At 37.2% G+C, this 57,671-nt stretch carries 49 protein-coding genes, 3 tRNA genes, 1 pseudogene and 2 riboswitches (1 of these 55 running past the window's edge); of the genes and pseudogenes, 33 read left to right on the forward strand and 20 right to left on the reverse strand.

Translation table 11 applies throughout. From position 1 onward, the window contains the following. Positions 1–266: 266 nt before the first annotated feature. The 6 genes from BXO88_RS00005 to dnaA form a co-directional block, all read right to left on the reverse strand. Positions 267–356 (reverse strand) — tRNA-Ser (locus BXO88_RS00005). 229 nt (positions 357–585) lie between these two features. Then, positions 586–3,111, reverse strand: coding sequence for a DNA gyrase subunit A (gene gyrA, locus BXO88_RS00010; RefSeq protein WP_078035756.1), 2,526 nt, complete (start codon positions 3,109–3,111; stop codon positions 586–588). Between the two features lie 66 nt (positions 3,112–3,177). Further along, positions 3,178–5,097: a DNA topoisomerase (ATP-hydrolyzing) subunit B gene (gyrB, locus tag BXO88_RS00015; RefSeq protein ID WP_242945123.1), complete on the reverse strand. Its 1,920-nt coding sequence runs from the start codon at positions 5,095–5,097 to the stop codon at positions 3,178–3,180. Between the two features lie 71 nt (positions 5,098–5,168). Further along, the gene (gene recF / locus BXO88_RS00020; protein ID WP_078035758.1) at positions 5,169–6,275 is read right to left on the reverse strand and encodes a DNA replication/repair protein RecF; all 1,107 of its coding nucleotides are present in this window, start codon (positions 6,273–6,275) and stop codon (positions 5,169–5,171) included. 7 nt (positions 6,276–6,282) lie between these two features. After that, on the reverse strand, positions 6,283–7,404 hold the full coding sequence (dnaN, locus tag BXO88_RS00025; RefSeq protein ID WP_078035759.1) for a DNA polymerase III subunit beta: 1,122 nt from the start codon (positions 7,402–7,404) through the stop codon (positions 6,283–6,285). 160 nt (positions 7,405–7,564) lie between these two features. Next, complete coding sequence (gene dnaA / locus BXO88_RS00030; RefSeq protein WP_078035760.1) at positions 7,565–8,941, reverse strand: chromosomal replication initiator protein DnaA; 1,377 nt, start codon at positions 8,939–8,941, stop codon at positions 7,565–7,567. A gap of 402 nt (positions 8,942–9,343) precedes the next feature. Here dnaA and rpmH point away from each other — a divergent pair, with 402 nt between their 5' ends. The 12 genes from rpmH to BXO88_RS00090 all read left to right on the forward strand — a co-directional run bounded on the left by rpmH (position 9,344) and on the right by BXO88_RS00090 (position 22,188). Beyond that, entirely contained in the window at positions 9,344–9,487 is a 144-nt protein-coding gene (rpmH, locus tag BXO88_RS00035; protein WP_044996302.1) for a 50S ribosomal protein L34, read from the forward strand. A gap of 81 nt (positions 9,488–9,568) precedes the next feature. Next, positions 9,569–9,904, forward strand: a complete 336-nt coding sequence (gene rnpA / locus BXO88_RS17095; protein WP_078035761.1) for a ribonuclease P protein component — start codon at positions 9,569–9,571, stop codon at positions 9,902–9,904. Between the two features lie 106 nt (positions 9,905–10,010). Further along, complete coding sequence (gene yidD, locus BXO88_RS00045; RefSeq protein WP_078035762.1) at positions 10,011–10,223, forward strand: membrane protein insertion efficiency factor YidD; 213 nt, start codon at positions 10,011–10,013, stop codon at positions 10,221–10,223. 13 nt (positions 10,224–10,236) lie between these two features. Then, positions 10,237–11,562, forward strand: coding sequence for a YidC/Oxa1 family membrane protein insertase (locus BXO88_RS00050; RefSeq protein ID WP_242945113.1), 1,326 nt, complete (start codon positions 10,237–10,239; stop codon positions 11,560–11,562). 11 nt (positions 11,563–11,573) lie between these two features. Continuing rightward, positions 11,574–12,629, forward strand: a complete 1,056-nt coding sequence (jag, locus tag BXO88_RS00055) for an RNA-binding cell elongation regulator Jag/EloR (RefSeq protein ID WP_078035763.1) — start codon at positions 11,574–11,576, stop codon at positions 12,627–12,629. 253 nt (positions 12,630–12,882) lie between these two features. Continuing rightward, entirely contained in the window at positions 12,883–14,256 is a 1,374-nt protein-coding gene (gene mnmE / locus BXO88_RS00060) for a tRNA uridine-5-carboxymethylaminomethyl(34) synthesis GTPase MnmE (RefSeq protein ID WP_078035764.1), read from the forward strand. Positions 14,257–14,277: 21 nt separating this feature from the next. Continuing rightward, complete coding sequence (mnmG, locus tag BXO88_RS00065) at positions 14,278–16,182, forward strand: tRNA uridine-5-carboxymethylaminomethyl(34) synthesis enzyme MnmG (RefSeq protein WP_078035765.1); 1,905 nt, start codon at positions 14,278–14,280, stop codon at positions 16,180–16,182. A gap of 129 nt (positions 16,183–16,311) precedes the next feature. Then, positions 16,312–17,058 carry a 16S rRNA (guanine(527)-N(7))-methyltransferase RsmG gene (gene rsmG / locus BXO88_RS00070; RefSeq protein WP_078035766.1) on the forward strand — a complete coding sequence of 249 codons (747 nt, stop codon included), beginning with the start codon at positions 16,312–16,314 and terminating at the stop codon, positions 17,056–17,058. A 285-nt stretch (positions 17,059–17,343) separates the two neighbouring features. After that, positions 17,344–18,120 (forward strand): ParA family protein, encoded by a 777-nt coding sequence (locus tag BXO88_RS00075; RefSeq protein ID WP_078035767.1) that lies wholly within the window; start codon positions 17,344–17,346, stop codon positions 18,118–18,120. Further along, entirely contained in the window at positions 18,113–19,201 is a 1,089-nt protein-coding gene (locus tag BXO88_RS00080) for a ParB/RepB/Spo0J family partition protein (RefSeq protein WP_078035768.1), read from the forward strand. The genes BXO88_RS00075 and BXO88_RS00080 overlap by 8 nt, the downstream gene beginning before the upstream one ends. Positions 19,202–19,219: 18 nt before the next feature. Further along, on the forward strand, positions 19,220–19,723 hold the full coding sequence (locus BXO88_RS00085; RefSeq protein ID WP_078035769.1) for a DUF4446 family protein: 504 nt from the start codon (positions 19,220–19,222) through the stop codon (positions 19,721–19,723). After that, positions 19,720–22,188, forward strand: coding sequence for a hypothetical protein (locus tag BXO88_RS00090; RefSeq protein ID WP_139355459.1), 2,469 nt, complete (start codon positions 19,720–19,722; stop codon positions 22,186–22,188). Before BXO88_RS00085 ends, BXO88_RS00090 begins: the two co-directional genes overlap by 4 nt. 65 nt (positions 22,189–22,253) lie before the next feature. Here BXO88_RS00090 and rsmA read toward each other — a convergent pair whose 3' ends face one another. Together rsmA and BXO88_RS00100 are read right to left on the reverse strand one after the other, a co-directional pair. Next, the gene (gene rsmA / locus BXO88_RS00095) at positions 22,254–23,120 is read right to left on the reverse strand and encodes a 16S rRNA (adenine(1518)-N(6)/adenine(1519)-N(6))-dimethyltransferase RsmA (RefSeq protein WP_078035771.1); all 867 of its coding nucleotides are present in this window, start codon (positions 23,118–23,120) and stop codon (positions 22,254–22,256) included. Between the two features lie 23 nt (positions 23,121–23,143). Continuing rightward, on the reverse strand, positions 23,144–23,683 hold the full coding sequence (locus BXO88_RS00100; RefSeq protein WP_078035772.1) for an HD domain-containing protein: 540 nt from the start codon (positions 23,681–23,683) through the stop codon (positions 23,144–23,146). 698 nt (positions 23,684–24,381) lie between these two features. Here BXO88_RS00100 and BXO88_RS00105 point away from each other — a divergent pair. Then, positions 24,382–25,707, forward strand: coding sequence for an LTA synthase family protein (locus BXO88_RS00105; RefSeq protein ID WP_242945114.1), 1,326 nt, complete (start codon positions 24,382–24,384; stop codon positions 25,705–25,707). A gap of 16 nt (positions 25,708–25,723) precedes the next feature. Here BXO88_RS00105 and BXO88_RS00110 read toward each other — a convergent pair whose 3' ends face one another. Next, positions 25,724–26,626, reverse strand: coding sequence for a Cof-type HAD-IIB family hydrolase (locus BXO88_RS00110; RefSeq protein ID WP_078035774.1), 903 nt, complete (start codon positions 26,624–26,626; stop codon positions 25,724–25,726). A gap of 141 nt (positions 26,627–26,767) precedes the next feature. Here BXO88_RS00110 and BXO88_RS00115 point away from each other — a divergent pair, with 141 nt between their 5' ends. Continuing rightward, positions 26,768–28,261, forward strand: coding sequence for a glycosyl hydrolase family 28 protein (locus tag BXO88_RS00115; RefSeq protein WP_078035775.1), 1,494 nt, complete (start codon positions 26,768–26,770; stop codon positions 28,259–28,261). Between the two features lie 60 nt (positions 28,262–28,321). Here BXO88_RS00115 and BXO88_RS00120 read toward each other — a convergent pair whose 3' ends face one another. Then, positions 28,322–30,088: a DNA polymerase Y family protein gene (locus tag BXO88_RS00120; protein WP_078035776.1), complete on the reverse strand. Its 1,767-nt coding sequence runs from the start codon at positions 30,086–30,088 to the stop codon at positions 28,322–28,324. 174 nt (positions 30,089–30,262) lie between these two features. Between BXO88_RS00120 and pckA the strand changes: the two genes are divergently transcribed. From pckA to BXO88_RS00135, 3 genes and pseudogenes are all read left to right on the forward strand, one after another. Further along, positions 30,263–31,876, forward strand: coding sequence for a phosphoenolpyruvate carboxykinase (ATP) (pckA, locus tag BXO88_RS00125; RefSeq protein ID WP_078035777.1), 1,614 nt, complete (start codon positions 30,263–30,265; stop codon positions 31,874–31,876). A 300-nt stretch (positions 31,877–32,176) separates the two neighbouring features. Further along, a pseudogene (locus BXO88_RS00130) lies at positions 32,177–32,467 on the forward strand (winged helix-turn-helix transcriptional regulator); the annotation flags it as partial. Positions 32,468–32,610: 143 nt separating this feature from the next. Then, the gene (locus BXO88_RS00135) at positions 32,611–33,078 is read left to right on the forward strand and encodes a low molecular weight protein-tyrosine-phosphatase (protein ID WP_078035779.1); all 468 of its coding nucleotides are present in this window, start codon (positions 32,611–32,613) and stop codon (positions 33,076–33,078) included. A gap of 221 nt (positions 33,079–33,299) precedes the next feature. Here the strand turns inward: BXO88_RS00135 and thrH are convergent, their stop codons facing one another. Further along, positions 33,300–33,905, reverse strand: coding sequence for a bifunctional phosphoserine phosphatase/homoserine phosphotransferase ThrH (gene thrH, locus BXO88_RS00140; RefSeq protein WP_078035780.1), 606 nt, complete (start codon positions 33,903–33,905; stop codon positions 33,300–33,302). A 153-nt stretch (positions 33,906–34,058) separates the two neighbouring features. Next, on the reverse strand, positions 34,059–35,006 hold the full coding sequence (locus BXO88_RS00145) for an alpha/beta fold hydrolase (RefSeq protein ID WP_168171577.1): 948 nt from the start codon (positions 35,004–35,006) through the stop codon (positions 34,059–34,061). A gap of 315 nt (positions 35,007–35,321) precedes the next feature. Here BXO88_RS00145 and BXO88_RS00150 point away from each other — a divergent pair, with 315 nt between their 5' ends. The 5 genes from BXO88_RS00150 (at position 35,322) to BXO88_RS00170 (ending at position 40,625) form a co-directional block, all read left to right on the forward strand. After that, positions 35,322–35,642: a DUF3783 domain-containing protein gene (locus BXO88_RS00150; RefSeq protein ID WP_078035782.1), complete on the forward strand. Its 321-nt coding sequence runs from the start codon at positions 35,322–35,324 to the stop codon at positions 35,640–35,642. Positions 35,643–35,707: 65 nt separating this feature from the next. Continuing rightward, positions 35,708–36,598: a signal peptidase I gene (lepB, locus tag BXO88_RS00155; protein WP_330395028.1), complete on the forward strand. Its 891-nt coding sequence runs from the start codon at positions 35,708–35,710 to the stop codon at positions 36,596–36,598. Positions 36,599–36,745: 147 nt separating this feature from the next. Continuing rightward, on the forward strand, positions 36,746–38,137 hold the full coding sequence (locus BXO88_RS00160) for an aminopeptidase (protein ID WP_078035783.1): 1,392 nt from the start codon (positions 36,746–36,748) through the stop codon (positions 38,135–38,137). A gap of 48 nt (positions 38,138–38,185) precedes the next feature. Further along, positions 38,186–39,514, forward strand: coding sequence for a trigger factor (gene tig / locus BXO88_RS00165; RefSeq protein ID WP_078035784.1), 1,329 nt, complete (start codon positions 38,186–38,188; stop codon positions 39,512–39,514). A gap of 226 nt (positions 39,515–39,740) precedes the next feature. Next, positions 39,741–40,625 (forward strand): amino acid ABC transporter substrate-binding protein, encoded by an 885-nt coding sequence (locus BXO88_RS00170; protein WP_078035785.1) that lies wholly within the window; start codon positions 39,741–39,743, stop codon positions 40,623–40,625. Positions 40,626–40,672: 47 nt separating this feature from the next. On the opposite strand, the gene BXO88_RS00175 is transcribed toward BXO88_RS00170, so the two are convergent. The 4 genes from BXO88_RS00175 to BXO88_RS00190 form a co-directional block, all read right to left on the reverse strand. Further along, positions 40,673–41,476: a YlmH/Sll1252 family protein gene (locus BXO88_RS00175; protein WP_078035786.1), complete on the reverse strand. Its 804-nt coding sequence runs from the start codon at positions 41,474–41,476 to the stop codon at positions 40,673–40,675. Between the two features lie 2 nt (positions 41,477–41,478). Beyond that, entirely contained in the window at positions 41,479–42,762 is a 1,284-nt protein-coding gene (gene hflX / locus BXO88_RS00180; RefSeq protein ID WP_078035988.1) for a GTPase HflX, read from the reverse strand. 11 nt (positions 42,763–42,773) lie between these two features. After that, positions 42,774–43,496, reverse strand: a complete 723-nt coding sequence (locus BXO88_RS00185) for a TIGR01906 family membrane protein (protein WP_168171578.1) — start codon at positions 43,494–43,496, stop codon at positions 42,774–42,776. Between the two features lie 177 nt (positions 43,497–43,673). Further along, positions 43,674–43,747: transfer RNA gene (locus BXO88_RS00190), tRNA-Arg, on the reverse strand. A gap of 214 nt (positions 43,748–43,961) precedes the next feature. On the opposite strand from BXO88_RS00190, the gene BXO88_RS00195 reads away from it, so the two are divergent. From BXO88_RS00195 to BXO88_RS00205, 3 genes are all read left to right on the forward strand, one after another. Continuing rightward, positions 43,962–44,034 (forward strand) — tRNA-Lys (locus tag BXO88_RS00195). Between the two features lie 159 nt (positions 44,035–44,193). Continuing rightward, positions 44,194–45,546: an MATE family efflux transporter gene (locus BXO88_RS00200; RefSeq protein WP_078035788.1), complete on the forward strand. Its 1,353-nt coding sequence runs from the start codon at positions 44,194–44,196 to the stop codon at positions 45,544–45,546. A 162-nt stretch (positions 45,547–45,708) separates the two neighbouring features. Then, positions 45,709–45,782, forward strand: a riboswitch (cyclic di-GMP riboswitch). A gap of 99 nt (positions 45,783–45,881) precedes the next feature. Beyond that, positions 45,882–45,955, forward strand: a riboswitch (cyclic di-GMP riboswitch). A 12-nt stretch (positions 45,956–45,967) separates the two neighbouring features. Then, positions 45,968–46,399, forward strand: a complete 432-nt coding sequence (locus BXO88_RS00205; RefSeq protein WP_078035789.1) for a CAP domain-containing protein — start codon at positions 45,968–45,970, stop codon at positions 46,397–46,399. 50 nt (positions 46,400–46,449) lie between these two features. Here the strand turns inward: BXO88_RS00205 and BXO88_RS00210 are convergent, their stop codons facing one another. Together BXO88_RS00210 and BXO88_RS00215 are read right to left on the reverse strand one after the other, a co-directional pair. Next, the gene (locus BXO88_RS00210; protein WP_168171579.1) at positions 46,450–47,580 is read right to left on the reverse strand and encodes a sigma-70 family RNA polymerase sigma factor; all 1,131 of its coding nucleotides are present in this window, start codon (positions 47,578–47,580) and stop codon (positions 46,450–46,452) included. A 486-nt stretch (positions 47,581–48,066) separates the two neighbouring features. Beyond that, entirely contained in the window at positions 48,067–48,894 is an 828-nt protein-coding gene (locus BXO88_RS00215) for a class I SAM-dependent methyltransferase (RefSeq protein ID WP_078035791.1), read from the reverse strand. Positions 48,895–49,411: 517 nt separating this feature from the next. On the opposite strand from BXO88_RS00215, the gene BXO88_RS00220 reads away from it, so the two are divergent. Continuing rightward, positions 49,412–50,908, forward strand: coding sequence for a 4Fe-4S dicluster domain-containing protein (locus BXO88_RS00220; RefSeq protein ID WP_078035792.1), 1,497 nt, complete (start codon positions 49,412–49,414; stop codon positions 50,906–50,908). Positions 50,909–50,950: 42 nt separating this feature from the next. Here the strand turns inward: BXO88_RS00220 and BXO88_RS00225 are convergent, their stop codons facing one another. After that, a complete protein-coding gene (locus tag BXO88_RS00225) occupies positions 50,951–51,583 on the reverse strand; it encodes a histidine phosphatase family protein (RefSeq protein WP_168171580.1) in 633 nt (210 codons plus the stop codon). A gap of 141 nt (positions 51,584–51,724) precedes the next feature. After that, on the reverse strand, positions 51,725–52,159 hold the full coding sequence (locus BXO88_RS00230) for a hypothetical protein (protein WP_078035794.1): 435 nt from the start codon (positions 52,157–52,159) through the stop codon (positions 51,725–51,727). A 200-nt stretch (positions 52,160–52,359) separates the two neighbouring features. Between BXO88_RS00230 and BXO88_RS00235 the strand changes: the two genes are divergently transcribed. The 7 genes from BXO88_RS00235 to BXO88_RS00265 all read left to right on the forward strand — a co-directional run. Beyond that, positions 52,360–52,713 (forward strand): cupin domain-containing protein, encoded by a 354-nt coding sequence (locus BXO88_RS00235; RefSeq protein ID WP_139355460.1) that lies wholly within the window; start codon positions 52,360–52,362, stop codon positions 52,711–52,713. Between the two features lie 366 nt (positions 52,714–53,079). Next, complete coding sequence (acpP, locus tag BXO88_RS00240; RefSeq protein ID WP_078035796.1) at positions 53,080–53,301, forward strand: acyl carrier protein; 222 nt, start codon at positions 53,080–53,082, stop codon at positions 53,299–53,301. 145 nt (positions 53,302–53,446) lie between these two features. Next, positions 53,447–54,511: an acetyl-CoA carboxylase, carboxyltransferase subunit beta gene (gene accD, locus BXO88_RS00245; RefSeq protein ID WP_330395029.1), complete on the forward strand. Its 1,065-nt coding sequence runs from the start codon at positions 53,447–53,449 to the stop codon at positions 54,509–54,511. Further along, complete coding sequence (locus BXO88_RS00250; RefSeq protein ID WP_078035797.1) at positions 54,508–55,434, forward strand: acetyl-CoA carboxylase carboxyltransferase subunit alpha; 927 nt, start codon at positions 54,508–54,510, stop codon at positions 55,432–55,434. Before accD ends, BXO88_RS00250 begins: the two co-directional genes overlap by 4 nt. A gap of 38 nt (positions 55,435–55,472) precedes the next feature. After that, the gene (locus BXO88_RS00255) at positions 55,473–56,573 is read left to right on the forward strand and encodes a 3-oxoacyl-ACP synthase III family protein (protein ID WP_078035798.1); all 1,101 of its coding nucleotides are present in this window, start codon (positions 55,473–55,475) and stop codon (positions 56,571–56,573) included. Positions 56,574–56,669: 96 nt separating this feature from the next. Continuing rightward, on the forward strand, positions 56,670–57,593 hold the full coding sequence (locus BXO88_RS00260; RefSeq protein ID WP_078035799.1) for a nitronate monooxygenase: 924 nt from the start codon (positions 56,670–56,672) through the stop codon (positions 57,591–57,593). Between the two features lie 15 nt (positions 57,594–57,608). After that, on the forward strand, positions 57,609–57,671 hold the 5' portion of the coding sequence (locus BXO88_RS00265; RefSeq protein ID WP_078035800.1) for an ACP S-malonyltransferase. Its footprint extends 954 nt past the window's final position; only the first 63 of its 1,017 coding nucleotides appear in the window; its start codon is at positions 57,609–57,611; its stop codon lies beyond the right edge, outside the window.

Here is a 57,671-nt window from a genome sequence, read left to right on the forward strand (position 1 = left end):
TCATCCCGTTCAGAACTCACTAGCTTAGCTTGTTCTGTCCGTTATTCTTTACTGCGAATAAATTCGCTTGACCTCTTTGGTCGTTTGCTTCCGAGCCCTTTTGGACTCTTCCGCTCTGAAAATCTAATTCTTAGAATCTTCAGGGTCTGTGTATTAATCGATCTTTGATTTTCAAGGTTCAATTTGTTGTGTTTTTTGCAACCTACTTATACTAGCAAATCACTTTTGAAATGTCAAACACATTTTTAACTTTTTTGAAGTTAAAACGGAGCAGGAGGGATTTGAACCCTCGCGCCGGTTTTATCCGACCTACACCCTTAGCAGGGGCGCCTCTTCGGCCTCTTGAGTACTACTCCTTATAGTCATTAAATGACATTCAAACGTTCCCTACCAAGGTATCTTTGGGATTCGTTCTGCACCTTTTTGAGGTGCCTTAGTATATTAACAATCTTTTTTATCTATGTCAATAGTTCTTTATACTTTATCTTATCTAAAACTGCATTAATTTAAAAAATAAAGAGGAACATACTATATATAGCATGTTCCCCTTTATTTCAACTCATTAAATCATTTCGATCTTCATAATCAGATATTATCATCTTCAGACTGTTGTTCTTCTATATCAGCCTCTTCCAACTCTCTTTGCATATCTGCTTCGGTTGTTGACTCTCTAACCTTTGCAATAGATGCAATTACGACATTGGAATCTGATTCTATATTCATAAATTTAACACCTGATGTATTTCTTCCGATATCCTTGGCATCCTTAAGAGACATTCTTATAATTACACCCTCATTGGTAATCAACATAATTTCTCTTGTTTTATCTGTAAGCTTAAAACCTACGAGATTTCCGGTCTTTTCTGTTATCTTATAACATCTCAGACCCTTTCCGCCTCTCTTTTGAAGCTTGAATTCAGATACACTTGTCAGCTTTCCCATGCCCTTTTCAGATACAACGAGCACAAAATCTCCCTGACTTATCTTCTGCATTCCAACAACAACGTCGTCATCAGATAAAGTGATTCCACGTACGCCAAAAGAACTTCTTCCTGTAATACGTACATCACTCTCGTTGAAACGTATAGCCATACCATTTCTGGTACCGATCATGATATCTTCATCCTTATCAATCAGCTTAGCCTCTATAAGTCTGTCATCATCTCTTAAGGCTATTGCGATCAATCCTGATTTTCTGATATTTGAATACTGTGATATAGGTGTCTTCTTTACAGTTCCGTTTTTGGTAGCAAGAAGAAGGTACTGATCAGAGTCAGCATAATCATCATTTATTGCAAATGAAGCTGTCACATACTCATCAGGAGCAAGCTGAAGCAGATTTACCAATGCTGTTCCTCTTGACGTACGTGAAGCTTCCGGGATCTTATATGCCTTTATTCTGAAACAGCGTCCCATATTTGTGAAGAACATAATGTAATGCTTATTTGTCGTCATAAACAAGTCTTCAATTATGTCATCATTTATGGTCTGCATGCCCTTGATGCCCTTACCACCACGGTTTTGCTGCTTAAAGTTTTCCGGAGACATACGCTTTATGTAACCAAGTCTGGTCGCTGCTATTACTGTATCATCATCCGGAATAAGATCTTCATCATCTATAGAATCATCAAATCCAAATTTGGTTACTCTGTCATTTCCGTATTTGTCGGCAATAACATCTATTTCATCTTTTATTACACCAAGCATCTTTTTAGGATTATTTAAAAGCTCGTTATAATATGCGATCTTTCTCTTCAGATCATCATATTCATCCTTAAGCTTTCCTCTTTCAAGTCCTGTTAATGCTCTTAATCGCATATCAACAATGGCCTGAGCCTGAACTTCATCAAATCCGAATTTTACAGAGAGATTTGCCTTTGCTTCTTCAGTATTTGCTGCAGCTCTGATCGTATGAACAATCTCATCAATATGATCAACTGCCTTAAGTAATGCCTCTAAAATATGAGCTCTCTCTTCAGCCTTATTAAGATCATATCTTGTTCTGCGATTGAATACATTAACCTGATGTTTTAGATATTCATCCAATATCTCCATGAGGTTTAATGTTTTTGGCTCACCGTTAACTATGCATAACATAATTACTCCAAATGTGGTCTGTAACTGTGTATGCTTGTACAACTGATTCAATACCACATTAGGATTAGCGTCTCTTCTGAGCTCTATATTGATCTTTGATGTTGATCCCTTACCTGATGCGTCATTGATATATGTAATACCATCTATTTTCTTGTCTTTTACAAGTTCTGCTATATTCTCGATAACTCTTGAACGATAAACAACATATGGTAATTCTTTAACAACTATGCGATGTTTTCCATTTGGCATAGCTTCAATTTCGCATACTGCTCTGAGCTTTATTTTTCCTCTTCCTGTACGATATGCTTCTTCTATGCCCTTTCTTCCGAGAATTATACCTCCGGTTGGAAAATCAGGACCAGGTATTACCTGCATTATATCTTCGATGGTAGTTTCTTTATCATTGATCTTATTTTCGATAATAAGATCTACTGCCTTTATTACTTCTCTCAGATTATGTGGAGGAATATTGGTAGCCATACCTACAGCTATTCCTGTTGCACCATTTACGATCAAATTTGGAAATTTTGCAGGCAGAACCTCAGGTTCGTCATACTCATTTGAAAAGTTAGGCATAAAATCAACGGTATCTTTATTGATTCCTGCTAACATTTCTCCGGCAAGCTTTGACATCTTTGCCTCTGTATATCGCATGGCAGCCGGAGAATCTCCATCATCAGAACCAAAGTTTCCCTGCTTATCAACCAAAACATGTCTCATCGACCAGGGCTGACCCATATACACAAGTGCTCCATAAATAGATGAATCTCCATGTGGATGAAATTTACCCATACATTCACCTACAATTGTTGCACACTTTTTTGTTTTCTTATCCGGTGTTACTCCCAAAGTCTGTAAAGAATAAAGTACTCGTCTCTGTACAGGCTTCAGTCCATCTCTAATATCCGGGATAGCTCTTGATACGATTACGCTCATCGCATAATCAATATAAGAGTTTTCCATAGTCTTTTTGAGATCTACATCCTGGACCTTATCAAAAACATTTGGCTCCAAAATTTTTTCCTCCAAATAACTTTGTTAAAACATCTATAACGAATTCAAATGTATTTATAACAATCCTTAGACATCAAGATTTGTTACATATTTTGCATTTTCTTCGATAAATTCTCTTCTAGGCTCAACCTGATCACCCATAAGTGTTGTGAAAGTTACATCAAGATCTGCCTTATCATCATCCACCATATTTACACGAAGAAGTGTTCTGGTCTCCGGATCCATGGTAGTTTCAGCCAACTCTTCAGTATCCATCTCACCAAGTCCCTTAAATCTAGATACATCTGCTCCTTCAGCACCTATCTGTTTCAGAACATTCTGATACTCCTCATCAGAGTAACAATAATAATGTTTTTTATTCTTGGTTATATTAAAAAGTGGCGGCTGTGCAAGATATACATGTCCCTGTTTGATCAATTCAGGCATGAAATTATATATAAATGTCAGCATCAATGTTGCAATATGAGCACCATCAACATCCGCATCAGTCATGATTATAATCTTGTTATATCTAAGTTTAGTGATATCAAAGTCTTCTTTTATTCCTGTTCCGAAGGCTGTTATCATTCCCTTTATTTCTTCATTGGCATAAATCTTATCAAGACGAGCTTTCTGAACATTTAAAACTTTTCCTCTCAAAGGAAGAACCGCCTGTGTATTAACATTTCTTCCATCCTTGGCAGGTCCTAGAGCTGAATCACCCTCTACTATAAAGATCTCACACTCATTAGGATCCTTGGAATTACAATCTACAAGTTTTCCAGGAAGTCCTACTCCATCCAATGCTGACTTTCTTCTAGTAAGATCCCTGGCACGTCTTGCAGCTGCTCTTGCTCTCTGAGCCAATACTGATTTTTCGCATATTGCCTTTGCGACGCTTGGATTCTGCTCAAGATAATAAGTAAGCTGTTCACTTACTATGCCCTGAACTGCAACCTGTGCTTCAGAATTTCCTAACTTTTGCTTTGTCTGACCTTCAAACTGTGGATCTCCGATTTTTACAGAAATAACAGTTGTCAAACCTTCTCGTATATCGTCACCGCTTAAATTCGGCTCAGAATCCTTTAACAGTTTATTTTCTCTCGCATAATCATTTAATGTCTTTGTCAAAGCATTTTTGAAGCCTGTTAAATGTGAACCACCATCAGGAGTATTGATATTATTTACAAATGTATAGGTATTTTCGGAATATGAGTCATTATGCTGCATTGCAACTTCGACAAAAACACCTTCTCTTTCACCTTCACAATAGATAACATCAGAGTAAAGTGGATCCTTACCCTTATTCAGGTAAGAAACAAATTCTTTAATTCCACCCTCGTAGTGGAAAGTACTTTCGTGTTTTTGTTCATCTCTCTCATCACGTAACGTGATTTTAAGAGCCTTGGTTAAAAATGCGGTTTCACGTAATCTTATTTTTAATGTCTCAAAACTATAGACAGTTTCCTCAAAAATCTGTGGATCCGGAAGGAAATGTACCTCTGTTCCATGCTCTTCAGGATCACAATCACCTATTATGGTCATATCCTGAATTACTTTTCCTCGTTCAAACTTCATGTTATAGATCTTTCCGTTCTTAAAAACAGAAACTTCCAGGTGTTCTGAAAGAGCATTAACAACTGAAGCACCTACACCATGAAGACCTCCGGATACCTTGTATCCGGATCCTCCAAATTTTCCACCGGCATGCAATACTGTAAAGACTACTTCAAGAGCCGGTTTTCCGGCTTTTTTCTGGATATCGACAGGTATTCCTCTTCCGTCATCTCTTACTGTAATTGAATTATCATTATTGATGGTTACCAAAATACTGCTGCAAAAACCTGCAAGAGCCTCATCTACAGAGTTATCCACAATTTCGTAGACTAGATGATGAAGTCCCCTTATCGATGTAGATCCGATATACATACCGGGTCTTTTTCTTACAGCCTCAAGTCCTTCAAGAATCTGAATTTGATTTGCATCATAATCAGACGAGCCTTTCATCAGCTCTTCTTCTCTTAACAAATCTTCATTTTCATTTCTTTCTATTGCCATTTATTCTTCCTCATAAAATCCTATACCGGAATTTCGCTTCTATCATTCAACTTCGTAATTGTACCATTTACTACATGAAACAGTTCATCAATATGAAAACGATTATTCACAAAATCATCAAGTCCGGTACAGGTAATGATATTTTGTGTATCACTTAACAGATTTAAAAGATAATTCTGCCTTTTGGAATCAAGTTCTGATAAAACATCATCCAGTAAAAGTATAGGATCATCGTCTATCTTTTTTCTTACCAGCTCTATTTCGCTTAATTTTAATGCCAATGCAGCTGTTCTCTGCTGACCTTGTGAGCCGAATTTTCTAATATCTTTATCATCGATCATAAAAAGAAGGTCATCTCTGTGAGGTCCTGCCAAAGTGACCTGCTGCTTTAATTCTGATTCCCGTACTCGTAAGAGTTCATTCTGGAAATTATCAATGGAGACATTGGCATCATATGTGATTTTTAATTTTTCAACACCACCTGTAAGCTGATGATGAATATCTATGATTATATCCTTAAGTTCCTCTATAAACTCTTTTCTGATCTCAATGACCTTTGATCCATATTTTACAAGCTCTTCATCCCATACAGATAATGTATCCAAAAGTGAAGGTTTGATTCTTATATCTTTTAAAAGCTTATTTCTCTGGTTTAATGTTTTATTATATCTCGCCAGATTATATAAATAAACTTTATCAAGCTGACATAATTCAAGATCCATAAAACGTCGTCTTATGGCCGGACCTTCTTTTATCAACCCTAAATCCTCAGGACTGAAACTGACTATATTGGCAATACCAAATAGCTCTGATGCCTTATGTATAGGTATCTCATCTATAGCGATTCCTTTGGATTTATTTTTCTTTAAATGCATATCTATGCGGTAAGGTATATTTCTTTTCCTTACCTCCATTTTGATATGCGCTTCATCGTTTCCGAATTGGATAAGATCCTTATCTCTGGCTATCCTATATGATTTTGATGTAGATGCCAGAAATATGGATTCAAGCACATTTGTTTTCCCCTGAGCATTATCCCCGAAAAAAATATTTGTGCCCGGGCTCAGTTTTACTTTTAACGATTGATAATTTCTAAAATTTTTCAGCTCTAATGACTCTATTATCATCTAATACTTACACTGCATCTGAATTAAAATTTACAGGAAGGATCATGTAATTATATGTCTTTTCATCATCTCTTATAAAACAAGGAGAACGTGGTATAGACATATAGATAGATACTTCCTCATCCTCAATATTTCTAAGAGCATCAACTAAGAACTTAGGATTAAATCCTATCATAAGATCATTTCCTATCTTCTTGATAGCTACTTCTGCGTCCATGGTTCCAAGATCTGTATTGATCTTCAAGCCCATTACATTCTCTTCGATCTTAAGAACCAGAGGCTGTTTGTCGTTATCTCTTACAAAAATCGTAGATCTGTCAAGACAGTCAAGGAGATTTTTACGGTTAACTACAATTTTGGTCTCATAATCCTCAGATAACATCTGTGCTACATGGAAATATTCTCCATCTATAAGTCTCGTTACAACTAAAGTATTATTAAACTCAAACATTATATGATTTCTTGAGAAATAGACTATGACCTCATCATACATTCCGCCGCTTAAGACCTTTATAAGTTCATTCAATGCTTTTCCAGGAACTATAGCCTTTGCAGATTCATAAGACTGGTTAAGCTTTACCTGTCTTATGGATATTCTGTGACCATCCAATGAAGTTACTGTAAGATTGTCATCCTTTATCTCAAATAATTCTCCGGTCATCTTTTTATTATTATCGTTCATGGCTATAGAAAAGATAGTCTGAGAAATAATCTGCTTAAGTGTGTACTGTGAAAGGGACACAGACTGAGTCTTGTCAATTTTAGGTAATGCTGTAAATTCATTACCATCTCGACCTGCTATTTTAAATACAGAGTTTTCGCAGGTAATGATAGTATTATTTCTGGAATCAGTCTCTATTGTTACCTGCATATCTTCGGATTCAGGTAATCTTCTTATAATTTCAGAAAAGATCTTTGCTTCAAGAGCTACTTTTCCGGATTCTACTATTGTGCCTTCACAAACAGTTTCAATTCCAAATTCCGTATCATTACCAATCAGCTGGATTTTTCCATTGGAAGCGTCTAACAAAATGCACTCTAATATTGACATAGTTGTTTTTGATGGCACAGCTTTTGAAACGATATTGATAGCATTAGTCAGATCATTCTTTTTGAACTGTAATTTCATATATAGGCCTCTCTTATATTAATTAATTATTTTAATTCTTAGTAATACTAATAGGGGATGTGGAAATGTGAAAAAGTCATTTCTACGGCTCTATCAGTGGGTTTTTACGCTTTAATAACTATGTTGAAATCTATTTTATAAAATGTTTATAAATAAAATCCTATGGAGATATCTTTTTGCGTAATGTCTCAATTGTGGATTTCAATTGTTCATTTGTGCGTAATTCTGTGGATATCTTATCAATTCCGTGCATTATAGTAGTATGATCTCTTCCGCCTAGATATTCACCTATATTCTTCAATGGTGCATCAGTCATATTTCGGCAGAGATACATGGCTATCTGCCTTGGGAAGACTATTTCTTTGTTCTTCTTTTGTGAAGCAATTTCCAGATTGGTGATTCCAAAATGCTCCGCAACAGTTGAAATGATCAGTTCGGGAGTTATTTCCTTAGGTCCTTCAGGAGTTATATGATCCTTTAAAAGTTCCTCTGCAAGTGATAACTCTATGGTCTGTTTCTTCAGTCTGGACATGGCTACGATCTTTGTTAATGCACCTTCAAGTTCCCTTATGTTGGATTTAATATTCGTAGCGATATACTTAATTATTTCATTGTCAATATTTACATGCATGAGCTCTTCTTTTTTTCTCAGAATAGCCATACGTGTTTCAAAGTCAGGCATCTGAATGTCAACAATTAATCCAACTTCAAATCTGGATCTTAGTCTGTCTTCCAGATTATCGATATCTTTTGGAGGTTTATCAGATGCGATAACTATCTGCCTTTTATTTTCATATAATGTATTAAATGTATGGAAGAACTCTTCCTGAGTTCCGGTCTTACCAACTATAAACTGAATATCATCTATTAAAAGAACATCCAATTCTCTATATTTATTCCTAAAATCATCAGGTGTCATGTCGTTCTTGTTTCTGATTGATTCAACGAAGTCGTTCATAAACGTCTCAGAAGTTACATAACGTATCTTGGCTTTAGGATTGTTTTTTAATATAAAATGGGCTATGGAATGCATTAAATGAGTCTTTCCAAGTCCGGCTCCTCCATAAATATATAACGGGTTATACATTTCTCCCGGAGATTCCGCTACAGCAAGAGAAGCTGCATGTGCCAGGTTATTACTGGATCCTACAACGAAAGTATCGAAGGTATATTCTCCATTAAGGTTGGCCTCTTTCAGAGTTTCTTCTAATATAATACTGGGATCCTTTTTATCATTGATGGCTCCCTGTAATTTCTTTACATATTCACGGGCATCGCTTTCAATGAAGAAATGAACTTCAACCGGAATATTTGTTTTTTCTTCAATAGCAACCTTTAAAAATAATGAATATTTTTTATCCAGGTATTTAATAAATCCCTCCTCAGGAACGATAATCAATAACTCACCGTTGATAAAATCAAATATCTTTAATGGTTTAAGCCATGTATCAAAGGATACCTGCAAAATATCATGTTCTTCCTTCATATTTTGCAGAATTTCATCCCAATTATTACGGATGGTTTCAAAATTATTCATGTGAGGTTCTCCTTAATAGATAAAATCACATATTAAAGTATAACAGAGTGTGGATAAAATATCAATCAAGTGTGTGGATAAGTATTATCAGTATAGTTTTTTCCACACAATATGTACACAAAGTGACGGTATATAAGGATTTTTTGTGAACATTATATCCACTTATCCACATAGTTATACACAGATTGTGGAATAATTCTTATACTGTTGAAATGTGTATAAATTTGTTGATAAACTTACTAAAAAATTCATTGACGAAAAATAAGTCTTTCTTTATAATATACAAACGATGTTTACCCTAGATCTGGAGATGCTTCAGGACTAAGGGCTATTAAGGAGTCCAACATTGAAAACTAAAAATCAATGGAGTCCTGAAAGATTATCAGAAAAGGAGGTGTCAGTATGCATAAGGGAAAAATGACATTCCAGCCTAAGACAAGACAGAGAGCCAAGGTTCATGGATTTAGAGCAAGAATGGCTACAGCAGGCGGAAGAAAGGTACTGGCTGCCAGAAGAGCAAAAGGTAGAGCAGCATTAACAGTATAATAGTTATTGATTTATGATTGAGACCGCTTTATTTAGCGGTCTTTTTTCATGTTATAAGTTTTGATTGTGGGGTTTGAAAAAATGAAACGTTTTCCTTCTATAAAAAAGAATAAGGATTTTCAGATTACCTACAAAAACGGTAAATCTCATGCTACCGGTGCACTTGTAATGTATATTATGGAAAATGGGCTTCAATACAACAGGATAGGTATATCATGCTCAAAGAAGGTCGGTAATTCTGTCGTTAGACATACATTTGCACGTAAAATGAGAGAGATCTTCAGATTAAATGATCATAAAGTTAAAAAGGGTATAGACATCATCGTAGTTATTCGTTTTAAAGCAAATTTTTGCGATTATAAGCAACTTGATTTGCAGTATAACAATCTTTTAGACAGGCATCATATCTTGATATAAACGATATTAATCGTATTTTTTGAATTGAAGTGAGACAATATTTTATTTTTATTTCATATTTATATAGAAGAATTTAGATTTAAGTCTCTATTTGAAAGGATTGGGTATGATATCAAAATTGATGATTTTTTTTATTAGATGTTATCAAAAGGGTATCTCACCTTATATTGGTGCTCACTGTAAATATACTCCTACATGTTCTCAATACGCCATTGAGGCATTAAAAAAGTATGGTTGTATTAAAGGTACATTGTTGGCCATATGGCGCATCCTAAGGTGCAATCCGTGGTCAAAAGGCGGTTATGATCCTGTTCCTTAACCGGAGGTAATCCTTGGACACTTTTAATTTGATCTTGTTAACAAAAAATACATCGACCCTTCCGATTCTTGGTCCTGTATGGAATTTGATAGTTAGCGTTCTCGGTGCAATTATGAATACAATTTATAATTCGCTTGAGTATGTTGGAATCGGAAATATCGGTCTTGCGATCATCATATTTACTATTGTGATGAGAATCATTCTTTTTCCTACAAGTTTTCGTCAGCAGAAGTCTTCTCGTATGATGCAGCTTATGCAGCCTGAGATGAAAGCTATTCAGGAGAAGTATAAGAATAAGACTGATAATGCATCTATGATGGCACAGCAGGAAGAAATGAAGGCTCTTTATGAAAAGTATGGTACATCCATGACAAGCGGATGTTTACCTCTGTTACTTCAGATGCCGGTCATTTTTGCTCTGTACCGTATAATAATGAACATTCCTGCATATGTTCCTTCTGTTTACTCTATTTATGAAAATGTATTAAATGCCATAGGTGGTTCATCTGCAGCTCAAAAGTTAGTTGAATTTGGTAACAGCAATAAACTTGAATCTATTTTAAAGCAGCTTAATAATCTTGGTGTTGCTGAAAATTCGACATATTCTGCTGATCAGGTTTCAAATCTCATAATTGATTTTCTTTATAAATTGAATCCTGCTCAATGGGATAGTCTGGCTAAAACCTTTCCGGATGCATCAGCTAAAATTGAATTAGCTGCGTCACAGGCTGAAAAAATCAATAATTTTCTGGGAATTAATCTTTCAACTGCTCCTAGCTCTATGGGTTTTGTGCCTAATGTTTATTGGATTATTCCTATTTTGGCAGGTTTATTCCAGTATCTCAGCACCAAACTTATGTCAAGCACAAATCAGGCTATGGCGGAGGGTAATGATCAATCTGCTCAGATGATGAAGAGCATGAATCTCATGATGCCTCTTATGTCAGTTTGGTTCTGCTTTACATTTGCATCAGGTATCGGTTTATATTGGTGCGCATCTTCAGCTGTTATGATTCTTCAGCAGATATTCCTTAACAAATATTTTAATAAGATTTCAGATAAGGATATGATCGAAATGTCTCTTGCTAAAGCTAATGCAAAGCGTGCTAAAAAGGGTTTACCACCAATCGATGAAAAATCCGTTGAAAATCGTATTAAGGCAGCAAAAGCAAAGGCTGAAGTAACAGAAAACAATCGTATGGAAGTGATTGCAAAACAGAGCGTTAAAACAAAGGAATCAACAGATTATTATAATAATAATGCTAAGCCTGGTTCATTAGCTTCCAAAGCGAATATGGTTCGTCTTTACAATGAAAAAAATGAAAAGAAGAACAAGTAAAGAGGTTAAATATGGATAATATTAGAGTTTCAGCAAAAACAAAAGATGAAGCTATAACAAAAGCTTTGATTCAGCTCGGTATTACCTCTGACAGACTGAATTATCGTGTTCTTGCAGAAGGTAAGACCGGTTTATTTGGAATTGGAGCCAAACCTTGGATCCTTGAAGCATCGATAAAGGAATCATCATCAGATAATGATATTAAAAAGCTTGAAGATGATATAGATAAGATCAAGGCAAATACAGGATCTGTTGCGGTAAATTCAGCTAAGAAAACAGATAATTCAAAAAATGTATCTGATAATAATGATGATAATAGTAAAAAGGAAGATAAGAGTTCTTCCTCTAAGACAGTTTCTATGTCATCTGATAAGAAGGATAAGCGCTCTCGTACTGATAGAGAAAAAAAGGTACGTAAGCAGTTTGATAAAGAATTAAGCAGTGATTCTAATGAGTCCTCTGTAATCAAGGATGAGGTAAAGAAACAGCATGATATTAAACCGATTTCTGAAGAGGAAGCTTCTACAGCAATTAAAGATGCTGAACAGTTCATTACCAATGTTTTAAATGGTATGAACATGGAAGTTGAAACAAACTCAAGATTTGATCATGATTCAAATGAATTACTTATAAATCTTGTTGGTTCAGATATGGGTGTCCTCATCGGAAAGAGAGGACAGACTCTGGATTCACTTCAATATTTAACTTCTCTTGTTGTTAATAAAAATCACAAGGAAGATTATATTAGAATTAAACTTGATACAGAAGATTACAGATCCAGAAGAGAAGCTACATTGAGAAATCTTGCAAGAAATATTGCTTATAAAGTTAGAAGAACACGTAAGGCAGTTGCTCTTGAGCCTATGAATCCATATGAGAGACGTATTATTCATAGTGCACTTCAGAATGATCGTTTTGTAACAACAAAGTCCGAGGGTGAAGAACCTTTCAGACATGTAATTATCTTTATGAAGAAAAGAGATAGAAGAAACTATTCTAAAGATTCTTCCAGAAGAGAGTATCAGAATAATTCACATGTTAATAATGATACAACACTTTCTGAATAAAGAGATTTCCACAATTCAATAGTAAAATCCGATGATTTGTGGATAACCCTTGGTATTATCTTACCAAGGGTTGTTTTTTTATACTAAATATAATGAGCTATATGAAATACTTGCAATTAATATGCGCTACGATTAGAATTAGTTGAGTTTTTAGATATGTGGATAAACTCTTTCCAAAAGTAAAGTAATGTAACTTATAACAGTACTAAATTTATTTTTTATACCGTTGTAAAAGACAAAATGGAGAAATATGATGATAGATGATACAATTTGTGCACTTGCTACTGCTGCAGTTGAATCCGGTATTGGTATTATTCGTATAAGTGGATCAGAAGCAGTTTCGATAGCATCAAAGTTTATCAAATCCAAATCCGGTAAAGCTGTAGACATTTCTGAATCACATAGAATCAAATATGGTTTTGTTTATTCCGATGAAGAACCTCTAGATGAAGTTCTTGTTATGACCATGCTCGCTCCTAAGTCTTTTACAGGTGAAGATACTGTTGAGATAGACTGTCACGGCGGTGTTTTAATGATGAATAAGATTCTGGAAGTAGCTGTTAATAATGGTGCTCGCTTGGCAGAACCCGGTGAATTTACAAAAAGAGCATTCCTTAATGGTCGAATAGATCTTTCTGAAGCCGAAGCTGTAGGAGATCTTATCAGTTCAGAAAATGATTATGCTTTAAAAGCTTCTATTAAACAGTTAAGAGGATCTGTTTCCGATAAAATTAAACGATTCAGATCTCAGATTTTGGAAGATGATGCCTTTATTGAAGCAGCACTCGATGACCCTGAACATATAACTCTTGACGGATTTAAATCTGATTTAGAACAGCATGTTACCGGAATCATAAAGGAGCTAGAGTATCTTATATCATCCTCAGATGACGGGAAACGTATAAAGGAAGGCATCAGAACTGTCATAATTGGTAAACCAAATGCAGGAAAATCTTCCTTATTAAATATACTTGTAGGTAGTGAGAGAGCTATAGTTACAGATATTGCCGGTACTACACGAGATACTCTGGAGGAACATATTAATTTAAAGGGTATCAGTTTAACTATTGTTGACACTGCCGGTATTAGAGAAACAGACGATACTGTAGAAAAAATCGGTGTAGAGAGAGCTTTGGATGCTGCAGACAACGCGGATCTTATAATTTATGTTGTAGATTCGTCGATTCCTTTGGATGATTCGGATCATAGAATTATTTCCAGAATACAGGATCGTAACACTATAGTTCTTTTAAATAAAAGTGATTTGAATCAGGTTATTGTACAGTCTGAACTTGAATCAATGACTAATAAAACAGTTATTCCAATTAGTGCAAAAAATAATTTTGGAATAGATAAATTGGAATCTGAGATAACCTCTATGTTTTTCAGTAACAGAATCAATTTCAATGACCAGGTTGTTATTACAAATTTAAGACATAAGCATTGTCTTATTAATGCTAATAATGCTCTTCATGAGGTTATAAATTCTATTAATTTGGATATGCCTGAAGATTTTTTTACTATAGATATGATGCGTGCTTACGAGGAGTTGGGTTATATTCTTGGTGAAGAAGTTTCGGAAGATTTAATTAATGAGATTTTCTCAAAGTTTTGTATGGGTAAATAAATATAAAATGGGAGTTTAAATATGGCTTTTGTTGAAGAATCATATGATGTAGCTGTAGTTGGTGCAGGTCATGCAGGATGTGAAGCTGCACTTGCTTGTGCACGACTTGGACTGGAAACAATTATCTTTACTGTAAGTGTGGATAGTATTGCACTTATGCCTTGTAATCCTAATATCGGAGGCAGTTCAAAAGGCCATTTGGTTCGTGAATTGGATGCTCTCGGTGGAGAGATGGGAAAAAATATTGATAAGACATTTATTCAGTCTAAAATGCTTAATAAATCAAAGGGTCCTGCTGTTCATAGTTTAAGAGCTCAGGCTGATAAACAATCATATACAAGAGAAATGAGAACAACTCTTGAAAATCAGCCTCATCTCACTATTAGACAAGCCGAAGTATCTGAGATTTTGACGGAAGAATTTGATATTCGTAAAAAGAAGATAACTGGTGTCAAAACTACCTCAGGAGCAGTATATCATGCTAGAGCAGTAGTTCTTTGTACCGGAGTTTACTTAAATTCAAGATGTTTGACCGGTGATTTAATTGAATATACAGGTCCTAATGGCTTAAGATCAGCAACACATTTAACAGATTCTTTAAAAAATAACAACGTACGTATGTTTAGATTTAAAACCGGTACTCCTGCAAGAGTAGATAAACGTACATTGGATTTTTCTAAGTTTGAAGTTCAAAAGGGTGATGTACCTGTTATACCTTTTTCATTTTCTACAAAGTTTGAATCTGTTCAGAAGGAACAGGTAGATTGCTGGTTGGTTTACACCAATGAGAATACTCATAATATAATAAGAAATAACATTGACAGATCGCCTATGTTTAATGGGTCTATAGAAGGAGTAGGACCTAGATATTGTCCTTCAATCGAAGATAAGGTTATGAAATTTCCTGATAAAAATCGTCATCAGATTTTTATCGAGCCTGAGGGACTCTATACTAATGAAATGTATCTGAGTGGAATGTCCAGTTCTATGCCAGAGGACGTTCAATATGAGATGTATCATTCAATGGAAGGTTTTGAAAACGTACATATAGTAAGGAATGCATACGCTATTGAATATGATTGCATTGATGCTACTCAATTAAAATCAAATCTTGAATTTTTAAATATAGATGGTCTTTTTGCTGCCGGACAGTTTAATGGTTCATCGGGGTATGAGGAAGCTGCTGTACAAGGTTTGATGGCTGGTATAAATGCTGCTATGAAGTTAAAAGGAAGAGAAGCAGTTATTCTTGATAGATCACAGGCTTATATAGGTGTACTTATCGATGATCTCGTTACTAAAGAAAATTTTGAGCCTTATCGTATGATGACAAGCAGATCGGAATATCGTCTTCTTCTTCGACAGGATAATGCAGATATACGTCTCAGAGAAATTGGTCATGAAATCGGTCTTGTTTCTGATGAAGAATATCAGGATACTTGTCATAAGATCGATTTGATAAATAAGGAAATAGATAGACTTAAAAGTACTTATATCGGTAACAGTGATTTAGTAAATTCATTTTTGTCTGCCCATGGATCAAATACTTTAAGTTCTGGTATATCTTTAGCGGAGTTGATCAAGAGGCCTGAACTTGATTATGAGTTGATTAAAGATCTCGATAAAGAAAGACCGACATTACCTTATACTGTAAGAGAAGAAGTAAATATTGAAATAAAGTATGAGGGTTATATAAAGAGACAGCAGACACAGGTTGATGCATTTAAGAAACTTGAATATAAGAAGATTCCATTAGATATTGATTATAATAGTATTTCTAATTTGAGATTGGAAGCACGTCAAAAGCTTTCAAAGATCAAACCTGAAAATGTAGGTATGGCCAGTAGAATTAGTGGAGTTAGTCCGGCTGATATTAGTGTTTTACTTGTTTATATTGAATCATATAAACATAGAAGTGAAAAATGATTTAAATTATACTATAATAACCTCCGTAATGTTTCACGTGAAACATTACGGAGGTTATTGCTAATAAATATATTGAACACAGTAAGGAAGTATATAAATATATGTGGCTATATAAATAGGAGGAAATGCATGACGGAAACATTTAAAAAAGATATGAATGAGAATTTGGTAAAGACGGGAATATCCTTAAATGATTTACAAATTGAACAGCTGTACAAGTTCTATAATATGCTTATAGAAAAGAATAAAGTGATGAATCTTACAGCCATTACTGAAGAACATGAGGTTATAGTTAAACATTTTATAGACTCCATGAGTATTTATAATAAAGAACTTAATAAAAAAATTATTAATGAATCATTTATGAAAGATAAAAAACTTATTGACGTGGGAACGGGTGCTGGTTTTCCGGGTTTAGTTCTAAAAATTATTTTTCCTGAATTAAATATAGTTTTGTCTGATTCTCTTCAGAAAAGATTGAATTTTATAAATGAAGTAATAAATGAATTAGGTTTAACTAAAATTGAAGTAGTCCATGGAAGAGCAGAGGATCTTGCTCATGATCCAATGTATAGAGAAAAATTTGATTTTTCAACGTCAAGAGCAGTTGCTAATATGTCTACACTAACCGAATATGATTTGCCTTTTGTAAAGTTAGGCGGGTATTTTATAGCATATAAATCAGGAAAGATAGAAGAGGAGTTAAAGCAAGCAGAAAAAGCTATAGGCTTATTAGGAGGAGAAGTTGAAAGTAAAGTGAATTTTGTATTAACAGATGGAGAATCCGAAAGATCAATAATCTTTATTAAGAAGACAAAGAAGACACCTAAATCATATCCAAGAAAAGCCGGTACACCTTCAAAATCACCGTTATAAGTATTTAAAGAAGACTTATCATATATAAGTCTTCTTTTTTTGTGTCTTGTTAAATTGACACTATAAGAACAATGAAGTAAAATATCGTTGCTTTTATAATTATCTGTTTATAAAAATACTATTCTGATGTTTCACGTGAAACATTCTCACATTTTAAATCACAAATTATGTAAAAATATATTATATTAGAGATAATATATATAATAAGTAGGCGGCTTTACATGAAAATATTGTAAAGCTAAGGCGAAGTATCATTTCATGAGTAAGTATTAAATTGGGAGAGCTATGGGGAGAATAATTGCAATCACAAATCAAAAGGGTGGTGTGGGAAAAACTACAACTGCTATAAACCTGGCAGCTACACTTGCTGAGGCAAATCAGAGAATACTATTAGTAGACTTTGATCCCCAGGGTAATGCTACAAGTGGTTTTGGAATCGAAAGAGAAGATGTGGAGCATACCATTTATGGAGCACTTACAGGTGAGTGTGATATAGATGAAGCAATTCTTGTAGATGTAAATGAAAATCTTGATCTGATACCTGCAGATATGAATTTAGCTGCTGTGGAAGTTGAATTTGTTGATCAGGACAATAAGAATCAAATATTAAAATCACTTCTTTCTAAGTGCATCTCAAGATATGATTATATACTAATTGATTGTCCACCAAGTTTGGGAACCATTACCGTAAATGCTCTTAGTACAGCTGATTCGGTAATTATACCTATACAGTGTGAGTATTATGCATTGGAAGGTTTGAATCAGGTTTTGAACACAATATCTATAGTAAAACAAGGACTAAATCCGGAATTGGTAATTGAAGGTATAGTGTTCACAATGTATGACAGTAGAAACAAGTTATCACAACAGGTAGTTGAAACTGTACGTCAAAACTTTGATGGAAGTATCTATGATACATTAATACCAAGAAATGTACGACTGGCAGAAGCGCCAAGCCATGGATTGCCCATAACATTATATGATTCATCTTCAAGTGGAGCGGATAGTTATAGGAAATTAGCGGCAGAATTAATGAGTAAGGGAGATGTAATATATGGCTAAGCAAGAAAGGGGCCTGGGAAAGGGCCTTAATGCAATATTCGGTAATACAGTAGGTGCAGATTTAAAGAAAGAAAAAAATTTTAAAACAGTTGCAGAAACTTTAGCTGATAGCAGACAGGAAAATATTCATACGTCAGTAGGAAGCAGTCACTTCACAGAATACGAAGATCATTCAGTAGAGATTGCCGAAGAAATAAATGAAGATAGTACATCTCCAAAAAAGAATAGTGAGTCAAGGGTAGAGACAGAAGACTTAAATATTGAAGGTAACGGTTCCGTATTAATTAAATTAAGTAGAATACAACCGGATAAAAATCAGCCAAGAAAAGATTTTGATGAGACAAAACTTCAGGAACTGGCAGATTCTATCAGAGAATATGGAGTAATCTCACCTATTGTAGTAAAGGAAAATGGAGCATTTTACGATATCGTTGCAGGAGAAAGAAGATGGAGAGCTGCACGCCTCGCCGGATTAACTGAGATACCGGTGGTTATCAAAAATGTGGATGAAAAAACCAGTCGTGAAATGTCCATCATTGAGAATATTCAAAGAGATGACTTGAATCCTGTAGAAGAAGCATTAGCTTACCAGTCATTGATTGATGATTATGGCCTCACTCAGGAAGAAGTGGCTTCAAGGGTATCTAAAAACAGAACGACTATAACAAATAGTTTGCGTCTTTTGAAGCTGGATGAAGAGCTTTTGGATATGCTTAGAGAAGGTCTCATTACTCAGGGACATGCAAGAGCACTGCTTGCGATAGAAGATTCTGAACTCAGAAGGAAGATAGCTCTGAGATGTGCGAAAGAAAATTTATCAGTTCGTGAGATAGAGAATCTGGTGAGACAGGATAAATTATCTAAAGAAAAGAAGAGTAACGGTGCATCTCCGGAAGCGGATGAATTGAAAAGACTTAAGATTATATATAAAGATCTCGAAAATAAGCTTAAGAATAGTTTGGGTACTAAAGTATCTATCGTACCGAAAAACAAAGATAAGGGAAAATTGGAAATAGAGTACTATTCACAGGATGAATTGGATCGCATTTATATGATTCTTAATTCGATCAGAAATCAGTAAATCAGGAGAAAATATAGAATGTTTGATAGTGAATTAATCCTACTTGCGATGGCTGCATCAGGGCTTATAGTGGGATTCATATCGCTGATTATTTCAGTTAATGCCAATGCAAGATATAAAAAACTATACCGGCAATATGATTACTTCATGAGAGGTAGAGATGCTGAGACACTTGAGGATTATATAGTTGATATACAAGAGCATGTTGAAGCATTGGAAAAGGAAGATGTAAAGAATAAAGAGGTAATGAGAATTCTGAATAAGAATATCAGGGCTTCTTTTCAAAAATTCGGTCTTATAAAATATAATGCGTTTGGAGGAATGGGCGGAAACATGTCATTTGCTCTTGCATTATTAGACTATACAAATACGGGCATCGTAATTAATTCTGTACATTCAAGAGAAGGCTGCTTCTTATATATAAAAGATGTAGATGCAGGAACAACAGAAGTAGAGCTAGGTTCTGAAGAAAGACTGGCTTTGGAACAAGCGTTGGGTTATAGAGAGAAAGATCAAAAGTGAAAAAGCAGACAATAAATAAAATAAAACGATTTTCAATTATGAGCGGCATATTTATTGCTGCTCTTCTTATTTATTTTTTTATATCATATTCATCTATGGAGCATTCAAATGAAGTGTACAGTTCCATGGAAGAGCCCAAATTACCTGTAATGTTTGTAAAAGAGAATGAATATATGATAAATCCGATGCATGCATATATTCAGGAAATGGGTAACAATACCGAAAGAGACATGATCACTGTTCTTCCGGAGGACCGTAAGCTGGAACTGATAGTTCAGGAATACGATAATATGGTTATGTCGGTTCAGTATGAGATAAGATCTCTGGATCTGAGTCATTTAATTGAAAATGGGACAGTAACGGAGATAGACAGATCAAATGGAAATACGAATATAGTATTGCCGATACAGAATCTGATAAAAAAGGATCAGGAGTATATACTGAAAATAACATTAGACACCGGTGAGAAGTCTTTAAATTACTATACAAGAATATTATGGACGGATCATGATTATACTAAGGATATGGTAAAGCTGGCATTGAGCTTCACATCGTGTACCTTTGACAAGAATGAGGCAAGAGCTATAGCATCATATCTGGAAACATCAGAAATAGCAGATAACTCAACACTTGCGCACCTGAATCTTCATAACAACTTTAATCAGATAACCTGGGGAAACACAGGAATGAAAATATCAGGTCAGTATTATATGACCTTAAAAGAATTTGATGGAGTAATGAGCGAGATTCAGATTTCGTATGAATCAAAGATGACGAATGAGAATGGTGAGGATAAATATTTCTTAAATGAAGATAATTATGTACTGAGATATGATCCGAGCAGAATATATATCATGAATTTTGATAGAAAAACACATGAAATATATGATGGTAATGTTGGAAGCTATGCAAATAAAAAGCTTATTCTTGGAGTCGGAAATGAAGAGGACATAGAATTAGCAAGATCCGAAAATGATCAATTCATAGCATTTAAATCAAACCAGGAGCTATGGCTGTTTGAGCAGGAAAAGGATGCACGTGTTATTAATCTTTTCAGTTACAGATCAAAAACAAATGATGTAAGGGATAATTACGATCAACATGATACAAAAATCCTTTCAATTGATAATGATGGTAATGTTGACTTTATAGTATATGGATATCTAAACAGAGGAAGACATGAGGGTAAGTGCGGAATAGTTTACTACACTTACGACAGTTCGAGTGAGACAGTAGTAGAAAACTTCTTTATAGCTTTACCTCAGTCGTTTGAAAGAATTAAAGAAGATATGGAGAAGCTGTCTTATCTCTCCAAAGACAGAATGTTGTATATCTATTACGAAGGAAATATATATGGAATAGACACAAGCAGCTTTGAAGTAATTACAATAGTTTCAGGATTAGAAGAAACAGAGCTTATAAGTTCAGCTACGAATCGATATGTTGCCTATCAGGATGCAGAGGCTGCAGATATGTATCATTCAAAAAAAATAACCTTACTTGATCTGGAAACCAATAAGGCTGTTGATATTACGAAAAGTTCATCATATAAAAGAGTCCTTGGATTTAATCAGGATGATCTGATATATGGAATAATAGAGCCAGAAATGGCAGAAAACTACACTCAGGATCATGATATACCGATTTCAGAGATACATATTTTAGGACCGGATTCTGAGGAGAAAACAAATTATTCAAAAGAAGGACTTTATTTTACAAATGTATCAGTGAATGGTATAAGAATACAATTTGATAAAATATCAGTTGGATCAGGAGGAGAATATAGATCAGCCGGAAGTGAGACGATAATATCAAATAAAAAGAATAGTGAAGCAGTTGAAGGTTTATCAACCTATAACAATAATATATTGGGAAAGGTATGGTACATCAACGTTAAAGATAATAATAAATCTTTAAAGAGCTATGCCCCGAAAAAGTTCTCAGTAGAGCGTGCTTCAACTATAGATCTGAATATAACAAAGCAGGAAAAAAATATTCCATTGTTCTATGCATATTCTCTTGGACATTATAGAGGTAAGACACTTAATCTAAGACAGGCGTATGAACTTGTATATGACGATTATGGTTATGTAACAAATGAAAATGGAGAGATAGTTTGGAATAGAGCAGATAAGAGCACGATAGTAAGGCTTCAAAAATATAATGAGAAGATGAATGATATATTACCTCTTCTTAATGAACTCGGAACTATAAATGAATATCAGGATTATATAATTCTTAATGCTTCAGGAATGGACATGAATTCTGCGTTATACTATCTAAATAAAGGATATCCGCTTTTGGTTTACTTAGGAAATGATCTGAATCTGGTAACAGCATATGATCAATTCAATATTACATTGGTAAACCAGGAATCACAAATTGAAAGTATCATAGGAAGAGAAGATGCAGAAAATCTTTTTGAAGAGAACAATAATCATTTTATAGCTGTGATACCAAGATAAAAAAGAAGAACATCGATACTAAACTAATACAGTTAGTATCGATGTTCTTTTTTATAATGTAAAAATCAATCAGTACAATGATCGATCAAAAGATCAGATAATAAAGCGAATTGATCTAAGGACAATGCTTCACCACGAATAGTCTCGCTCAAATTCATATGCTGAAGTGCGGTAAGCGTAGCATCCTTAGGAACAGCTGCACCGGAAAACAGTGAATTAAGAAGAGTTTTTCTTCTTTGGCCAAATGCAGCCTTGATCAATTTAAACATCCAGAGATCATTTTCTACATTAACCGGCGGAACACTGTGACGACTCAAACGTATGACTGCGGATCCTACATTAGGACGAGGAATAAAACAATTAGGTGGAACCAACTGAACTATAACCGGATCAGAATAATACTGAACAGCTAATGAAAGAGCACCGTAGTCCTTTGTTCCTGGACCTGACTGCATACGATCAGCTACCTCTTTCTGTACCATAACAGTAATGGAGTAAAGAGGTGCACTACTCTCAAATAATCCCATAATTATAGGAGTAGTGATGTAATAAGGAAGATTTGCAACAACCTTAATGGGTTTACCGTTATTATAGGTTTTAATTAATTCATTTAAATCCAGTTTCAAAACATCTGAATGAATAATTGTAACATTGGAATAGTCCTTCAAAGTCTCATGTAAGATCGGAATAAGGTTAGCATCGATCTCTACAGCAATAACATGCCCTGCAGCCTCTGCAAGAGCCTGAGTCATAGTACCTATTCCGGGACCGATCTCAAGCACACAGTCTTCTTTGGTTATATCGGAACTGGTAATGATATTAGAAAGAACGGATTCGTCAATTAAAAAGTTCTGTCCAAATCTTTTTTGAAATTTAAAGTCATTGCTCTGGATGACTTTGATTGTTTCCTGTGGGTTAATTAATTTACTCATAGACCTCTAAAAAAGAAATAATACTAATTGGGTTTTCTGGTTATGACATTTGAGACGCATAAACGCATCTTCAACAAAAAAGGTTTAAATCTGAATAAACCTTCAGTTATGTTAGCAAAAGATTCCTGAGTTGCAACAACTTTATCACAGAAAGTCAGAAGATAACCTAACCTTGATGTTGGAATACAGGTTGAAAGAGGAAACATATGACTCCAAATTGCCTTCTTTTCAACATAAGAAAGATAGAAACCTTCCAGCTCAGAATTGATTACAGCATCTTCAGGATGATAAAAACAGTACCAACGACCGTTATGAACATCCTTATCATCTTTATGATAATCAACAAGACAGAAATCATGAAGAAGCCCGACTTTTGAAGCAGATTCTGAATCAACATAAATGAACTTTGCAAGATCGGTTGCCATCATAGCAACACGAACAGAATGATCAAATGTGTTGGTGCTTCCATGTCTGGGAACAGACTTGAGCTTCAAATATGTATCATTATGAGTAATATGTTTATGCTTTTCAGCAAATAATAATTCTTTATCTGATAGTGTCATAATAAATCCTAAAGAAAAAAACAACGGTCTTAAAGCATCAGAAGACCGAATTTAATCTGTAAATTTGTAAATTTAACAATTCAAGAATATTCAATATCTAACAAGCAATAAGAATATAAAACAAGAAAAAGATGAATTCAATTGTATTGAGTAGTTTTCTCAAAATATTTAGAAAATAGCACAAAAAAAGGAGTTTTTAAAAAGTTATGTAATAGAGAAAAGAAAAAAATATTAAATATTTTTAAAAATCAAGAGGAAATATTTAGATTTCTTAGAAATCTTGTATATTGATACGAAAATAGAATATGTCTAAACTAGTCAGGGTCAAAGTGGATTATAAAAGCCAGGAAAAAAGTCATTTAGTAAGTATCCTGCAATCCATTTTGAAAACAGAGATTTAATGAAACAGGAGAAGAACAACTAGTTAAAGATTATATATGAAAAAAATCATTAAAAATCATAAAGCAATTGCTATTAAGCTTGAAACAATTTTGGCTGTTACTTTGGTCTTTTTATCAGCCCTGATCATGTTTAGTGTCAAATGGCTATTGGCAACCTGGTCTGAGCTTACAGTAGATGAAATAATATACCATATGGTAGCGCCTCTACAGGGAACAAGCACAGCAATGTTGAAAGAATATATTCTGCACTGTTCCATACCGGCGTTTTTAGTCTCCATGATTGTAATGGCGATGTTTATGATATTCAGAAAGAAAAGAGCTTACGGTTATGCTCTCATGATTTCGTTCGCAGGTGCATTTTTTACAACAGGTTTTACAGTAGCGAATGCCTGGGATGATCTCGACATCGGAAATTATCTCGTCTCACAATTTGAAACTTCAGATTTTATAGATCAAAATTATGTAGATCCAAAGGATGTAAAGCTTGAATTTCCTGAGAAGAAAAAGAACCTGATTTATCTGTATCTTGAATCTACAGAGGTTACATTTGCAGACCAAAAATCTGGAGGAGCATTTAGGGAGAATGTTATTCCCGAGCTCACAAGTATAGCATTGGAAAATGAAGATTTTTCCGGAGAAGATGACAAGCTGAACGGTGGATATGCTATGCCGGGAGCAACATGGACAATGGGAGCTCTGTTTGCACAGACTTCAGGACTTCCATTGAAGATTTCGATAGATAAAAATGCAATGGATTCTCAGAGCTCATTTTTTCCTGAGATAGTCACGCTGGGAGATATACTTCATAAAGAAGGTTATAATCAAGAATTCTTATTAGGATCAGTTGGATACTTTGGTGGAAGAAAGCTGTATTTTAAGAGTCATGGAAACTATGAGATAAAAGACTACAGCTATTGGAAAAATCAGCACAAATTTGACCCTTCATATTGGGTCAATTGGGGATTTGAAGATAAAAAGCTTTATGAATATGCCAAGGAAGAGCTTACTAAGCTTTCAAAAAAACCGGAGCCTTTTAATCTGACTCTTCTTACTGTAGATACACATTTCCCTGATGGATATGTCTGCGAGATATGTCAGGACAAGTTTGATGATCAGTATGCTAATGTCTATAACTGTGCATCAAGACAGGTAAAAGAGTTTGTTGATTGGTGTAAGACACAGGATTGGTTTGATGATACAACTATAGTAATAAGCGGAGATCATCCTACCATGGATCATGATTTCTGTAATAATGTTCCAATGGAGTATGAAAGAACTGTATATACAGCATATATCAATTCTAAAGCAGAAACAGAGATAAAAGAGAGAAGAGATTATACGACCTTTGATGATTTTCCTACAACTCTCGCGGCAATGGGAGTTAAAATCGAAGGTGACAGACTGGGACTTGGAACAAATCTGTTTTCCGGTGAAAGAACTCTATCCGAAAAGTATGGAAGAGAGTTTGAAAAAGGCGAACTGGAAAAGAAATCAAAGCTGATGATAAAGTTTGGACAGATCGATAAAAATGCAGCATTCGAGTCCAAGGAAGCAAAAGAATTAAAAGAAAAAGAAAAAAAGGCCAAAATCGAAGCTGAAACGAAAAATGCGAGCACCAATTGAAAAGGTGCTCGCATTTTTAATTGTAGTTGATGATGAAATCTACCGCATCGTTTATACCATTATCGAGAATATGAGGACAAATATAGTCAGCTACATCTTTACACTCCTGTTTAGCATTGCCCATGGCGATACCCAGACCACAATGCTTAAGCATATCTACGTCATTCCAACCGTCACCGATCGCAGCACATTCAGATAAGGAAAATCCATAATGCTTAAGTATGGCATCTATTCCGGAGACCTTGGTAATCCCTTTTTTTGTAAGATCAAAGCTGAGACCATCAGACCATCTTACAAGTTGACAATCCGGGATTTGATCCTCAAGTTTCTTTGATTCTTCAAGATTCATAACAGGTATAAGCATAAAAACAGGATTATATAAAGCTCGTGAAGTATCCATTACAGGAGGCTCAGCGGATTTAATGTCATGAAGTACCTCCATTAAGTCATCGGTGATGACATTGGCATAAATGAGTCTTTCCTCCTCAAAAAGGCAGGAAAAGGAGTTCTGATTACAAATATCAAGTACAGTTTTTACATCATAAGGTGGTATCTCTATTTTCTGAACACAGGTGCCATTTAAAGGATCAAAATAGCAGATAGGTTTTTTTGCCTGTGAAGAGTCAAATATGAATTCTTTGTGATGAAGTAAATGTTCATGATGTTCAACTGCCTCATCAACAACATCTCTATCGAGAACATAACAGTATTCACCGTCTAACGTTACAAAAGCATCAAAGCGCATGCCTTCGATAAGATTTTCATTTTTAATCTCCATCCAATGTCTACCGGTAGCAATAGCAGTGATAATACCTGCATCATGAGCTTTTTTAACCGCTTCCTGTGTGGATTTCGGAATAGTACCAGTTTCAAAGGGCCTGAGAGTACCGTCTATATCAAAAAAAATAATCTTGATCATATAATAAAGTCCAAATAGTAGTTCAAAGTAAAATTGTTAATAATTACAGCCAAAACAAATCTTTTGGCAAAGAATCTGTAGTATGATATCATCGATTTACTGAAAATAAAAGTATAAAGAAAAGCCTACAGGGGTAACAACATGAAGGAAAACAAGCTCTATACATTGGTTACATCAGATACAGCCGTAATATACTGGTATAAACCGGACGAAATGTCAGATGAACTTAGTTATACAGTTTATCTGGATGGCAAGGAATGTGGCAAAACAGATAAAACACATTACACAATAAAAAAACTTAAATCTAATCGTAAGTATAGAGTTAAGGTTGAATACACAGTAAACAGGAAATCAGCTAAGGCATTTAAAATTGACAAGATATCCTTTGTCACTTCCAAAGAAAAGAAAATCATAGATATTACCAAAGAACCATATAATGCTGTAGGAGATGGTAAAACCATGAATACCAAGGCATTTCAGATGGCCATAGATGAGGCTGGTTCAAAGGATCAGCTATACATTCCTGCCGGAGTCTATCTGTCTGGGGCTCTGCATCTTCATGGAAACATTGACATATTCCTTGAAAAGGATGCGGTCATTAAAGGAACAGATAATCCCAGAGATTATCTTCCAAAGATCCCAAGCAGATTTGAAGGTATAGAAATGATGTGTTATTCAAGCCTCATCAACATGGGAACAATGGATCATTCGACAGATATTAACTGTGAAAATGTAATAATACACGGAAAGGGAACTATCGAGAGTGGTGGAAAAAAACTTGCCGAAAAGATAATTGAAGAAGAAAGAAAACATCTCGACACAAATGGAATTATCCTTAGTGAGTATGAGAAGGAAGAAACATTACCCGGAAGAGCCAGACCAAGACTTATAAATATATCAAACTCAAAAAATGTAAGACTATCCGGATTGAATTTAAAGGATGGCGCATCCTGGAATGTTCACATGATATACAGCCAGGATGTTATAACGGATCATTGTAATTTTTATTCAGAGGATGTATGGAATGGGGATGGCTGGGATCCGGATTCAAGTCATGACTGTACCATATTCGCATGTAAATTTAATACCGGTGATGATGCTATAGCTATAAAAGCAGGAAAGAATCCTGAGGGAAATGATATTAATATACCTGCAAAAAATATCAATATATTTGACTGTGTCAGTGAGTTCGGTCATGGAATAGTCATAGGTTCAGAGATTTCAGGTGGGATAGAAAATGTTAACATCTGGGATTGTGATATGACTGAAAGCTCTAATGGTCTGGAAATAAAGGCTACGAGAAAAAGAGGTGGATATGTTAGAAACATAAACATACGAGATTCCAAGTTCTCGAGAGTACTGATGCATTCAGTAAATTATAATGATGACGGAAAAGCTGCAAAGGATAAACCTACATTCTCCGATTGCAGGTTCAGAAATGTAAAGCTCAGTGGAAAATATCTTGATGAGGATAAAAAGAAAATCAGTTGCAATGCGGTAGAAATAATCGGTTTTGATGAAGCGGAGCTGATAACAAATGTAAATTTTGATCAGATCAAAATTCATAACAAGTCAAACATAGTTATTCAGAATTGTACTAACGTAAGCCTGAACAATATAAGTACTATAGTTTAGAAAGCCCATATAATCTTTATTTTACGGAAACGATGCCTGATTAATATCAGGCATCGTTTTTCAGGATATAATCCCTTTTTTTACAACATGATCGCCAAATTTAAGTCTTAGGGTTTTGGACAGCTCGTCAATCTTTTGCTTTTTCATCATACGCTTTTTTGACAAAAGCTTTTCTTTCTCCAATGAGGCAGAGTGTTTAATGAGATCATCAAAAGTCATCTGTCTGTATTCTCCATGATCGAAATTGGTGGTTGAAATGCACATAAGTCTGATCTTATAACCCATGCCGAACAGACCTGTCTGAGAGGAGGGTAAGGAAAAATCACGATTTGTAGTGTCGATCCTGGTATCTGAAGTTCTCGCTGAATCGGAACCATATGTAGCATCTAAGGCGGTAGAAGGTTCAGAAGAAATATTTGAAGCAGGATCCGGATTAAAACCTAATAAAAGTTCATACATCAAGTCCAAAGCCGCATCATATATTACTTCTGTATCATTTGTCGAATCGGAAAACTTTCTTTGTATAGAGCGACGTTTGAAATCATCAGTTTTAACCGTAAAGCCAATAGTACCTGCAAATAAACCATGCTTTTTCAAGCGACGTGAAACCTGTTCTGCAAGCTTTCTAAGAATTTTAGTCCCCTCTGTTTCCAGATTACTGATATCTATATCCTGAGATGTAGTTAACTCATTTGAGATACTTTTTGCTTCTTCAACATGCTCCGAAACTGAACTGTAGCTGTTGCCATTGGCAGCATTATAGATATAAAGTCCTGAGTTTTCACCCAGAACGGCTGTCAGAATATCAGGATCCATCACTGCTGCCTCACCGATGGTATGTATACCTATCTTTTCAAGCTTCAAAGCAGTTTTACCACCACAACCAAAAAGAGAGCCTATAGGCTGCTTCCACATCTTTTCGGCGATCTCGGATGGATAGAGAGTGTGGATCTTATCGGGCTTTTCAAGATCAGATCCCATTTTAGCCAGTAATTTGTTAAGTGAAATGCCTACATTAACCGTGAAACCCAAGGTGTCTCTTATCTCATCTTTGATCAGAACTGCAGCATTTAAAGGAAAAGGCAGTAATTTTAGCAGTTCAGTTCTCTGTGCACAACCACTGTTTAAAATGTGGATAAGTGTTTCAAGTTTCTCTGAATCAGAGTACTTATAACATGTCTCATAAAGAGGTTCTTTAGTATCATCCTGAGTAGAAAAGGAAAATCTGAATTCATCAAGTAAGGTGAAATTTTTCAAAAGTTGAATAAGCTGAGAGCATTCTAATGATGAAAGTGGACCGATAGTCTCATCACGGTCATGTAAAGTACCATCTACAATCTGCTGAAAGATCAGGGATTTTATAGATTGTTCCATACCTGTAAGATCTAGAAAAGCTTCATCGATGGAAACCTGTTCCACTACAGGTGAATATTTCCTCAAAATATCTATAAACGCCTCTGAATACATTCTGTACGTGGTAAAGTCAGATTGTGCCAAAACAAGATCAGGACATAATTCCATGGCCTTTACAACAGGCATAGCGGTTTTAATGCCGTAATTTCCGGCGGGAATAGATTTGGCAGTAATTATTCCATGACGTGTTTCGGTATCACCGCCAATAGCCGAAGGTATAGAACGTAAATCAATGGAGCCAGGATCATCCTTAAGTCGTTTTACGGCGGTCCAACTCAGAAAGGCAGAATTAACATCTATATGAAATATGGTTTTCATACTATAGGGAGTCCTTAAATCAAATATAAACGGTTTTATCAATATTAATATAGCACAAAAATTCAAAAAGCAAACATATATTTGCGTAAAAAACATAGACTTAATTTGTTAAAAATTAGATTATTTTAGTGACTTTAATTATTAATAGTGTATAATAAAACCCGGATAAGCTTGCGAGTAGTTCATCCAAAATGTGGAGTAAAGAGGATTACGAGAACTCTTTTTTCCATAAAACTGGCAGATATTCAAAGAGAAAGAGGTAGAAGCAGAATGGCAAAGATTGATTTAACGAAGTATGGCATTACTGGAACAACAGAAATTGTTTACAATCCTTCATACGAAGATCTTTACAAGGAAGAGAAGAAGGCTGGCCTTGAGGGATTTGAGGTTGGACATGATACAGAGCTCGGAGCGGTAGATGTATTCACAGGTATCTATACAGGACGTTCTCCTAAAGATAAGTACATCGTTATGGACGAGAACTCAAAGGACACTGTTTGGTGGACAACTGATGAATATAAGAACGATAACCACCCGATGACAGAGGAAACATGGGCAGTTGTTAAGGATCTTGCAAAGAAGGAGCTCAGCGGTAAGAGACTTTTTGTAGTTGATGCATTCTGCGGAGCTAACAAAGATACACGTATGGCTGTTCGTTTCATCATGGAGGTTGCTTGGCAGGCTCATTTTGTAAAGAACATGTTCATCAAGCCTACAGCTGAAGAAGAGGCTTCTTTTGAGCCTGATTTCGTTGTTTATACAGCTTCAAAGGCTAAGGTTGAGAACTATAAGGAACTCGGACTTAATTCTGAGACATGTGTAGCTTTCAATGTTACAAGTAAGGAGCAGGTAATTCTCAACACATGGTATGGTGGAGAGATGAAGAAGGGTATGTTCTCTATGATGAACTATTTCCTTCCACTTAAGGGTATGGCTTCAATGCACTGTTCAGCAAATACAGATATGAACGGTGAGCATACAGCCATTTTCTTTGGTCTTTCAGGAACAGGAAAGACAACACTTTCAACAGATCCTAAGAGACTTCTTATCGGTGATGATGAGCACGGCTGGGATGATAACGGAGTATTTAACCTCGAGGGTGGATGCTACGCAAAGGTAATCAATCTTGATGCTGAGGCTGAGCCTGATATTTATAATGCTATCAAGAGAAACGCTCTTCTTGAGAATGTTACTGTTGATGAGAACGGTAAGCTTGATTTCGCTGATAAGAGCGTTACAGAGAATACACGTGTTTCATATCCTATCGATTTCATCGAGAAGAATGTTAAGAAGGTAAATCCTGTATCTGCAGGTCCACAGGCTGATAATGTTATCTTCCTTTCAGCAGATGCATTCGGAGTACTTCCTCCTGTATCTATTCTTACACCGGAGCAGACACAGTACTATTTCCTTTCAGGATTTACAGCAAAGCTTGCAGGTACAGAGCGTGGAATCACTGAGCCTACACCTACATTCTCAGCTTGCTTCGGTCAGGCATTCCTTGAGCTTCATCCAACAAAGTATGCTCAGGAGCTTGTAAAGAAGATGCAGAAGTCAGGGGCTAAGGCATATCTTGTAAATACAGGATGGAACGGTACCGGAAAGAGAATTTCTATCAAGGATACACGTGGAATCATAGATGCAATCCTTAACGGTGATGTTCTCAAGGCTCCAACAAAGAAGATCCCTTATTTTGATTTCGAAGTTCCAACAGAGCTTCCTGGTGTAGATACAGGTATCCTTGATCCTCGTGATACATATGCAAATGCTTCAGAGTGGGAAGAGAAGGCAAAGGATCTTGCTGAGAGATTCCAGAAGAACTTCGTAAAGTATCAGGGAAATGAAGACGGAAAGGCACTTGTTGCTGCCGGTCCTAAGCTTTGATGCTTAAAATATAAAATTGTTCATATGAAAGAGGTGGATGTGTATCCACCTCTTTTTTTGTAAAAAAATATGCAAAATTGCGCAATTATGACCTGAGAATTATTGTATTATTTATAAATTAAATGATACAATAGCAAAAAGGAAATACGTGAAGAGCATATTATATGGTCAAAAAATAAAGCATTGGATTTTTCAAGTGGTTATGAGTGTAGAGGTTCATGATTATAAATGGACATGATAGTATAGTGAACTCAAAAATCAGAAGGATCGCTTTATATGTGTTTTAAGGGAGGGGAGAATATGGCCGATATAAAAGATGCAGAGAGATCCAGAACAAGTATCAAAGAAAAACTTTCAAATCCTGAAACAGGATTTGAGTACGCCTTATCATTGGTATCGGGAAAATTTAAAATGCCCATACTATACACTTTGTCAGTATATCCTACAGTAAGATTCAATGAGTTACAGAGATATATTCATGATATATCCTATAAAACATTAAGCAGAAATTTAAAGGAATTGGAGTGTGCAGGGCTTATCAACCGTAAGGAATATCCGCAGATACCACCAAAGGTTGAATATTCTCTTACTTAGGCCGGTCAGTCTATAATAATTATACTTGATGAGTTTTCAGCCTGGGGTGAGCATCACATGGCTAAGCTGAAAAAAGCCCAATAAAGATTATATTGATGTGAAATATGTGGAGGAAACCGTTAAATAAGCGGATATTTGGAATGGTTCGTATTTTATTTGTATGTCACGGCAATATCTGCAGATCTGTATCTGCAGAGTATATCATGAAGCATTTGATAGAGGATAAGTCTTTATCAGATGTGGATATCTTTATTGATTCGGCAGCTACTTCTCTTGAAGAGATAGGTAATCAGATTTATCTTCCAATGAGAAAGACTCTGGAAGCCCATAAGATTCCCATTGGTGATCATCGTGCAAGAAGAATAGATAAGTCAGAGTATGATGACTTTGATCTGATCATAGCTATGGATGATGAGAATATGTATAACCTGAATCGTTTATTCAATGGAGATCCATCCGGAAAGGTCCATTATCTAATGGAGTATACTGATACACCGGATGCCATTATAGAGGATCCATGGTATACACGAAGGTTTGAGAATGTTTACAAGAGCATACTTAAGGGTTGTACCGGACTGTTGGAAAAGATAAACACCAATCAGATTTAGCTTTTAGATGCCGGTGTTTCGAAAATATATTTTCTGAAGTAAAAGTGCTGTTCGGACAGAAAGATAAGCTTTACATTAAAACCGGAGAGAATAAAAATAAAGTCATCTCACTGTTTTTATGTTTAGATTCCAGTAGAAAAGCTGAAATCCAGACAAAAACAGTGAGATGACTTTTATTTTATAATCTGAATTCTGAAAAATTTGATTAACCAGTAAAAATATCATTCAGACATAGCATCTTTTATTGCAGCAAGAAGGTCATTATATTCCTCGAAAGCAGGAAGTTCAGGGTAATCGGCCTTGATCTTTTCGGTACTGCGGAAAAGAAAACCGGCCTTTGATGCCTGAATCATACCGAGGTCATTATAACTGTCACCGGAAGCGATAGTTTCATATCCAATTGACTGAAGAGCCTTAACAGTGGTGAGCTTGGATTTCTCACAGCGCATCTTAAATCCTGTAATCTCACCGCTTGGCGCAACTTCCAAAGTATTGCAGAAAAGTGTTGGGTTACCGAGTTTTTTCATAAGAGGTGATGCGAACTGCTCAAATGTATCGGAAATCAGTATCACCTGAGAGAAGGAGCGAAGCTCATCAAGAAACTCCTTTGCACCCGGAAACGGATCAATAGTAGCTATGACATCCTGAATCTCTTTAAGTCCGAGACCATGATCCTTAAGGATACCAAGTCTCCAGTTCATAAGCTTATTATAGTCAGGTTCATCTCTAGTCGTTTTCTTTAATTCGGGAATACCGCTTGCCTTTGAAAAAGCAATCCAGATCTCAGGAACCAATACACCTTCAACATCCAAGCATGTAATATACATATTATCTCCATTCTTCCGACATAAGGGTCGGCATAGACATTAGTGAAAACAGAAGTATACTGTTCACTCTTACTTAACATGATTATTTAAAAATCAGTTTAAATGATACTAATATAATATTTTAAACAATAGGGTTTATGTAATAATAAATTATTATGACTCACATAAAGCATGCTTCAGACGTTGAATCTTAGGTAGTTTACTGTCTATCCAGGTATAGAGATTTTTTCTGACTTCATCTTTATTAGTTTCCCATATCATTTCATGACGCTTTCCGGGATATATGCGCAAGCTTACATCATGGCCTGTTCCATGCAGCCATGCGTAAACAGTAGCAGGACCTTTTCCATACTCACCGACCGGATCTGCACCACCTGCAAAAATATAGATAGGGATGATGGGAACAGTCATAGCCCATTTATCCTCGCGTATAGAAATGAGACCTTTCAACATTTCATAATATGAACCTATAGTAAATTCGGTTCCTAAAGGATCAGATAAATGCTGTTCACATATCTCAGGAACAGAACAGCACCATGCAGCAGCATTAACAGGATTCACTATATCGCGGTTAAAAAGATCAGACATGAACTTACCGTACTTAGTGGCAGGAGTCGTAGATCCGCTTATTTTCATATCAGCAGATACAACTCCGAGGGCTGAATAAAGTGAATAGTTAAAACCTGCTGTGCCGCTTAAAATCAAAGCGTCTACATCTGCTGGAAACCTGGTCACATATGAACGAGAAAGAAAGGAACCCATGGAGTGTCCGAAAAGAAGAACCGGAAGATCAGGAAACCACTTTTTTACTTTTAGAACCAAACGTCTAACATCATGAAGCATATAGTTCCAACCGTTCTTTTCACCAATACTGCCTGAATGATTCTGTGACTTACCATGACCCTGGAGATCCAGCATGGCTACAGTATATCCGAGAGATGTCAGCTCTGAAGTCCATTCAAGATATCGTCCACTGTGACTCTGCATACCATGAACGATGACCATGACAGCCTTTTGCTTCAGCTTTTCGTTTCTGTACAGACAATTATAAATTTTTCCATCACCATTTGCAGATGGAGAATACCATTCTCGCTTTTCCATAGTAGTTATTTCAATTAACATTTCGAAAAGAGATGATAATTGAACCGAAATAAACGGCTCCTTTCCTTATAGAAATAAAATAGCAGCTGATAGATCTTAAAATAACCTTCAGTAACAGGAATGAACAGATACAAGGTTATAAAAGAAATATAGAAGCATAGCTTATACATATAGTGATTCTATCATTGAAGAGTAATGCTTTCAACAAATGCTTATGGGATAGGAGCTATCATGAATCCACTTAACAAAGTTCGAAAGATGTTTTAAAATTCAGGTGAATTTTTCACAGATTAGCCATAATGGAGAGGTAAAACAATGAAAAGTATACTGTACATAAATAAAAAGGATAAGAATAAGATCATAAAGGTAAAGTCAGTTGCTTTTTTAAATCGGATCAGGATAGAAAGTACAGATGAAGGAGAAGCCTCTTTGTTACCGGATGACGCGGAGATGCTTATTATGAAAGGAATGGCAAGAAATGAAATGGAAAAATTCTTGTCTGACCTCAGAAAAAAGAGTATAAGCATAGCTTTAAAATGTGTTGAGACTGAAACAAACAGAGACTGGTCACTGCAGAAACTGTACGAAGAAATAAAAAAAGAACACGAGAGTATTGAAAAAATAAGGACTGATTGAATTATTACTTTCAGTTTGATAAACTTGAACCCGTGAAAATTCCAGTCTGTGGATGAAGGAGTATTATGTCAGATAATTTTTTTGAGGTTGTTGATAAAGATGGCAACCCGGTTGACCCTGATAAGGATGATAACAAGAACCTTGAAGAAAACAAAAATGGCATCAAAGGTTCAGAATCCGTGAAGTCAGGAAGTGAAACAGAAATAGAAATAGAAAAGGATTCCGTTAATTCAGAGAAAAAACAGGAAATGTCTGTGAAAAATCCTGTTTTAGCAGAAATTATAGACTGGATTAAAGTACTTTCTATTGCGGCAGTACTTGCATTCTGTATCAATAATTTCATTATTGCCAATTCAACTATACCTACCGGTTCCATGGAAACAACAATTATGCCCGGTGCGAGAGTTTTTGGTTCAAGACTTGCCTATACATTTGGTGAAGTTCAGAGAGATGATATAGCCATTTTTAAGTATGGATATACCTGCAAGAATGATAAGCAGATGTACAGAGAGAATGATGAACATGCATGTCCTCTGTGCGGCAGAGAAGATAAGAAAAACTCAGTTGTCTACTATGTAAAGAGAGTCATCGGTATGCCGGGAGATCACATTGAGATAAAGCAGACAGGAACGGCAGATGCATCTGAATTTCATAACATTAATATAGGACTTAATCCGGATGGAACTACACCTGAGGTTCCTGTTGGAACAGTATATGTAAACGGTGTGGCAAAGGAAGAGGTGTATCTGTCTGAACCGATGATTGTTGATGGCAGACAGTTTCCGGAAGTAGATGTTGTAGTTCCGGAAAACAGTTATTATGTTTTAGGCGATAACAGAAACAATTCCATGGATGCCCGTTATTGGGGAAAATATAACATGGTTGCCAGAGACAGAATGGTTGCCAAGGTATATGTAAAGTACTGGCCGTTAAATGACATCGGAGTAGTAAAGTGACGGAATGACCTGATGAAAGGGGAGCGGCATTTGCCGGTCCTTTTTCACATTTTATACACATAAAGTGGTTAGAATCCCATAAGACACAGTCTCAATGGATCAGATCACTAGGTGAGGTTATCATAACAAACAGAGAGGAAAAAAAGTATGGCAAAAACTGAAGGTCAGAAGCTTGAGGAAAAGCTCTGCTATAAGATCAAAAACATTGGTATGGAAAAGCCTGAAGAGGTAGAAAAGGCCATTGAGTTTTGCGAAGGATACAAGAAGTATCTTGATAATGCAAAAATCGAAAGAGAAGCTGTAAATTATTCTATCAAGATGGCAGAAGAGCGCGGTTATGTGCCGTTTGAAAGAAGTAAAAAATATAAGACAGGTGATAAGATCTATTTTAACAATCGTGGGAAGAATATCATTCTGACGACATTTGGAAGAAGACCACTTATAGATGGCGTGCACTTCAACATCGCCCATATCGATTCTCCGCGTCTTGATTTAAAGCCAAATCCGCTTTATGAGAAAGATGAAATAGCATATTTCAAGACCCATTACTATGGCGGTATCAAAAAATATCAGTGGGGTGTTACACCTCTTGCAATGCATGGACGTGTTATGCTTAAGGATGGTACAGCGATCGATCTTAACATCGGTGAGAATGAGGGAGATCCTGTTTTTGTAGTATCAGATCTTCTGCCGCATCTTTCACAGCAGCAGAATCAGAGAAAGCTTGCTGATGGATTAAAAGGTGAGGAACTGAACATTATACTTGGATCCACACCTATTGCAGATAAGGAAGTTAAGAAGGCTTTTAAGCTTAAGGTCCTTTCTATACTGAATGAAAAGTATGGAATGGTGGAAGAGGATTTCTTACGAGCTGAGATCACGATGGTACCTGCCCAGCATGCTGTTGATGTGGGACTTGACCGTTCTCTCGTGGGTGCATACGGGCAGGATGATAAGGTATGTGCATATACAGCGCTTATGGCTGAGCTGGAGTGCAAGGAGCCGGAGTATACAACAGTTACTGTCCTCGTGGACAAGGAGGAGATAGGTTCTGTAGGTGTAACAGGTATGGCAGGAGACATGCTGCTTCACTATATGGAGGATCTTGTAGAGGCTGAGGGAGAAAGAGTAAGGGATGTTCTCAGGAATTCAATATGTCTTTCCGCAGATGTAAATGCAGCCTTCGATCCTACTTTCCCTGATGTGTTTGAGCCTAATAATGCTTCTTATCTTAACAGAGGACCTGTACTTACAAAGTACACAGGCTCAAGAGGAAAATCCGGTTCAAATGATGCATCAGCCGAGACTATGCATAAGGTCATAAAGTACATGGAGTCTGATGATGTCATGTGGCAGATCGGAGAGCTTGGAAAGGTAGATGCAGGCGGAGGCGGAACCATCGCCATGTTCATCGCCAACATGGATGTAGATACAGTAGATCTTGGTGTTCCGGTACTGTCTATGCATGCACCTTTCGAGATAACTTCAAAGTTGGACGTTTACTACACATATAAAGCATTTGCAGCATTTAATAAGTAATTGCTGAAGGATGCACATTATATAAATTTCATTATTGAGGAGATAATTATGAAAAAGAATAAGATGGTTCTTGCTGCAGCTGCAGTTCTTACAGCGGCATCTCTTGCAGCATGTGGATCAGGAAAAACAAGTGAAGCAAAAGAGACAACTGCTGCCTCATCAGCTACATCAAGTGAGATTCCTGCAGAAGATCCTGCTATAGCAGAGCTTGAAAAAATAGTTGTACCTGATATGCCTAAGCTTAAGGATATGGGCTATATGAAGATGGTGGATCTTAAGGATATTACTGTAGAGGTTTCACCAAAGACAGTGGTAGATGATGCAATGGTCGACTCACAGATCAGCAGCCTCATGTCATCATATAAGGATGAAGTTGATGAAGCTGCAAAAGAAGGTGATACTGTAACGATAGATTTCGTAGGAACAGTTGATGGTGAAGAATTTCAGGGAGGTTCAAGTAAGAACTATGATTTGACTCTTGGCTCAGGTCAGTTTATCAACGGTTTTGAAGATCAGCTCATAGGTTCCAAGAAGGGTGATAAGGTAACTGTTAATGTTACATTCCCGGAGAACTATGGAAATGAGAAGCTTAATGGAAAACCTGCAGTATTTGAGGTAACAGTAAATAAGGTATCAAGAACAGCAGAACTTTCAGATGAGTGGCTTTCCAAGCATGGTTCAGATCTCGAAACAGATGCTAAGACTGTAGCTGATTTCAGAGAGGAACAGAGAGCACTGCTTCAGTCACAGGCTGACTATTCATTCAACAGCAGTGTACAGGCAGATGCATTACAGCAGATTGCAGATAAATCAGAGATCGGAATCACAACAGAGATGAAGGACTATGCAGAAGCATATGTTATCAGATCTGAAATAGACAATGCATCTCGTTATGGCTATGGTCTTTCCGATATGCTGAAGATGTACGGAATGACACTTGATGAGTTTAAGGAAGAGATGGGTGAATTTGCATCTGATTATGCTAAGCAGAGGATCATTGTAGCAACCCTTGCTGAAGAACAGGGAATTACAGCTACTGATGAGCTTATAGATAAGCTTGCTGATAAATTAAGCGGCCTTTATGGAAAGAAGCTTAATAAGATACAGCTCATAGAGCAGTTTGGTGGTGATCTCGTTAAGGAGGAAGCTGTAAATGATGCGGTTCTTGAGTACATCCAGAGCTGTGTTAAGGTAGTTGAAAAGGAACAGATTGAGACTGAAGCTGAAACCGAAGAGGAAACAGAGGAAGAGATCGAGGATGTTGCAGACCGTGGCGGTGAAGGCGGTTACAAGACTAAGAAAGTAACAAGCGTTTACGAGCCGGTATCAACAGAGGCGGCAACAGAAGCTGCTGAGAGTGAAAGCGCAGCAAAGTGATTTTAAAAAAAACAGATCATTCTTAATGGATGAAAGGTCGTTTTACAGACAATTTCTAAATGAGATTGTAACGTAAAACGACTTTTTTATTGACATCAGCACTTTACCATGGTAGAGTGTTGAATTATAAAAGATAAATCAGATCGAAAGAGTAATGGATATCCTTGATACATAGCATCTTAGTGGACAGTATCCTGCAGATATTCCTTACGGAGGAGGATGAATTATGAGAAAGAAACTTACATGTATGGTTGCTGGATTGATGGTTATCAGTTCACTTGCGGCATGTGGATCAAAAAGTACAGCACCGGCTGAGACGACAAAGGCAGCTGAGACAAAGGCTGAGACTACAGCGGCAGAAACTAATGAAGAGACAACAGCATCAGAAGAAAAGACAGCTGGTGCATTAGAAACAGCCACAGGAAAGTTTACAGTAGGCTTCGATCAGGAGTTTCCGCCAATGGGATTTGTTGGTGATAACGGAGAGTACACAGGCTTTGACCTTGCACTTGCTGAAGAAGCTGCTAAGCGTTTAGGTCTTGAGTTTGTTCCGCAGCCTATAAACTGGGATGCTAAGGACATGGAACTTGAGTCCGGAAACATTGACTGTATCTGGAATGGTTTTACTATGCAGGGACGTGAAGATGCCTACACATGGGTGGGACCGTATATGGCAAACAATCAGGTTTTTGTAGTAAACGGAGATTCAGATATAGCAACAAAGGAAGATCTGAGCGGTAAGGCAGTAGAGGTTCAGAAGGACAGCTCAGGCTTAAATGCCATCAATGATAATGCAGAACTTCTTGGATCATTTGCATCTCTTACAGAGGTGGCTGATTATAATACTGCACTTATGGATCTTGAATCAGGAGCTTGTGATGCTGTTTGTATGGACAGTATCGTTGCAGGATATCAGATCAAGTCTTCAGGCAAGAATATGAAGATACTTGATGATACACTTGCAGCTGAAGAATATGGAATAGGATTCAAAAAGGGTGATGATGCACTTGCAGCAGCAGTTAAGGATGTTCTTCTTGAGATGGTAGCTGACGGTACAGTTGAAAAGATCTCAAACGAGTGGTTTGGGTCAAATGTTTTTACATTGAAGTAATTTATAAGCTAAAAGCCTCTTCGTCTTTGAACGAAGAGGCTTTTTATTTATGAGAACAATCTTACATGTGCATAGGACCTGCCCTTTTTTGTGACATTACCCATACCATCAAAAATGAATTTTCCGTATCCACGAACAGATACTCTTTCATCAGGCTTTAAATTATAACCTGGATCAATGACTGTCCTGCCGTTAACATAAACATTTTCAGCTTTTATGATGTCCTGAGTCTTTCCACGGGAAATGTGAAATACCATGGCGATGATGGCATCAACACGTTCTGATGCAACGGAACCTGAAATATCAGTGAATCTAGGCTCGATGTAACACTCAGAGGCTGATACTATATCGCATCGGACGGATGTATGCCTGACTCTGCTGAGTTCAGATGCTATCACTTCTGCAATATCCGAAAGAACGAACACAAAAGCATCGGATTCCTCCACAAGGATGTCACCTATCTGATCTCTCTCTATCCCCATATTCATGAGCGCACCCAAAAAATCACGATGAGAAAGTTTATCCGCAAATTTATGATTTAATGGTTCGATATGAAGACATGTGATGATATCACCGTTTTTTTCTTCTGAACTTATAAAATCAGCTTCGGAAATATAGCTTGGAAGAAAGCATAGAACATTTCTGTCAGATTCTGAATGTCCGCCGTAAATTAGATATCTGCATCCGTTATATATATTTGACTGTCGAGAGCCTCCTTTGTTTCTCATCATAGAATGGAAATATGCCAAATCACCGGCAGAGAGAAAATGCGTATGGGTCAGATAGTCGTTGTTATAAGCTCTCTCAGAAAGATCATTTATACGTCCTTCCAGCAGATTGTCGTGCTCCATATTTATTGTAGATACTCCTTATATCTTTTTATCATCTCCTGATTCAGATCCGCTTTAATGTGTATTCCATCTTCCTCGTATTTGGTAGAGAGAACTCTTGATCTTTCCTGAAGATCATGTTCTATTACTCCCTTATCGTATGGGATGATAAGATCCATGGTTATGAAACCGGAGAACAGTTTTTCATCAATTTTCTCAAGTAAAGCTTCGAGCCCGAGTCCTTTTTCTGCAGATATATATATCTTATCGCCACGTATTATGGGAAGCTCTGAGACAGGATACCTTCGGTCGGACTTGTTCATGACATATAAAACCGGTATATGTCCGGCATCCAGATCTTTCAATGTCTTTGCCGTAACATCCATGTGCATCTGATAGTTTTCGTCAGAATAATCAATCACATCAAGTATAAGGTCAGCATTAACAGCTTCTTCAAGAGTTGACCGGAAAGCATCAACCAGATCATGCGGGAGATGATTGATGAAACCTACGGTATCAGACAAAAGGAAAGCACGGTGATCAGTAGGAGTGATTTTTCTGACTGTAGTGTCAAGAGTGGCAAACAGCATGTCCTTGACCATAACTTCTTTTTCTTCGTCAGGACAATAGGTACTGAGCATCTTATTGAGAAGTGTGGATTTACCGGCATTGGTATAGCCCACAAGCGCTACCTGAGGAATAGAAGATGATTGGCGCTTTTTACGCTGTGTTTCACGATTCTTGGCGATTTCGCGAAGCTGTTTCCTGAGCTCAGACATCTGCTTCTCGATATGTCTTCTGTCCAGCTCGATCTGAGTCTCACCGGATCCTTTGTTTGACATAGAGCCGCCTGTACCACCCTGTCTGCTGAGATTCTGGCGTAAGCCTACCAGTCTTGGGAGCATATACTGAAGCTTTGCATAGTCTACCTGCATTTTTGCTTCCATGGATCTGGCTCTATCTGCAAAAATATTAAGGATGAGATTTGTACGGTCAATGACCTCTACTTCCAGATCATGTGCGAGATTGGCAAGCTGGGAAGGAGATAGCTGGTTGTTTACTATAACAAGATCAGCCTCCATTTCCCAAACTACAGCCTTTAGTTCCTGTACTTTACCGGAGCCTATATAATAGGCAGAATCCTGAGAGTCAAGATTTTGCGTAATGTCAGCAACGACCATAAGGTTCTCTGCTTCTGCAAGACCCTCCAGTTCCTTCATGGACACTTCAAAATCAGGGTCATTCTTAAGACATGCACCAACAAGTACAGCCTTTCGTCTATTATCTTTTATTTCGTTTTCAAACATATAAACTCCGATCATTTAGAAAAATACTTCTTGTTTCTGATTTCAAATGCAGAACTCAGGATAAGCAGTGCTGTAACAGATCCTATGAAAGTCATTACGATCTTAAGTGCACAGTCGGAAAAGAAGCCTTCAGGAAGCATATTTATCATGCGGCTTTCTCTTGGGTCAAACATCCAGTTTCCCTGACTGAAAAAGATCTTATGAAAAATTGTGAAATACTTAGTAAAGTCTGTAGCAGCAAGGAGACCGATGCCGATAACCATTAAAAGTATGAGCATACATACTTGGATATAGCCTCTGGAAATATAATAAAGAGCCCCCCTGATCCCGGCGATTACGACGAGGTATCCAGAGATAGCTAAACAGGACAGGATGAAAATGGATCGAAGGAAGATACATTTGCCAAACAGATCACTCACATCCGCCATATGAGATTTTTCATTGTCGTTATAGAATTGAGCCGGTTGCCCGTCTATATTAGTTTCGATGATAAGGTTTTCACGATTGCCTCTTAAATAAATCATGGTCTGATCGATGACATCGCACATATCATCAAGACTCATGGTTTCACCCATCCAGGCATAAAGTGATCCTGTAACATCATATTTTATGAATTCGTTTCTGTAAAAATCAGGGGTCCAGTAGCAGACTGCCTCAAAGCTTGTAACAAACAGAATAAATATAAACATTAAAGAAAAAATGATACTGAGAAATGAATGATGTATAGTCTTCATGATTATGTCCGATCCTATGTTAAAAATTCTGATTGAGGAATAGTTTATCATGAATTATGAGCTAATGCTATAATTCTGAGCACATAGAACTTAAGGCGAAATGAATGATGAGATATCAGAGATGAGTGAAAACAGATATAAAAAAACGAGCGTCAGATGACACTCGTTCTTTCTGCCTGTTCCTGATGCGATTCGAACGCACGACCTTTCGCTTAGGAGGCGAACGCTCTATCCTGCTGAGCTACAGAAACATATTATATCAGGCACTTTATATTAGCATAATTGGAAGGCTTGTTCAAGAAAATATAAAAGCTAAGATGTTTATTAACTTGGTATCTTTATTACTGTGAAAACGTAATCAGATTTAATGAATAATTCAGGAGCGAAAAAAATAAAAAAATGATTGACAATATGTAACGCATCTTGTATTATAAACAAGCGCTGTGAGGAACAGCACAAAGCCATGCACCTTTAGCTCAGTTGGTAGAGCAGCGGACTCTTAATCCGTTTGTCCAGGGTTCAAGTCCCTGAAGGTGCATTTTTTGTTACCATAAATTCGCATTATGTTTAAGACCTTGCTTTCCGGCATGGTCTTTTTTTGATAGATATTAAACATATATTGCTTATAGTATTAAAACTGCGCTAAAATCAGCGTTGTTTAGTATTTTAAATTTAATAGGATTTGAGGAGGTATGTAGTGAAAAGGGCAGGGACAAAAACACTTGATATGACAGAAGGAAACATAGTTTCTCAGATCCTTATGTTTGCGCTACCATTAATGCTTGGCAACATTTTCCAGATGCTGTATAACACCGTGGATTCAATAGTGGTTGGAAATTTTGTAGGAACGGAAGCTCTAGCGGCAGTCGGTTCAACTACCATGATAATAAATATGCTGGTGTTTTTCTTTAACGGCTTTTCTGTAGGCGCTGGAGTTGTGATCGGTACCTATTTCGGAGCCAAGGATATGGAAAGATTGCATGTTGCTACTGAAACTACCATGGCATCTACCTTTGTAATATCAGTCATCTTTACAATTATAGGTGTGCTTGGCGTAACGCCCATGTTGAATTTTATGTCTACTCCTGAGGATGTAATGGGAGAAGCAACGCTGTATCTCAGAGTGTATTTTGCAGGTATTTCAGGATTGCTTATATACAATATCGGAAGCGGAATACTTCGTGCAGTGGGGGACACTACGAGACCTTTATATTTTCTGATACTTACCAGCCTGTTGAATATAGTGTTGGATCTTGCTTTTGTTATATATTTCAATATGGGAATCATGGGAGTTGCGTTGGCAACTATCATAGCCCAGTTTATTTCGGCTTTTCTGACTTTGAGACTTCTGTCAACAACAGATGAGATCTATAAATTGACCTGGCATGATCTGAGAATAGATAAATGTATCTTAAAGAGGATAATGTTTGTTGGACTTCCGGCGGGAGTTCAATCGGTAATTACAGCATTCTCAAATGTATTTGTACAGGCATACATAAATTATTTTGGATCGAGTTGTATGGCAGGGTGGAGCTGTTACAATAAGATCGATCAGTTCATAATGCTTCCTATGCAGAGCATGGCCATGGCATCCACAACCTTCGTAAGCCAGAATGTAGGTGCAAAAAAGTTGAAACGTGCGAATGAAGGCACATTCATATCTATAGGAATGATATTTACTATCACAGGTATCATAGCTACCTGTATATGGTTTTTTGCAGCAGAATCAGTCAGACTTTTCACTTCAGATCAGAGTGTTATAGATTATGGAGTCTTATTTCTCAGAACCAATGTATACTTCCTGATGTTAAACTGTATAAATCATGTTCTGGCAGGAGCCCTCAGAGGAAGAGGCGATTCTAAAGGACCAATGATAATCATGCTTATTACATTTGTAGCAGTGAGGCAGATATATCTTTTCATAATTACTCGCTTCGTTTCAAATACTCCTGTCCTCGTCGCATTAGGCTATCCTGTTGGATGGACGAGTTGTTGTATAGTTGAAGTGCTGTATTTTATCAGAAAATGGAATAAAAGAAGCATTAAATAATAGAGCAAATCCGCAAATTAAAATCACTGTTTTAATTTGCGGATTTTAATTATGTAATTGTAATTTAAAAAACAAATGATATAATAGATTATGTAAAGAGAGATTGGGGATGAAAAGAATCTTAGAAGGATTCGTTTCTCTTTAGAGTGCGATTTTAACCTGAATCGCATTTGGCAAACCCGGAGAAATCCGGCGACGCAAAACTACAGGGACCGAAAGGTCAGCCAGTTGCAATCTTCATGAAGCATTTTGCTTTGAAGGTTAGTTCTCGAATCAAGACTAATTAATGAAGGTTCTAGGTTAACTGGCATCGGGGGATTCCCGGTGCCTTTTGTTCATTTAAATAGCAAACCCGGGGAAATCCGGCGGCGCAAAGCTATAGGGGCCGAAAAGCCAGCCAGTTATACTTGAAAGGATATATATGAAGAACCTCATTAGAACAGTAGCGGCAGCTATTGGTTTAATAGCGGCGATGACACTTACATCATTTGCACAGACAAATATGGAAGCAGAAGCCTTGGCAAAGGTTAATGAGATAAGACTGGCAAACGGTCTTTCTGAAGTTAAGTACAGTGCATCCCTTGAGAATACATCAGTTATCAGAGTTAATGAGATTACGGAAAAATTTGCACATGAAAGACCTGACGGTTCTGAATTTTATACTGTGGATTCATCTATAATGTATGGTGAGAATCTTGCAAAGGGATACAATTCAGCAGATGAGGTCGTAGATGCCTGGATGGCGTCGCCTTCTCACAGAGAAAACATACTAAGATCGGAGTACGGTACCTGTGCCATATCAACAACAACGAAAGATGGAAAGACCTATTGGGCACAGGAGTTCGGAGTTTGATATTCATACATACTGCAAAAAAAGCTGTCGCATAAATGCGACAGCTTTTTTTAGTCTTCCAGGAAACCTGTTAACATTCGCTTGTACTTAGGGTTTTGAAGTTTACGTATAGCCTTTGATTCAATCTGTCTTATACGTTCACGGGTAAGACCGTACATTTGTCCGATCTCCTCCAGAGTACGTTCCTGACCATCGATAAGACCATAACGGTATTCAATGACCGTTTTTTCTTTATCTGTAAGGATGCCAAGTGTCTTATCCAGTTCCTCACGCATCATTATGTGGTTGGCATTCTGTTCAGGACTTATGATCTTATCGTCCTTGACGAAGTTTGAAAGCTCAGAGTCCTCATCATCACCGACCTTGCTGTCCAATGAAGTGAGACCATTATCATAGGAAAGGATTTCTGCTATTCTTTCGGCTGTCAGATTCATACGTTCTGCAAGCTCTTCCAGTGAAGGTTCATGTCCAAGCTCCAAAGACATCTCTCGGGATATACGTTTTGTCTTATTGATAAGCTCAACTACATGAACAGGTACTCTTATTGTACGAGAATGATCTGCAAGAGAACGAATGATAGACTGTTTGATCCACCATGTTACATAGGTAGAAAGCTTGAAGCCTTTATCCGGATCGAACTTTTCAATACCATGCATGAGTCCCAAATTACCTTCCTGAATAAGGTCAAGGAAATTCATACCTCTGCCAACATAATGCTTTGCTACAGAAACAACAAGTCTCAGGTTTGATTCAATGAGACGTGATTTAGCATATGAATCACCATCTCGTGAACGGCATGCCAGTGCATATTCTTCCTCTTTGGAAAGCAGAGGATAAATGCCAATCTGCTTTAAGTAGATTCTTACAGGATCGTCTGTACTGATAGATTCTATACTTTTTAATGAATCTATATTGATACTTCTGGCATCCTTATCCTCATCTGAAAGCTCATCATCAGAGAATTCGTCATCGCTTATTATATCTTCCTCTGATATTTCTTCATTTTCTTCTGATTCATCAAATTCTTCTGTTGATGAATCCTTTGATTCCTCTATGGAATGAGATACAGGTGCAGATACGGATACTCCTGATGCAGCAGTATTTGCCGGACGGCTTGAACTTGGAATGTTATTTGTAATGGTGATATCCTGTGTGGCAAGGTATGCACGAATATTTGTCATTTGGTCATCAGTTACATCATATTCTAAAAAAGAATCTGTTAACTGTTTTTCGGAAATGACACCACTCTGGGCTTTTTTTAATGAATTTAATGTTTTTAAAATATTTTTAAATGCAAGTGGATCTAAAGTTTTTTTGTCCATAATAATTTGTAAGTCACATTTAGTTATAAGTCGGTTTTTGAGCAACTCACGTATTATAGACTAAACGGCTAAAGGTGAAAATCGCTTTTATTGTATTTTAATAAGTGCAAAAGCAGAAATGTAACATTGTTTAAAAATAATAAAAAATCGCTTTGCTAATTGTGCTGAGTAACCAAGGTTCTGAGATATAACAAACATATAACAAAGCTTCAAAATACCATACCAAAAAATTACACAATACTGACCCAAAATAAAGTACTTACCATTTTTAAAATACTTATAAAATGGTAAAGGATAGTATGGAAAAGAGTTAAGCATTATAAAAAAGATATCATGAGATAATCTCTAAAATTTTCGGGTTTCAGGAAGAATGCAGTCATAGCGGATGGCTTTGCCGGTCAATGAATAATCTGGTTTTATATCTGCCAGAAAAGGTCCCTTTACAGGACGTTTGATTATGATCTTGTGAGGGCGCAATGAGATGGCGGCATTCAAAAGCATGGCGGCATCTGAACATGGAGGTTCAAGTTGCTGTAAAAGCTGAAATTTTTTCTTCACAAGAGAACTTTTTGTGCGGGTTGGGAACATTGGATCCAGCAGAACGATATCAGGTGTGATATCAAGATTATTCATTGCATCAATACTATTTTCGATATGAAGTTCCATACGTGAAACTATATCTCTTAGTGCAGGAACCTGTTTTGCACGTCGCAGAGTATCCTCAAGTAATGAGGCGATTATGGGGTCATATTCGTAAAGTTTGACATTAAAGCCTGACGCAGCAAGGAGTAAAGAGTCTTCTCCCATGCCTGCAGTTGCATCTATGAGCACAGGAGTGTGATCCAGACCTTTAAGTTTTGCTGCCTTAACTAACATTTCCCTCTCCAGATTTGACTGTTTGAGACGTGAAAGATTATCCGTAAAATCGCCTCTCAGAGCATGGGTTCCGTCCGTAAGAGATAATCCTTCGTCATCCATTTTGAGGTAAAGGGGTAATTTTTTATGATTGTCTTCAAGACTTTGACCAGATGTGGAAGATTGTTCTGCCAGAAAGGCGTCCAGGACCTCTTTATCCAGGGTATATGAAACATCTAATCTTTTAGATAAAATCTCCAGGCTGTCAATATAAGCTTCAGAAGCAGAATAAATGATCAAATTGGTATTTTTCTTCATAAAAACTAATCCATTCTAAAATAAAACAAGCAAGGTTAATTGATATGAGCGGATTAATTTGAATTAAGGGAGATATTTTTTATATCCGATAATCTCAGAGTGGATCGAGAAAGGACTCGATACCGGTTTTTGACACTCATATCATCTGATAAATCAGTGTAAAGAAATAAAAGGATTAATGCAATGGGAATTGAAACATTAGAGGTATTACAGCAACATGAATAAATGGAGTTAATGTAATTAATATGTGGTAATCATGATCGATATGGGAAGTGAGATCAGGTACTAAATAAAAAAATGCCGGCATTGCTATATTTATGTCAAATGGATGGTAGAAAATCATCTTAGATGCTATAATCCAAATGCTGCACAGAGGAGTCAGGAACCTCTATGTGGTATGAGTCATATTATTTCAATATTTCATTAATCAAATTTATTTTTCAGACGTTATAAATATAGGTAGTTATTTATTATTTGTCTTAATGAAATATGTGTGTATCTGCACAGGAGGAAAAGAATGGTAACAAATGATAAGGGTGCTATTGAGTTAAAGCACAATGTCATTCAGGGCTTAGCTAAGGCTGCCTGGGAAGACAGACTGGGTGAGCAGGCTGAGAACGAGCTGATTATGTCTCTGTCACCGGGACCACATGCAACATGGAGATGCTGCGTATATAAAGAGAGAGAAATTCTCAGATGGCGTATCCGTCTTACTGAGAATCTTGATGCTAACCCATACGCTACAGAGCCTAATCCAAATATTATTCAGGTTATTGATCCGGCATGTGAGGAGTGTCCGCTTTCTTCATATACAGTAACAGATAACTGTCGTCTCTGCCTTGGAAAGGCATGTATGAACAGCTGTCGTTTCGGTGCTATAACAATGGGAGATCAGAGAGCTCACATCGATCCAAATAAGTGTAAGGAGTGTGGAATGTGTGCCAATGCATGTCCTTATGGTGCCATTGCCCACCTGGTTAGACCATGTCGTAAGCCATGTCCTGTAAATGCCATTACATATGATGAGAACGGTATCTGCAAGATCGATGATAAGAAGTGTATAAGATGTGGACAGTGCATTCACAGTTGTCCGTTCGGAGCCATTGCTTCAAAGCTTGATGTTCTTGACATCATCAAGGATATCAAGGCAGGCAAGGAAGTATATGCAATGTGTGCTCCTGCTATAGAGGGTCAGTTTGGTAAAGATATCACCATGGGATCCATCAGAGAAGCATTAAAGAAGGTTGGATTCACCGATATGGTTGAAGTAGGACTCGGTGGAGATATGACTGCGGCATATGAAGCAGAGGAGTGGTATGAGGCACGTAAGGAAGGCAAGAAGATGACAACCTCCTGCTGTCCTGCATTTATCAATATGCTTAGAATGCATTATCCGGAGCAGTTCAACGAGAACATGTCTGAGACAGTTTCACCTATGTGTGCTATCTCAAGATATCTCAAGGCTATCCATCCTGGATGTAAGACTGTATTTATAGGACCATGTATCGCAAAGAAGTCTGAGGCTCACGAGATGGGAATCAAGGACAATGCAGACTACGTTATGACTTTCGGTGAGATGCAGGCACTTATGAGATCAAAGGATGTTGAGCTTCTGCCTGTAGTCGATCCATATCAGGAGTCTTCTATCTGGGGTAAGAGCTTCGCAAGCTCAGGTGGAGTAGCAAATGCAGTAATGGAAGTTATGAGAGAGCGTAATCAGGACGCTACAGGTATACAGCTTCGTGCGGCTGCAGGCGGTAAGGAGTGTATCACAGCCCTTTCTCTTCTTAAGATGGGTAAGCTTCCTGAAGACTTTATAGAAGGAATGGTATGTGAAGGCGGCTGTGTAGGCGGTCCTTCAAAGCACAAGACAGAGCTTGAGATAAGAAAGTCCCGTCAGGATCTCCTTAATCAGGCAGATGATCGTAAGATCCTTGATAACTTAAAGAATTATCCTATGGATAAGTTCTCCATGATAAGAGGAGAGATGTCAAAACCTCACAGTGAGAACTGATAAGTAAATAAAAACGGTGTATGGTTTTCCATACACCGTTTTTTACATATTAATAAGATCGAGAACTTTGGTTATTCTGAGCTTGCCATTCTTAAGGGAAACTACAAGTGCTCCGCAGTTTGGAACTATGGGACCATGCCAGAAATCATAATCGGAAAGGTCATTTATAATACATTCGAAACCACGTACTATGCCGCCATGTGCTGTGATGAGTACCTTCTTATAGATATCCTCGTTAGGATAGATATCTGTTTTGAGAAAATGATTTAGACGTGATTTAATATCTGTGACGGATTCACCGCCTGGAAGAGGCGATATCCTTTCCGGATCCTGAAACCAGTCTTTTATATGTGCTAATGTGACTTTTTCGGATTCGCTTGTAATAGTCTCGCCGCTAAGATCTAAACCTTCACCGATTCCAAAGGAGATTTCCTTCAGATCCTCACATAATACCGGACGAAGGTCAGTATAATTTCTGCATATAATCTCAGCTGTTTTACGAGCTCTCGAAAGAGGACTTGAAAAAACATGATCGAAGTGAATATGTTTTAATGCTTCTGACGCGATGCGTGCTCCTGCCAGGCCGGCATCATTTAATGGAATATCAGTAAGACCCTGAAGCCGGTGCTGTCGATTCCACATAGTTTCACCATGGCGGACTATATATAGTTCCATAATAAACTCCATTCCAAAGCTCATATATCTAACAGAATAAAAATATCAGTCATATGGAAATGTAAATATGAGCGAATATTCCTGAATCATCATTGTGTCCTGTTGCATATAGATAAGAAAATCTCTTTAACTATATATCTATCAGAACGGAAGTCTAAGGTTGGATAATGATCCTAAAATTCTGTTTACATTATCGAGATTTGCTTTTAATTCATTTACGGTCTCAAAGAATTCTTCGATTCTCTGACTATAACCGCCATAATCATTTTCAAGCTGCTGAACCATGGTGTCAATTTTATTCATAGTCTCAAAAGCTTCATCAATTTCAGCCTTATAAACTATAGCAATGGTATAAAGATAGTAGCTGACTCCTAGAAATACCAAAAGAGCTATAATGGTAAAAAAAAGGACGGTTTTCATAAGCTGACGGTTCTTTCGAATCTCAGCCAGAAGCTCGGAATTGGTAGGTTCATATTCTTGATCATCCATAGTCTGCTCGGAATCAGAAATTTCAGAAACATCTTCAGAATCCGACTCACTCATGTAGAATTCTTTCTCTTCGTCTAATGATGTCATAATGTTTCCTTTCGTAAAAAGGCTCATAATATAAAATTATATCATATAAGGTAGATATTTACACTTTTTGATGAAATAAGAAAAATGGAGCTGAATAAATAAAACAGACCGAATTCACAAGTTGTAAACCGGTATACTAAGATGTAAAATAAAATTAACTGCATTGGCGGAATGAACTGTGAATTATGGAGGAAATGATTATGTTAAGTCACGAGCACAAAAATGAAAGATGGGTATTTTATAAGGATATTCCAACAGAATCAGGAGGAGAGGGGGTAACTAAGAGAATACTTGCTTATTCTGATGATGTAATGGTGGTTGAGAATACATTTGCTAAGGATGCGGTGGGAAAGCTTCATCATCATCCTCATACACAGATCACATATATAAAATCAGGAAAATTTGAGTTTGAGATAGATGGGGAAAAACATATAGTTACGGAAGGAGACACACTTTTAAAAACAAACGGTGTAGAACACGGTTGTGTATGTCTCGAAGAGGGGCAGCTCATTGATGTATTTGCACCATACAGAGAAGACTTTGTGAAGGACTGAAAATGAGATTTTAGGTAATGCTTCTTTTGAAATGATGCATTGACTAAAGCTGAAACAGGAAGTTAAAGACATATAAGCTCAAAAGTGTTCATTAACTATTTAAAAAATTTTATATAACTTTAATTATTTAAATAATGGAGACAAAAGAAATGACGAAAAAACGTCATACGCTTTTGTCTCCATTTTTCATAGTTTCGGAAACTACTTCCATTTGAAAATTTCATCCGTTGACGAAATGACCGGCATTCGGTATAGTCTACACCATCGAGAGAATAGTTAAAAAAATTTAACGATATTGTTTCGATATCTGCTATATGTAGTTTTAAAAAATATGTGAGGTCGTTATACCGACCAAAAGGAGAAGAAATGGAATTTGAGGCAGTAAAGGAAATAATTGTTGATACACTTGCTTGTGACGAGGATAAGGTTACACCCAATGCAAGATTTATCGAGGATCTTGAAGTAGACTCACTTTCACTTGTTGAGCTTCATATGGCTCTTGAGGATTCTCTCGGACATTCTATTCCGGATGGTGAAATCGGAAAGCTGCAGACAGTACAGGAGCTTGTAGATTACTGCAATAAGTAATCATAAATAAACATTTCTGCAAAGCCAAAGCAAGTCTTTGGCTTTTTCGTGCTAAGAGAGGCGGGGGTTCCGGAAAAAACTGGAATGCAGGGTCAGAATTATCGAACCAAAAAGGGATAACATTCCCCGGCCAGGAGGAAAACTTATGAAATCTCCAATAAAAAAAATATATGAGATGTATAAAGACAGAGCACTTCGGAAGAAAGCTCATGCTGATACTGTTGGACATAATGGAATCAGGTTCTCATTCGTAAAAGGTAAGGGATCAGCCGAAGCTGCATCTGCTAAAGAGAAAGACATTAATAAAAAGGGACTTTCTACAGTATCCGGACAGATGCAGGAGGAAATAAAGGATAAGAATGGCCTTAGAATTCCGGCGGTCATGATTCCATCCAGCTTTATAACATGCAGATCATGCGGAAGACGCGCATTGAGACGTAAATGGGAAGATAACTTTTATGTATGCCCTGAATGTGGTAAGTATGCGCCGATTGGTGCGTACTATCGTTTAAGTCTGATTCTGGACAAGGGATCATTCACAGAGATAGATACAGATATAAGGGCAGAGGATCCATTAGGTTTTCCGGGATATAAGGAAAAGATAGAGCGACAGGAAGAAAAGACAGGATTGAATGAATCTGTTATATCTGCAGTAGGAAGCATTCAGGGAATAAAGCTGGTTACAGTTGTGCTGGACAGCAGATTCTTCATGGGATCGATGTCCAGGGCCGTTGGAGAAAAGGTAACAAGAGCTGTTGAATACGCAATGGATGAGAAATTACCTTTACTGATATTCAGTGCCAGCGGAGGAGCCCGTATGCAGGAAGGTATATACAGCCTGATGCAGATGGCCAAAACAACGTCAGCCATAGAGCAGTTCAGCGAAAAAGGGGGATTGTTCATAAGCTTTCTGACAAATCCTACTACCGGAGGAGTAACAGCAAGCTTCGCAACACTTGGAGATATAACATTGGCAGAACCCGGAGCGCTTATAGGTTTCGCAGGCCCGAGAGTAATCGAGCAGACCATAAGCCGCAAACTGCCTAAGGGATTCCAGCGTTCCGAGTATCTGGAGAATCATGGATTTGTGGATCGAATAGTCGAGAGAAGCGAAATGAGGGATGTACTTACCGATATTTTGAAGCTTCATGCAGATACAAGAAAGTTCAGTACTGTAAGAAAAAACGCAGTTTTGGAGAATAAGGGATGATCAGGGAAATAATACAAGAGGCAGAGCAGATCGGTAACAGGATCGATGCATTATCGGAAAATGATGAGTTAATTGAGAAGAATGCGGAAGAGATACGTTCACTTGATAAAACCAGAAATGAACTGTTATCCAAATGTACAGAGCTTAATCCTTCAGACAGAGTCTTCCTTGCGCGACATCCGAAACGTCCTCATATAAAGGACTTTATAGACAATCTGTTCACTGATTTCTTTGAACAGAAAGGGGATCATTTATATGATGAAGATCTTTCTATTTTCGGAGGTATAGCAAGATACAAGGGATGTCCTATAACAGTTCTCGGCCATCAGAAAGGCAGAACAATGGAGGAAAATCTTGCATATAACTTCGGAATGCCGAGACCTGAAGGATACAGAAAAGCACTTCGTCTCATGGAGCAGGCTGAAAAATTCGGACGACCTATCATAACATTTATCGATACTCCGGGGGCTTATCCGGGCATGGAAGCTGAAGAGCATGGACAGGGGGAAGCTATTGCAAGAAACCTTGCTGCCATGAGCCGATTCCATGTACCTATCATATCCATAGTTACAGGAGAAGGTAACTCGGGAGGAGCACTTGCCATAGGCGTTGCTAATAAAATCCTGATGCTCGAGAATTCAGTATATTCGGTACTTAGTCCTGAGGGGTTTGCTTCCATATTATGGAAGGATGCCGAAAGACATGAGGAAGCATGCGAAGTTATGAAGCTGACAGCTCATGATCTCAGAAGAGCGGGAGTGGCAGACCATGTCATACCTGAGCCACTCGGAGGAGCACAGGAAGATCCGGAAAGATTATATGCAAGTCTCGATATAGTTTTGGAGAAAACATTTACGGATCTTTTAAAGCTGTCCCCTGAGGAATTAAGACGGCAGAGACAGGAAAAGTACAGAAATATATAAATAGTCACTTTGAGGAGTGAACTATCGGGAGCATAGTTTTGAATGGAATAAAGATAATAGGTCTGGGAGGCTCGATTCCCAGTAGGACAGTTACCAATGATGCTTTGGGAGAGATAATGGATACTTCTGATGCATGGATATATCCGAGGACGGGAATCCATGAAAGAAAGTTCTGCTCAGAGGAGGAAAGTGCTTTGACTATGGCTGTAGAAGCCGGAGAAAAAGCAATCAGGGATGCTGGGATATCCAAAGATGAAGTGGCGGCAGTTGTTGTGGCATCAATGTCACCTGACCTTGCGACACCAAGCATGGCAGCACTTGTGCAGAGAGAACTGGGACTTCCTGAGGTTCCGGCTCTGGACCTGAACGCAGCCTGTAGTGGATTTATATACGCGCTGGAAGTGGCAAGGGGATTGCTGAATGCGAACCTCTGTGTAGATGATATCTATCCTGAAAAGGAAAAAGCAGATACTGAAAAGTCCGGCAGAAAATGTGCTTTAGTCATAGGAACTGAGCAGTTATCGAGACTTATCTCCATGGAAGATCGTACAACAGCGATATTATTCGGAGACGGTGCCGGCGCAGCTATAGTTACATCGGATAATGATGAGGGGATTGCGGAAAATAAATCTAATATTATAGATGCAAATTCTTGCGATAAAAGCGCAGTTAAAACAGGATATGTGAGTCTTTTGGGATCAAGAGGTTCAGGAGCCATAGAGGCACCATCTGTTTATTCGGATGCATATGAAAAAAAATATCGAAGAAAAGAAGATGCCACAGTAATAGATCATATGTTAATGGATGGAAAAGATGTCTTTGTATTTGCATGCGACATCATTCCTAGAATAATAAATGGACTTCTCAAAAAAACAGGGCTTGAACTTGATGATATAGATCATGTTGTCTGTCATCAGGCAAATGCGAGAATCATCAGACATGTCATCAGAGCAATGCATGCACCTGAGGACAAATTTTTTATGAATATGGAAAAGCTTGGAAATATAAGTGCTGCATCCATACCTATCGCCCTCAATGAAATGCATGAAAAAGACCTGTTAAAGAAAGGTGAAAGACTTATCCTTGCCGGATTTGGCGGAGGACTCACATGGGGTGGCTGCATAATCAGCTATAAATGATATTTCACAAGTATCATGTTTTATATGCTATTGAGCATATAGGACTTATTAAGAAAAAACTTAGAAATTTGAAAAATACGAAGAAAAAGGAATAACATGAAGCTTTTAAACGAAATTTTGGGAACACGTTATCCGGTCATTCAAGGTGGAATGGCTAATATTGCTACAGGACGTTTTGCTGCGGCATGTGCCAATGCCGGTGCAGTTGGACTTATCGGTACAGGTGGAATAAGAACTGCAGAAGAATTGAGAAATGAGATCCGTACGGCAAGAGAGCTCGCACCGGAAAAAGAAGACGGATATAAGCCGGTTATCGGAGTTAACCTGATGCTTATGAATCCTGCTACAGATGATTTTGTAAAAGTCTGCATAGAAGAGAAGGTTTCTGTTGTTACGACCGGAGCAGGAAATCCCGGAAAGTACATGGCGGATTTTAAGGCTGCCGGAATAAAGGTTATACCGGTAGTAGGAGCTCCTATTCTTGCACAGCATGTAGAAAAGCTTGGTGCAGATGCGGTTATAGCCGAAGGCTGTGAAAGCGGAGGACATGTTGGAGAGATGACGACCATGGCATTGGTTCCGCAGACTGTAGATTCGGTTAACATTCCTGTAATCGCAGCAGGCGGTGTGGCTGATAACCGTCAGTTCAAGGCGGCTCTTGCGCTTGGAGCATGTGGCGTACAGATCGGTACAGCATTGCTTGCATCTCCTGAGTGCCCAATTCATGAAAACTATAAGGCAGCTCTAATCAAGGCAAAAGGCTCTGATGCTATCGTAACAGGACGTATCGGAGGTACACCGGTAAGAGTATTAAAGAATCAGATGACAGTTCAGTATCTTAAGCAGGAGAAGGCTGGAGCCGACAAGATGGAGCTTGAGAAATACACACTTGGTTCTTTACGCCGTGCAGTATTTGAAGGCGATGTTAAAACAGGTTCACTCATGTCAGGACAGGTTTGCGGACAGCTTCATGATATACGACCTGTAGCTGAAATTTTGGAAGATATAACACATATGTAATGGAAAGGCGAAGTTATGAAAACAGCTTTTTTATATGCAGGACAGGGAAGTCAGCATGCAGGTATGGGAGCAGATCTC

It is taken from the genome of Oribacterium sp. C9, assembly GCF_002007235.1.
In the GTDB taxonomy this organism is placed as follows: Bacteria; Bacillota; Clostridia; order Lachnospirales; family Lachnospiraceae; genus Oribacterium.

What these genes read in the sequence shown, in the direction of transcription:
- gyrB (WP_242945123.1), bottom strand. Translation starts at nt 5,097, where the DNA reads ATGAAAGGCTCGTCTGATTATGATGCAAATCAAATTCAGATTCTTGAA.
- recF (WP_078035758.1), bottom strand. Translation starts at nt 6,275, where the DNA reads ATGATAATAGAGTCATTAGAGCTGAAAAATTTTAGAAATTATCAATCG.
- dnaN (WP_078035759.1), bottom strand. Translation starts at nt 7,404, where the DNA reads ATGAAATTACAGTTCAAAAAGAATGATCTGACTAATGCTATCAATATC.
- dnaA (WP_078035760.1), bottom strand. Translation starts at nt 8,941, where the DNA reads ATGAATAATTTTGAAACCATCCGTAATAATTGGGATGAAATTCTGCAA.
- rpmH (WP_044996302.1), top strand. Translation starts at nt 9,344, where the DNA reads ATGCATAAGGGAAAAATGACATTCCAGCCTAAGACAAGACAGAGAGCC.
- rnpA (WP_078035761.1), top strand. Translation starts at nt 9,569, where the DNA reads ATGAAACGTTTTCCTTCTATAAAAAAGAATAAGGATTTTCAGATTACC.
- yidD (WP_078035762.1), top strand. Translation starts at nt 10,011, where the DNA reads ATGATATCAAAATTGATGATTTTTTTTATTAGATGTTATCAAAAGGGT.
- jag (WP_078035763.1), top strand. Translation starts at nt 11,574, where the DNA reads ATGGATAATATTAGAGTTTCAGCAAAAACAAAAGATGAAGCTATAACA.
- mnmE (WP_078035764.1), top strand. Translation starts at nt 12,883, where the DNA reads ATGATAGATGATACAATTTGTGCACTTGCTACTGCTGCAGTTGAATCC.
- mnmG (WP_078035765.1), top strand. Translation starts at nt 14,278, where the DNA reads ATGGCTTTTGTTGAAGAATCATATGATGTAGCTGTAGTTGGTGCAGGT.
- rsmG (WP_078035766.1), top strand. Translation starts at nt 16,312, where the DNA reads ATGACGGAAACATTTAAAAAAGATATGAATGAGAATTTGGTAAAGACG.
- BXO88_RS00075 (WP_078035767.1), top strand. Translation starts at nt 17,344, where the DNA reads ATGGGGAGAATAATTGCAATCACAAATCAAAAGGGTGGTGTGGGAAAA.
- BXO88_RS00080 (WP_078035768.1), top strand. Translation starts at nt 18,113, where the DNA reads ATGGCTAAGCAAGAAAGGGGCCTGGGAAAGGGCCTTAATGCAATATTC.
- BXO88_RS00085 (WP_078035769.1), top strand. Translation starts at nt 19,220, where the DNA reads ATGTTTGATAGTGAATTAATCCTACTTGCGATGGCTGCATCAGGGCTT.
- rsmA (WP_078035771.1), bottom strand. Translation starts at nt 23,120, where the DNA reads ATGAGTAAATTAATTAACCCACAGGAAACAATCAAAGTCATCCAGAGC.
- BXO88_RS00100 (WP_078035772.1), bottom strand. Translation starts at nt 23,683, where the DNA reads ATGACACTATCAGATAAAGAATTATTATTTGCTGAAAAGCATAAACAT.
- BXO88_RS00105 (WP_242945114.1), top strand. Translation starts at nt 24,382, where the DNA reads ATGATATTCAGAAAGAAAAGAGCTTACGGTTATGCTCTCATGATTTCG.
- BXO88_RS00110 (WP_078035774.1), bottom strand. Translation starts at nt 26,626, where the DNA reads ATGATCAAGATTATTTTTTTTGATATAGACGGTACTCTCAGGCCCTTT.
- BXO88_RS00115 (WP_078035775.1), top strand. Translation starts at nt 26,768, where the DNA reads ATGAAGGAAAACAAGCTCTATACATTGGTTACATCAGATACAGCCGTA.
- BXO88_RS00120 (WP_078035776.1), bottom strand. Translation starts at nt 30,088, where the DNA reads ATGTTTTTTACGCAAATATATGTTTGCTTTTTGAATTTTTGTGCTATA.
- pckA (WP_078035777.1), top strand. Translation starts at nt 30,263, where the DNA reads ATGGCAAAGATTGATTTAACGAAGTATGGCATTACTGGAACAACAGAA.
- BXO88_RS00135 (WP_078035779.1), top strand. Translation starts at nt 32,611, where the DNA reads ATGGTTCGTATTTTATTTGTATGTCACGGCAATATCTGCAGATCTGTA.
- thrH (WP_078035780.1), bottom strand. Translation starts at nt 33,905, where the DNA reads ATGTATATTACATGCTTGGATGTTGAAGGTGTATTGGTTCCTGAGATC.
- BXO88_RS00145 (WP_168171577.1), bottom strand. Translation starts at nt 35,006, where the DNA reads ATGGAAAAGCGAGAATGGTATTCTCCATCTGCAAATGGTGATGGAAAA.
- BXO88_RS00150 (WP_078035782.1), top strand. Translation starts at nt 35,322, where the DNA reads ATGAAAAGTATACTGTACATAAATAAAAAGGATAAGAATAAGATCATA.
- lepB (WP_330395028.1), top strand. Translation starts at nt 35,708, where the DNA reads ATGTCAGATAATTTTTTTGAGGTTGTTGATAAAGATGGCAACCCGGTT.
- BXO88_RS00160 (WP_078035783.1), top strand. Translation starts at nt 36,746, where the DNA reads ATGGCAAAAACTGAAGGTCAGAAGCTTGAGGAAAAGCTCTGCTATAAG.
- tig (WP_078035784.1), top strand. Translation starts at nt 38,186, where the DNA reads ATGAAAAAGAATAAGATGGTTCTTGCTGCAGCTGCAGTTCTTACAGCG.
- BXO88_RS00170 (WP_078035785.1), top strand. Translation starts at nt 39,741, where the DNA reads ATGAGAAAGAAACTTACATGTATGGTTGCTGGATTGATGGTTATCAGT.
- BXO88_RS00175 (WP_078035786.1), bottom strand. Translation starts at nt 41,476, where the DNA reads ATGGAGCACGACAATCTGCTGGAAGGACGTATAAATGATCTTTCTGAG.
- hflX (WP_078035988.1), bottom strand. Translation starts at nt 42,762, where the DNA reads ATGTTTGAAAACGAAATAAAAGATAATAGACGAAAGGCTGTACTTGTT.
- BXO88_RS00185 (WP_168171578.1), bottom strand. Translation starts at nt 43,496, where the DNA reads ATGAAGACTATACATCATTCATTTCTCAGTATCATTTTTTCTTTAATG.
- BXO88_RS00205 (WP_078035789.1), top strand. Translation starts at nt 45,968, where the DNA reads ATGAAGAACCTCATTAGAACAGTAGCGGCAGCTATTGGTTTAATAGCG.
- BXO88_RS00210 (WP_168171579.1), bottom strand. Translation starts at nt 47,580, where the DNA reads ATGACAAATATTCGTGCATACCTTGCCACACAGGATATCACCATTACA.
- BXO88_RS00215 (WP_078035791.1), bottom strand. Translation starts at nt 48,894, where the DNA reads ATGAAGAAAAATACCAATTTGATCATTTATTCTGCTTCTGAAGCTTAT.
- BXO88_RS00220 (WP_078035792.1), top strand. Translation starts at nt 49,412, where the DNA reads ATGGTAACAAATGATAAGGGTGCTATTGAGTTAAAGCACAATGTCATT.
- BXO88_RS00225 (WP_168171580.1), bottom strand. Translation starts at nt 51,583, where the DNA reads ATGGAACTATATATAGTCCGCCATGGTGAAACTATGTGGAATCGACAG.
- BXO88_RS00230 (WP_078035794.1), bottom strand. Translation starts at nt 52,159, where the DNA reads ATGACATCATTAGACGAAGAGAAAGAATTCTACATGAGTGAGTCGGAT.
- BXO88_RS00235 (WP_139355460.1), top strand. Translation starts at nt 52,360, where the DNA reads ATGTTAAGTCACGAGCACAAAAATGAAAGATGGGTATTTTATAAGGAT.
- acpP (WP_078035796.1), top strand. Translation starts at nt 53,080, where the DNA reads ATGGAATTTGAGGCAGTAAAGGAAATAATTGTTGATACACTTGCTTGT.
- accD (WP_330395029.1), top strand. Translation starts at nt 53,447, where the DNA reads ATGAAATCTCCAATAAAAAAAATATATGAGATGTATAAAGACAGAGCA.
- BXO88_RS00250 (WP_078035797.1), top strand. Translation starts at nt 54,508, where the DNA reads ATGATCAGGGAAATAATACAAGAGGCAGAGCAGATCGGTAACAGGATC.
- BXO88_RS00260 (WP_078035799.1), top strand. Translation starts at nt 56,670, where the DNA reads ATGAAGCTTTTAAACGAAATTTTGGGAACACGTTATCCGGTCATTCAA.